The sequence below is a fragment of the Pseudomonas helleri genome (assembly GCF_001043025.1).
Classification (GTDB): Bacteria; Pseudomonadota; Gammaproteobacteria; order Pseudomonadales; family Pseudomonadaceae; genus Aquipseudomonas; species Aquipseudomonas helleri.
Window position 1 is genome coordinate 575651 of the sequence record NZ_JYLD01000001.1, and the last position, 48152, is coordinate 623802.

Genomic DNA, 48152 nt, shown 5'->3' on the forward strand with positions numbered 1-48152 from the left:
CTCTGTAAGAACCGCCGCTAGATCATGTTGACACTAACCATAGCAGCGGGTTGCATAGCGCCGGAAAACTTGTGCCAGATCACTTTTTACAGGCCTGTTCAGATAAATTTTTTGGCCACTTCTGCGTTTATTAAAGCCCCCGATATTTCCCCCAAACAATCGTGCTCGCACTGGCATAATCGCTGGCACTGAAGACCGGAGACTGCCCATGTCGCGCGCCCTTTTATTGACTCTGTTGTGCGTTGCCTGTTCGGCCCATGCGGCCCCGGCGCAAAGCCCGCAAGCCGCGCACGACCTGGCCTACAGCTTGGGTGCGAGCCTTGGCGAGCGTTTGCGCGAAGACGTGCCGCAGCTACAGATCCAGGCATTGATCGACGGCTTGCGCAGCGCTTATGAAGGCAAGCCGCTAGCGCTGAGTGATGAACGAATCGAGCAAATATTGACGGCGCACCAGGCGCAAATCGATGCCGAGCCCGCGCAACCGCAGAGCGAAGTTGCACTGAACGCCGAGCGTGATTTTTTATTAAAAGAAAAACAGAAAACCGGCGTTCGCGAGTTAGGCAACGGCATTTTGGCGACTGAACTCAAGGCAGGCGCCGGGGCAAAACCTGATGCTCAGAGTTCGGTGTACGTGAACTATGTGGGGCGTTTGCCGGACGGTACGATTTTCGATCAGAGCACGCAGCCACAATGGTTGCGTCTGGACAGCGTGATCAATGGGTGGCGCTTGGCGCTGGCGCAGATGCCAACCGGTTCTACATGGCGGCTGGTGATACCGTCCAATCAGGCGTACGGGGCAGAAGGCGCAGGGGATTTGATCGCGCCTTACACGCCGCTGGTGTTTGAAATCGAGTTGCTGAAGGTGCAATAAGACAACTATCTGTAGGAGCGAGCTTGCCTCGCGATCTTTTAAAAGATCAAAAGATCGCGAGGCAAGCTCGCTCCTACCGAATGGGGTATCAGGCTTGGGCGGCTTCTTTCTGTTTGTGCGCGCTGTGCAACACTTCGATCAAGCAGTCTTCAAGCTCAAAACGCTCATCGAGCAAGGCGCCGAGTGTTTTGAATTCGCTGGCGAGTTTTTCGCAATCCGGGCGATGCGCCTTGCCGTCGCAGTGCTCGTTAAAGGCCAAAGCGGCTTCGGTAATGACGTTGATTCGGGGGTGGATGATCTCAGCCAACGCGAGCCCGCGCTCATCATTGAATGCTTTCGCTTCGGCGTTGAGCTGCTCATAAATTTCGAAGTGGCCCGCAGAAACGTAATCAACCAGCAGTTGGCAGAACTCTTTTTGAGGCCCGCGTTTGGGATTGCGCTGCTGATCAATGACAGCCGCATAAGCACTCACAAGCTTGCTGCGCTCATGCAACCAGCGGTCTACCAACTGGTGAACACCATTGAAGCGTTCCTGAGCACTCTGACATCTTTCGAGCATGATGATCTCTCTTCCCTAGTGGGCCCATGCCACCCGATCGAGCCGGGCCTGTGTGGACCAAAACCTGTGCAGATACACCGGCAATGGGCGACATAACTCCAACAATGCGTGCGGGCCAGATTATGCCCGCCAAGCAACTGCTTCAAGGTACGCACGAGAGAAAGTTCATACAAGCGTTTAATACGAAGTGCTACTTCTGGTCGCAGGACGGGGCTTTTTACCCGGTAAAAAATAGCGCACCCACTGGAACAGACTCAGCGCCGCCAAACCTGCAAATGCCAGCATGCTCAGCTCGGGGATGCTCAGGTCAAAGAGTGTCCACTGGATGTGTGCGCAGGCTTCGGTCCCGCGGTAGACCGACGTAAACAGGTCCCCCAGTGACAGGTTGTTCCACAGTTGCGCCAAATCTGGCTGACAAATCATCAACTGCTGCGCCGGTAAACGCTGATAAAGCACTTGGCAGGTGGCACTGGCCAAACCCGCCAGAGCCAGCAGCATGGACACCATTGAGTAAACCAGTACGCCGATGGCACGCGGCGCATGGACAAAGGCGATCAGGTTGACCGCACCAAAAGCCAGTAACAGATAGCGTTGCACCAGGCAGAGCAAACAGGGGCTCAGCCCGGGCCCGTACTCCAGATACAAAGAGGCGCCCAGCACCGCAGCACTGGCAACCAACGCCAAAAGGAATATGAAACGTGAGCAGGCCAACAACATGGCTTTTCCGTAACAAAATAGACAGGCGGGTACGGTAGAGGAAAGCCAATAGCCCTTTCAAGGCCAGCCAATACGGATACTTCCGTAAGCTTGTAGGGAATCACCAACAACTGCTGAAAGGCTTTAGTGCAGATAGCGTACGAAATTTCTTGTCGCGCCTAAAAAACGGTTCCCCCCTGTGATAACGGCCGATGACCGTTTCCACAGGGGGTGTTTACAAAACGCTCTATTGCGGTAAAGGCAGCGCCAGCAAGCGTTCATCCAGCAAGTTCAGGCCTTCCTGAAACAACTGATTGCTGCGCGCCGTGTCACCCAACTGGGCCAGGAGCCGTGCAAGCTCTGCGCAGGTTTCTGGGTTGCGCTCAAGCTTGAGGCTGCTTTCAAAGTAGTCCCGCGCCTTGCCCCATAGGCTGTTCTGCAAGCACAGGCGGCCCAGGGTCAGCAGCAAGCTGGCATCCGCCGGGTGCGCCTTGAGCCAGCCTTCTGCGGTCTGCAATTGCTTGACCGGGTCGCTACCACGCAGCAAGCCATACAGGCGCACCAAGTGGCTGTCGTACGTGCGCTTGAGCGCACCGCGCACTACTTCTTCGGCCTCTGACTGTGCCCCCAGGCGGCGCAATTGCTCGGCATAAGCCAATACCAGGGTGGGCTCCTGACGCTGTGCCGAGGTCAGTTGCTGCCAGGCCAGGGTCAACGATTGCAGCCCGGCCTCGCCGCCCGTGTCGCGTTGCGCCGCCAGGCCAAGGTTTTGCCCCCAGGCGCGGCGTTCAAGCTCAGCCAGTTCCTGGGCAGGCAAGACTTTGTCTTTACGCAGCTCGGGCAGCAGGCGGATCAGTGCCGACCAGTCGCCGCGCTGCTGGTGCAGGCGCTGAAGCTGGCGCAGCACCTGCACGTTATGCGGATGGCGTTCGTGCATGGCTTGCAAGGTGTTGAGGGCGCCTTCGGTGTCTGCGCGATCAACTTGCAGTTGCGCATGATTGAGGGCAATCGCCAGTTCGGCCTGGGGCTGACGCTCAAGGGCGCGCTCAAGCAGGCTGTCGCTTTCTTCGTAACGACCCAGCTCGTTGGCCGCACGCGCGGCACCGAGGTAGAACAGCAACGGTTGGCGCTCGGCTTCTGCGGCGCGGGTCAGGTGCTTTTGCGCGCTGGCCCAGCGGCCCTCGGCCAAGTCCATCTGGCCTTGTTCGATCGCCAGTTGAATGCGACGGCTGCGGTTACGCCTTGACCACGGGTTGACCAGGCCAGTCGAGACGCTGAACAGCTCAACCAACAGCTTGATGCCCCAGATCACCAGCCACAGGATCACCAGCACAGCCAGTGACGCCCACAGGCTGGATTCGTAGCGGAAGTTTTTGTAAGCCACCAGCACGTAGCCTGCGTCCTCGGAGATTGCCAGGCCGACGCACGCAGCGGCCGCAATCAACAAGAACACAATCACATACAGACGCTTCATGGGCGGGCCTCCTCGGCCGGTTTGGCAGCCGCACGACCCGGTTCGTCAGCCTCGACATGCCGACGCTCAAGGTAGGCCTGCATCGCACTCAAGGTGCCCGCCAGGTCCGGCGTCTTGACCGTGACCGGCTGCCTGCTCAGCTCAACCACTTGCTCCAGCATTTTTTGGCTTTGCGCGTTGTCCTGGTTGAAGTTGCCTTTGAGCACCTCTTGCGCCTGCGCCAAAGCCTGGGTGTAGACCGAGGCCTGACCGTTAAGCGCAGCCCACTGCGCTTGCTCCAGCGCCAGGCTCAAGGCCAGACGGACTTGGGTCAGGCTTTGCCCTGCCAGCAACGGCCGCACATTTTTGTCGGCATTGAAGTCGATACGGATGTAATGGGAGATTTCATCCCACCATTGCTCCCAGCGGCTTGCCCCGTCGCCATCGGCGGTCAGGCCCAGCAACGAATCGCCGGAGTCCTTGAACTCGGGCGCCAGCGCGGTGAGTTGCGACACTTGATCACGCAAGGCTGCCAACTGCAGGAACACACCCGTGCGGTCTGGCTGTTCGACGCTACGCAAGGCGGCGAGGCTCTTGGCCAGTTGCTCGCGGGCAGCGAACGAACCCGGATCATTCTGCTCGCGCAAAATGTCATCGGCGCCCTGCACCAGCGCCTGGGCGCTGCTGATGTCTTGCAGCGCTGACAAGCGCAGGCTGGCCAGACGCAACAAGTGCTCGGCCTCGGCCAGGCGCCAGTCTTTGCGGCTCGCCCCCAGCACGGTCTCAAGGCGTTGATTCAAGCGTTGCTGATCGCCTTGCAGTTGCACCACCAATTGACGCTGGTTATCCAGGTCGTTGGCCGAAGGCAACTGGTTGAGCCGCGTCAGCAGTTGCTGCTCGCTTTGTTTGATCGACAGCGTTTGTGCGCCCAGCGCCTGCACTTCTGCCAACTGCTCGGCAGTGCTGGCTTCCAGATGGCGCATCTGCCACACCGCCCAACCGCCGACCGCGATGCCGGCAGCGCCGAGCAACAGCGCGAAGGCGGCCAGACCATTGCCCCGGCGCTCAGGCTTGATGACAGGTTTTTCAACCGGCGCTTCTGGCGCGGGCTGCACGTGTTCTTTTGGCAAGACTGTTTCGCTCACGTATCCATCCTTTGCGTTAGAAAGCAGGTACGGGATGTGCCCGTAGCGCCGCCAGCAAAGCCGCAGCGCTCGCGCCACGGCAATCCACAACGTTTTTGGCCCCAGCATCGCGCGCAATCTGCGCAACGCGAGGGCTTGGAACAAACAATGTCATACCGCTCAGTTGGGGCCAGGCATCACCTGCCAACTGCTGCAAATGTTCAAATCCCTGTCCACTGCTGACCACCAGCGCGTTCAGGCGTTCCGCTTTTATGCGTTGAAGCAGTGTGTGAGCCGGGTAAGACGGCAGCGTTCGGCGATACAGTTCAAGGTAATCGACCTGCGCGCCCAGCTGGCGCAGACGCTCGGCGAGCATTTCGCGTCCGCCCTCGCCGCGCACGATCAGCACCTTGGGCTCGCTGCACGTCACCGCTTGGGTAAACGCGGGCAACGCCAGCAAGGCCTCGCTGTCATCTGCGGATAAAGGGTAGCTAACATCCAGGCCATGCTCGGCGAGAATCTGCGCAGTGGCGGCACCCACACTGAACCACGGCTGCTCAGGCGCTTGCGGCCAATACTGGCTGACCCACTGCACGCCCAGGCGCGCAGCGGGCTTGCTGACCACGATGACCGCGCAATAGCGGTCCAGGTGGGCGACCATCTCGCGCTGGCTTTGAGTCAATGCCAGCGGTTCGATGGCCAGCAGCGGCAGGCTGCTGCTGAACACACCCACAGTGGCCAGCTCGTTCGCGAGTGCTGCCGACTCCTCAGCGGGTCGGGTCAGCAGCAGGCGCCAGCCTGTCACTCGTGACCCGCCTCGCCGTAGACCGCTTTAAGGATCTCACCGGCGCCTTGTGCCAGCAGGTCTTTGGCGACCTGCACACCCAACGCTGTTGCGGCACTGTGCGGGGCACGTGCTTCGGCGCTCAGCAATGTGCCACCGGCGGGCTCACCGACCAGGCCACGCAGCCAGATCTGCTCGCCTTCCAGCACGGCATAGCAGGCGATGGGCACTTGGCAGCCGCCATTGAGGTGTTTGTTGAGCGCACGTTCTGCGGTCACGCGCACTGCCGTGTCGGCATGGTGCAGCGGCGCCAGCAACGCGTGAATTTCGTGGTCCGCGCTGCGGCATTCAATGCCCACGGCGCCCTGGCCACCGGCTGGCAGGCTGTCTTCGACACTGATCGCCGAGGTGATGCGGTCTTCAAAGCCCAAGCGGATCAGGCCCGCAGCGGCGAGGATGATGGCGTCGTATTCACCGGCGTCGAGCTTGGCCAGACGCGTGTTGACGTTGCCGCGCAGAAAGCGGATTTCGAGGTCTGGTCGACGGGTCAGCAACTGAGCCTGACGGCGCAGGCTCGACGTGCCGACCACACTGCCGGCCGGCAAGGCATCGAGGCTGGCAAAGGTATTGGAGACAAAAGCGTCACGCGGGTCTTCGCGCTCGCAAATGCAGAACAGACCGAGGCCTTCAGGGAAGTCCATCGGCACGTCCTTCATGGAGTGCACGGCGATGTCAGCTTCGTTTTCGAGCAGGGCAGTTTCCAGCTCTTTGACGAATAAACCCTTGCCGCCGATTTTCGACAGCGGCGAGTCCAGCAGCTTGTCGCCACGGCTGACCATCGGCACCAGCGTCACCACAAGACCTGGGTGAGCCTGCTCTAAACGGGCTTTGACGTATTCGGCCTGCCACAGAGCCAGGGCGCTTTTACGGGTAGCGATGCGGATTTCGCGAGAGGACATGGATCAATCCGTACTGAAAAGATACGGCTGATAATAACAGCTCAGCCAAAACAGCTTTGACTTGTATCAGAAAGTACGTGGCCGATTAAGCCAGGAGCAGGCCATCCGTTACAGGAGGGCGAATAAATAGCGCGTGGGAGCGGGCTTGCTCGCGATGGCATCGACCCTATGATTCAGGCATACCGCGCCGCCTGAATCGCGAGCAAGCCCGCTCCCACCACAATGACCATTTGCCGTGTCAGAGCTGCTGCATCATTTTGCGCACGCCCGCCACGTGGCGGCGGCTCACAATCAGCGCATCGCCATTAAGCCCCTTGAGGAACAGCTGAAAATGCCCCAGCGGGGTACGTTGCAGGCGTTCGATACGGTCACGCGCCACCAGCGCGTTGCGGTGGATACGCACAAAGCGTTCACCGAATTCGTCTTCAAGGGCTTTGAGCGGCTCATCGAGCAACACTTCGCCGCCCTCGTGACGCAAGGTCACGTATTTATGGTCAGCGATGAAATAAATCACTTTGTCGATAGGGATGAGTTCAATGCCTTTTCGGGTTCTGGCACTGATGTGGCTGCGCGGCCCGCTGCCCGTTTGCGCGGCTGGCCGAGTCAGGGCCGCCAGTTGCACACGGTTAGGCCGGTGCGCGTCTTTTAAGGCCGCAGTAAGGGCCTCGGCGCTGACCGGCTTGAGCACGTAGCTCACACCGCTGTCTTGCAGGGCCTGAACAGAGAACTCGTCAGGCGCTACGCAAAACACCACGGCGGGTGGCAATTCGCGCTCGCATAATTTGGCAGCGACCTGCAAACCGTCGAGGCCCGGCATGTGGATGTCGAGAAGAACGACATCGGGCTTCAGGCTTTCGATCAGGCTCAGAGCCTCTTCGCCATGAGTAGCGGCGGGCTCCAGCGGCGTATAACCCCCAACAGCATTGAGCAAACGGCTCAAGTGCTCTCGGGCCAAGGTTTCGTCATCAACGATCAGGACATTCATATAGCGCTGTATTCCTGCGTGAGTCTCGCACAAGGATAGCGTAGACAGGTGAAGTGACGGCTGTCACAGCGATCCACGCTAAGACTAGCGTGAAGGCCAAAAAGTGCCGCAAGTCGCACAGCAAAATTCACCTGTGTCTGTTGCTCGATTTAATACCGGATGCGTCCAACAAGCTACAAAGACCTGCAAAGACTGCTCCATACGACCAACTGTAGACGGTTGCCAAGACGAATGGGGCCAATCTATACAATTCGTTTCGGTATTTTGTTTATACCTCAAATCCGTTAAAACCTGCCGACCTGCGTCAACGCCTTGAATGGCAACCCTGTTATGATCCGCAGTAACTTTTTATGTACTCCCACTCAGCCGATTACGAGCGAATCCATGAGCACCGACAAGACCAATCAGTCCTGGGGCGGCCGCTTCAGTGAACCCGTCGACGCCTTCGTTGCGCGCTTCACTGCCTCGGTCACTTTCGACCAGCGCCTTTATCGCCACGACATCATGGGCTCCGTGGCCCACGCCACCATGCTGGCCAAGGTCGGTGTGCTGACCGATGCAGAGCGCGACAGCATCATCGACGGTTTGAAAACCATCCAGAGCGAAATCGAGGCCGGCACTTTTGACTGGCGCGTCGACCTGGAAGACGTGCACATGAACATCGAAGCGCGCCTGACAGACCGCATCGGCGTGACCGGTAAAAAGCTGCACACCGGGCGCAGCCGTAACGACCAGGTCGCCACCGATATTCGCCTGTGGCTGCGTGATGAAATCGACCTCATCTTGGCTGAAATCACACGCCTGCAAAAAGGCCTGCTGGAGCAAGCCGAGCGCGAAGCCGAGACCATCATGCCGGGCTTTACGCACCTGCAAACCGCTCAGCCGGTGACCTTCGGGCATCACATGCTGGCCTGGTTCGAGATGCTCAGCCGCGACTACGAGCGCCTGGTAGACTGCCGCAAACGCACCAACCGCATGCCGCTGGGCAGCGCCGCACTGGCGGGCACCACCTACCCGATCGACCGTGAGCTGACCGCGCAACTGCTGGGCTTTGACGCCGTGGGCGGCAACTCGCTGGACAACGTCTCGGATCGCGATTTCGCCATCGAATTCTGCGCCGCCGCGAGCATTGCGATGATGCACCTGTCGCGCTTCTCCGAAGAGTTGGTGCTGTGGACCAGCGCGCAGTTCCAGTTCATTGATCTGCCTGACCGCTTCTGCACCGGCAGCTCGATCATGCCGCAAAAGAAAAACCCCGACGTGCCAGAGCTGGTACGTGGCAAAAGCGGTCGCGTGTTCGGTGCCCTGATGGGCCTGCTGACCCTGATGAAAGGCCAGCCATTGGCCTACAACAAGGACAACCAGGAAGACAAAGAGCCGCTGTTCGATGCCGCCGATACCCTGCGTGACTCGTTGCGTGCGTTTGCCGACATGATCCCGGCGATCAAGCCCAAGCACGCGATCATGCGTGAAGCGGCGCTGCGCGGTTTCTCGACAGCAACTGACCTGGCTGACTACCTGGTGCGCCGTGGCCTGCCGTTCCGTGACTGCCACGAAATCGTTGGCCATGCCGTGAAATACGGCGTGGAAACCGGCAAAGACCTGGCCGAAATGAGCCTGGAAGAACTGCGCCAGTTCAGCGATCAGATTGATGACGACGTGTTTGCCGTGTTGACCCTGGAAGGTTCGGTCAACGCCCGTAATCACATTGGCGGCACAGCGCCGGCCCAGGTGAAAGCGGCAGTGGTTCGCGGCAAGGCCTTGCTGGCCAGCCGTTAAACACAACGCCTGTAGGAGCTGCCGCAGGCTGCGTTCTTTTGATCTTTAAATCAACAGATCGCAGCCTTCGTTCCTCGGCAGCTCCTACAGGTCGGGTGCTTTGGCGCTCTTATTTTTTGCTGCTAATCCACGCCAAAAACTGCGGCATTGCTGCGTCTTTGTCTGCCGCGATGCGTTTAACGTGCGGGTTTTGCTCAAGGTGCTCCAGCAGCGCCTTGGCGCCTGGCAGTTCGGCCAGCAGGTCCAGGCCGAAGACTTTCTTGCCCACGCCACAGGCCAGGGTGACGCTGTACAGGAAGTAAATGTCTGCCACGCTCAGGGTGTCGCCCGCAACATAGGGTGCAAATGTTGCGTGACGCGACAGCGACGCAATGCCGTGCAGCAACTCAGCCTTGGCTTTGGTCTTGATCGCCTCAGGGACTTGCGTGCCGAAGAACGCTTCGGCGTAGCACGCACGGGCGGGCAACTCGATGTACAACTCGATTTCTTTGGCGATGGCCAGCACGTGGGCGCGCTCAAAGGGATCGGTCGGCAGCAGTTTGGGGCCCGGCTGGGTCTGTTCGATGTAGTCGAGGATCACGCTGGTTTCGTTGACGTAGCCCTGCTCGACGCCCAATACCGGCACTTTGCCGCAAGGGCTGACTACCAGCGCCTCTGGGGTTTTGCCAGCAAAAAACGCGACCTCTTCAAACGGCAGGCCCTTTTCCAGCAGCGCCAGCTTGACCATGTTGTAGTAGTTACTGACAGCGAATCCATAAAGCTTGAGCATCACAAAGCCTCCAGGCCATGTTGGGGTTGGCAGCAGCTGTTATAGAGCTTCGCCGCTAAGCTGACCAGCAGCATCATTGCGCTGAATACCGCTAAACTGCCGGCCTTACCTTAAGGAGCCTGCCCATGAGCGAGCCAACTGATATCGACAACGACGAAGAAGAATTCGCCGAATCCACCCTGACCCAGGCGATTGAAAACCAGATCGAAAGCGACAATCCGCCCGCGGCCAAGGCCACCTTCAATAAGCTGACCCTGGTCGGTTATGAGCGCGAAGAGATTTTGAACTTGATGGCCCACGTACTGGCCATCGAGATCGACGCGATGCTCGACGAAGACCGCGCCTTCAACACCGAGTGGTATGAGACAGCCCTTCGCGCACTGCCTGAGCTGCCACCCGAGAAAGCCTGAGGCAGCGCTCAGGTGCGAATGACGGGCGCCCGCTGCCAATCCAGTTCGCTGGCAGGCACCGGGCGGCCAAACCAGTAGCCCTGGCCCAGATCGCACTTGAAGTCGAGCAGGAACTGCGCCTGCTCGATGTGCTCGATGCCTTCGGCGTGCACCTGCAAGCCCATGCTTTGGGACAGGGCAATGACCGCGCGCACAATCGCCACGTCGTCATTGTCTTCCGGCAAGCCTGCGACAAAACCCTGATCAATTTTGAGTTTTTGCACAGGCAGTTGCTTGAGGCGCAGCAGCGATGAAAAGCCGGTGCCAAAGTCATCAATGGCCAGGCGCAACCCCAGCGCACGCAGACGGTGCATCTGCTCCAGCGCCCCTTGAGAATCTTCCATCACCGCGCTTTCCGTGACTTCCAGCTCCAGCAAGGCCGGGTCCAGACCGCTGTCGGTCAACACGGTGGACACCAGCGTATAGAGCTCCGGGCGGGCGAACAGACGGCTGGAGATATTCACCGCCACGAACGACAAATGCACGCCTGCCGATTGCCACTGGCACATCTGCCAACAGGCTTGTTCCAGCACCCAGGCGTCAATTTCGGCTATCAGGCCGGTGCGTTCAGCGATCGGGATAAACTCCCCCGGAGGCACCAGCCCCCGCAGCGGGTGCTCCCAGCGCACCAAAGCTTCAACCCCGATCAGGCGGCTGGTTTTCAGGTCATGCACCGGCTGGTAATACACCCGCAACTCTTGCTGCTCGAGCGCCCGGCGCAAGTCGCTGGCCACCTCGATCCGGTTAAGGGCGTGCACGGTCAGTTCTTCGGTGTACAGCGCGTAGCCTTCGCGGCCCGCACTTTTGGCCTTGAACAGCGCCGAGTCGGCATTGCGCAGCAGTTGCTCGGCGTTCAGCGCATCGCCGGGGAACACACTGATGCCCACGCTGGCGCTCACAAACAGTTGATGGCTGGTGACCTCAAACGCTGCTTTCATGGCCTCCAGCACTTGCTGCGCCAGCACCTCGGCGCGGCTCGCATTTGAGCAATTTTCGATCAGCACGGCGAACTCGTCGCCGCCCAGCCGGGCCACCGTATAGCCTTTGCCGAACACGCGCTGTAAACGCCCGCTGACCGCCTTGAGCAACAGGTCGCCGACGTTATGCCCAAGGCTGTCGTTAATAATTTTGAAATGATCAAGGTCGATCATCAGCAGCGCGCAGCCTGTCTTGTGGCGCTGCGCAGAGGTCAAGGCCTGCTCGGTACGGTCGGTGAATAGCAAACGATTGGGCAGGTCAGTGAGCGGGTCATGGTGGACCAGCCGCGCCAGGTCCGTCTGGGATTTTTTAATAGCCGAAATGTCGGTGAACACCGCGACATAGTGGGTGAGCTGGCCTTTTTCGTCGGTGATGGCCCGCACGGTTTGCCACTGCGGGTAGATTTCACCGTTTTTGCGCCGGTTCCAGATCTCGCCGTGCCAGTCGCCGGTTTCTTGCAAGGACTTGAAAACACCCTGGTAAAACTCAAGGTCATGGTGACCAGACTTGAACATGTTGGGCCGTTTACCCAGCACTTCTTCGACCGTATATCCGGTGATTTCAACCAGCGCCCGATTCACATGCACAATTGCACCCGTACGGTCAGTGACCAGCACCCCTTCACGGGTGCAATCAAACACCGCTGCCGCTTGGCGCAGACGCTCGCGATCCTCGCGTTGGCGCTTCAAGCTGGCGCTCCCGCCGAGAAAACCCAACAGTTGGGAGCGGGCAACAAAGATCAGAACGGCGCTGACAAACACCCACACATAGCCATTGATGAGCTGCCAGTGCGCCAACTGCGCCGAGTCGTCCAAAAAACTGCTCAATAAATGATCAGTTATTTGCAGCCAGGCTACCGATAACAACCCGTAAAGCAGGGCTGCACGCAGGGCATTGCGAGAAGAAACCGACATGAGAAAGTTATAACGCCTACAAAAAAATGGGAATTATAGAGTAAGAAACATCCAGCCACTCTTATCTCAAAGGGCGACTGGTTTTAAATGGCTGCATGGTGATAATGCGTGTTGCAATTTATTTCATCTTCCCGAGGGCCAAACAGCCTATGTGGTACAACGGTTTTCTTGACTTGTCAGCCTGGCAACTGGTTGCAGTCACCCTGTTGATGACCCACGTGACCATTATCGGTGTCACGGTTTATCTTCACCGCTACTCAGCTCACCGCTCACTTGAACTCAACGGTGGCCTGAAACACTTCTTCCGCTTCTGGTTGTGGCTGACCACCGCGCAGAACACCCGCGAGTGGACGGCCATCCACCGCAAACACCACGCCAAATGTGAAACCGCCGATGACCCGCACAGCCCGGTCGTCAAAGGGTTATCGACCGTTTTGCGAAAAGGTGCAGAGCTGTATCGCGAAGAAGCACAGAATGCTGAAACGCTACGCATTTACGGCAAAAACTGCCCTGAAGACTGGATCGAGCGCAATCTTTATTCGCGTTACAAGCTGCTGGGCGTAGCCCTGATGCTGGTGATTGATTTGCTGCTGTTCGGCGCCATCGGCCTGACTATCTGGGCCGTGCAGATGATGTGGATCCCGGTGTGGGCCGCGGGCGTGGTCAACGGTTTGGGCCATGCGGTCGGTTATCGCAACTTTGAGTGCCGCGATGCTGCGACCAATCTGGTGCCGTGGGGCATCCTCATTGGTGGCGAAGAGCTGCACAACAACCACCACACCTACCCCAACTCGGCCAAGCTGTCGGTCAAGAAGTGGGAGTTCGACTTGGGTTGGGCGTGGATCAAAGTGTTCAGCTTTTTGCGTTTGGCCAAGGTTCAGCGGGTTGCGCCTATCGCCCACCGGGTCGAAGGCAAAGGCAGCCTGGACATGGACACCGCGATGGCGATCCTCAACAACCGGTTCCAGATCATGGCGCAGTACCGCAAGCTGGTGATCGCACCGCTGGTGCAGCAAGAGCTGGCCAAGGTCGATCACTCGGTTCGCCACCAGTTCCGCCGGGCCAAGCGCCTGCTGTCGCGTGAAACCAGCCTGCTGGAAGAGCGCCATCACCAGCGTATCGAAACCCTGCTGGAGCACAGCCAATCGCTCAAAGTGATCTATGAAAAGCGTCTGGCGCTGCAACAGATCTGGATCAAGACCAGCACCAATGGTCACGACATGCTGGCGGCGATCAAGGAATGGGTCCATGAGGCGGAAGCCAGCGGGATTCATTCGTTGCGTGAATTTGCCAAACAGCTGAAAACCTACTCGCTGCGCCCTGCGGCGGTTTAAGAGCGGTTGCGGGCAGCGACTACCACGGTAGTCGCTGACGAAGCATGAGGCTGCGATGGGTTGCGAAGCGACCCAAAACAGCGGTCCTGCGGCCCGCATCGCAGCCTTCGTGCCTCGTCAGCGGCTACAGATTTGCCAAGGTTAGACGGTGCTTTGCACCTTGCTCATCAGGCGTGACAGTTCTGCCGTGCCTACCCGCAGCAAACGCGCGGTCTTGCTGCTGGCCAGCGCATCCAGGCCTTCTTCTGATTCCAGCACCGCCAACTGCCCGGCCAGGTTCATGACCAGCGCCTCTCGCGAGTACACCCCGCCTCCCAGGTGATACACCGCCGCGATCAACTCGCGCAGCTCCAGCGGCAAGCGCCAGCGTGTGCGCAACGCAGAGCCGTAGGCGGCCCCAAACTCGGCCAGGGACTCGTCAATCACCTGCGTGTCCAGCTCGCCCCCCGCCTGCTGCCATTCTTGCAAACAGCGCAGCACCGCCAGATCACCCAGGCGGTACAGCAAACCCGCACAGTAGCAGCGCTGCTGATCGAGGTTGAGCATGCCTGCCAAGGTGCGACCGTACTCTGCCGCGCGCAACGACACCGCCCACTGGTGCTCGGCGTAATCGGCCAGACGCGGGTCGTTCAGTTGCGCGCTGTGCTTGAGCGTCAGCCCTTGCACCAGGTTCATGCTTTGCGCCGGGCCCAGCCGCTGCAAGGCGTGGGTCAGCGTCTGGGCGGGCCGCGCAAGGTGCTGCGCAGCGCTATTGGCCGCAGCAATCAGCACGGCGGTAATTTGCGGGTCTTTGCACACTTCATCTTCCAGCGCCGACAGGTTGAGGCCGTCAGGGCTGAGGCTGCGCTTGACCGCTGCCCGCGCATCGATCCACAGCGGTGCGCCATCCGAAGACGCCCGGCGCTGTGTCAGAAAACGTTTGAGGGTCATGCCGGGCGCCAGTGACGGCACGTCACACAGTACCTCTTGCCCCGCGCTCAGTAACAGCCCCTGCAGACGCTTGGTCAGACCGCTCAGGTCCAGTGGTTTAGTCAGGTAGGCGGTGGGCGCCAACGGCAAGGCTTCGCGTACGCTGGCGCTGTCATTGCGGCTGCTGACTAAAATAAACGGCAAGGCCGGGCTGCGACGACGTTGGCGCACACTGCGCAACACATCCAGCCCGCTGACACCGGGCAGGTCCCGGTCTGAAATCACCAGGTCATAACTTTTTTGGCTCAGCAGCAAGAGTGCCTGCTGCCCTTCACCGCACACATCCAACTGCGCGTCACACCGAACACTCAGCACCACTTGCTTGAGTAGATCCCGGGACCACGGATCGGCCTCGGCAATCAATACGCTCGGTACAACGGATAAATCTACAACGGCCATTCAATCTGCTCCCAGCGCAATGCCTGCACCTTAGACAATGGCAACGCATGGATACAGAAAAATCACATGTCTGAATCGCTTAAAGCAAAAAAAACCGCCGAAGCGGTTTTTTTTGTCTATCGAGTCACACCTTCACGGCGGGCTTACGCCAGCTCAGCGAAGCACTCTTCGATAATGGCCAGGCCTTTGTCCAGCAACTCGTCTGGAGCGGTCAACGGCACCAGAACACGCAGAACGTTGCCGTACGGGCCGCACGACAGCAGGATCAGACCTTTCTCACGCGCTTTAGCGACGACTTGAGCCACGGCTGCTGCGTTTGGCTTGTGTGCGTCGCCGCCTTCGAACAGCTCGACCGCGATCATGGCGCCCAGCGCACGAACGTCGCCGATCACCGGGTACTTGGCCTGAATAGCCTTTAGGCCAGATACCAGATGCTCGCCCACTGCCTTGGAACGGTCCAGCAGGTGCTCTTCTTCAAACACCTCCAGCACAGCCAGTGCCGCCGCACACGCGATCGGGCTACCGGCGTAGGTGCCGCCCAGGCCGCCTGGAGCGATGGCGTCCATCAGTTCGGCCTTGCCGCACACGCCCGCCAGCGGGAAGCCGCCAGCGATGGATTTAGCGAAGGTGGTCAGGTCAGCTGCAACACCCATTTGTTCCATGGCGAAGAAGGTGCCGGTACGACCCGCGCCTGTTTGTACTTCGTCAGCGATCAGCAGGATGCCGTGCTTGTCACACAGTTCACGCAGGCGAGCCATGAACGCTTTCGGCGCCACGTAGAAACCACCTTCGCCCTGAACTGGCTCGATGATGATGGCAGCGATGTCTTTAGGCTCGGCATCGTTTTTGAAGATGCGTTCGATGCTGGCGATGGAGTCGTCAACGCTGATGCCATGCAGCTCGCACGGGTACAGAGCGCGGAAGATACCGCCTGGCATCAGGCCCATGCCGGCCGAGTAAGGCACGACTTTACCGGTCAGGCCCAGGGTCATCATGGTACGGCCGTGGTAAGCGCCGGTGAACGCGATCACGCCAGCACGGCCAGTGGCTGCGCGGGCAACCTTGATGGCGTTTTCAACGGCTTCCGAACCGGTGGTCACCAGCAGGGTCTTCTTGTCGAAGTTGCCTGGGACCTTGGCGTTGATTTTTTCGCACAGCTCTACGTACGGCTCGTAAGCCAGTACCTGGAAGCAGGTGTGGGTCAGCTTGGTCAGTTGCTCTTGCACGGCGGCAATGATTTTCGGGTGCAGGTGACCGGTGTTCAGTACCGCGATACCGCCCGCGAAGTCGATGAACTCACGACCTTCAACGTCGGTTACGGTCGCGTTTTTTGCCGACTCGGCAAAAATCGGGTGGATCTGGCCAACGCCGCGAGGGACAGCGGCTTCACGGCGTTTCATCAAAGATGCGTTGGTCTTGTTGCTCATGGTGTTCCTCATTCGCCGTTTATCTAACGGCGTGGTTCAAGGCTGACGCGCCTGGGTAGCACCGATGCCAGCATGCGATGATCGACTGGCATGGCGCGCCCGGCCACAAAAATTAACAGTTTGAAACACAGAGGGAGCATCGCTCTCGTGCCCCTTCTGCTGAACCACCCGCCGAGTTAAATACTCAGGCAGAGATATTTGATTTCCAGGTAGTCTTCGATGCCGTACTTGGAGCCTTCACGGCCCAGGCCCGACGCCTTGATGCCGCCAAATGGCGCGACTTCGTTGGAAATGAGACCGGTGTTAACGCCGACCATGCCGTATTCCAGTGCTTCTGCAACACGGAAAACGCGGCTCATGTCACGCGCATAGAAGTACGACGCCAGACCGAACTCGGTGTCGTTGGCCATTTCGATCACTTCGGCTTCGTCTTTGAAACGGAACAGCGGTGCCAGCGGGCCGAAGGTTTCTTCTTTGGCCACGGCAGCGTTTTTCGGCACGTTGACCAGAATGGTCGGCTCGAAGAAGCTGCCTTCCAGGCTGTTGCCGCCTGCCAGCAGGGTTGCGCCTTTGCTCAGTGCATCAGCGATGTGTTCTTTGACTTTGGCCACAGCCTTGTCATCGATCAGCGGGCCGGTGGTGGTGCCTTCTTCCAGACCGTTACCGATTTTGAGCTTGGCCACAGCCGCTTTGAGTTTTTCTGCGAATGCGTCGTACACGCCATCCTGAATGTACAGGCGGTTGGCACACACGCAGGTCTGGCCGTTGTTGCGGTACTTGGAGATGATCGCGCCTTCGACGGCCTTATCCAGGTCAGCGTCGTCAAACACGATGAACGGCGCGTTGCCGCCCAGTTCCAGAGAAACTTTTTTGATGTCCTTGGCGCATTCGGCCATCAGTTGACGACCGATTTCGGTCGAACCGGTGAAGGACAGCTTGCGCACGATCGGGTTGCTGGTCAGCTCGCCGCCGATGTCGCCAGCGCTGCCCGTCACAACGCTCAACACGCCTTTTGGAATGCCGGCACGGTGCGCCAGCTCAACCAGTGCCAGGGCCGAGAACGGAGTTTGCGAAGCCGGCTTGATCACCATGGTGCAACCTGCGGCCAGTGCCGGGCCTGCTTTACGGGTGATCATGGCGGCCGGGAAGTTCCACGGCGTAATGGCAGCGGTCACACCGATCGGTTGTTTGATCACGATCAGGCGCTTGTCAGGCTGGTGGCCTGGAATCACGTCGCCATAGACGCGCTTGGCTTCTTCAGCGAACCACTCGATGAACGAAGCGGCGTAAGCGATTTCGCCCTTGGCTTCAGCCAGTGGCTTGCCTTGCTCCAGGGTCATGAGACGGCCCAGGTCGTCCTGGTTTTCAATCAACAGCTCAAACCAGCGACGCAGTTTGCCTGCACGCTCTTTAGCGGTCAGTGCACGCCAGGCTGGCAACGCCTTGTCTGCGGCTTCAATCGCACGACGGGTTTCAGCCGCGCCCATTTTTGGCACGGAACCGATGATTTCGCCCGTGGCCGGGTTGTTAACCTTGATCGTCTGACCACCGTCCGCATCGACCCAAGCACCATCGATATAGGCTTGTTGGCGGAACAGTTGTGCGTCTTTGAGCTGCATGTTGGCTTTCCTTAACAGCACCGCACAGAGGCGGGGCGAATTATTGATAGAAGAAAGGCGCCATAGAAGGCTGCCGTCAGGAAGTCATTCACTGCCAAAGTACTTGGATAGCGCACAAAGAATAAGCCGTGCGATTCAGCACTCAGACAAGAGCGTTTGAAATCTCAAACGAATCCTAGGGTCAACAGGGGTAAAGGACAATAGGCTGTTCGAAAAAAAGAACAAACGGCCTGATTTCACCCTTTTCTCACCTAGTCCTCATTAATACCCCATAACGCACAAAGAAACACCCGACGAATCAGCGGCATGGACGGGCGACACGCAGATGAGTATCATGGCGCCCGCGTTGCACCAGTAGCTCAGCTGGATAGAGTACTGCCCTCCGAAGGCAGGGGTCGTGGGTTCGAATCCCGCCTGGTGCGCCATCTTTCTTTGTATTGAGTCTTTCTACGGCTCAGCCGACTCAACCCCCGAATCGGCCACTTCCAACACACCCCCTTCCTTGTCAGCCGGAGCCGGTAGCTCCAGTACGTTTGTGCGCGTCAGGTACGGCACTTTGCCGGAAGGCACCAGGGTGGCGGCGGCTTCCAGGTGGATGTCTTGATCGTCGAAGAAGATGTGCGGGTTGAAGGCGGTGAGTACTTTGGCTTTGCCGACGCCGCCGAGGAAGAAGGCTTCGTCGACGTAGACTCCCCAAGCGCGCAGGGTGTTGATGACGCGCATTTCTGAGGGGGAATTGCGCGCGGTCACGATGGCGATTCGGATGGGGGAGTCTTTGCTGCCGGTGGGCAGGCGTTCTTGCAGGCTGGCCAATTTTTTTAACAGGCTGGCGTAGGGGCCTTCTTCCATGGGGGTGTGTTGCAGCGCATCTTCTTGCGCCTGGAAGGCGACCAAACCTTTGGTTTTGTAGACCAGTTCGCTGGCGTCGGAGAACAGGACGGCGTCGCCGTCGAAGGCGATGCGCACTTGGCCTTCGGGGATTTGCGGGGCGTTGGCCGGGGGTGCGGTGAGGATCGCTGCGGCGCATTGTCTGGAGTCGATGACCTTTTGCGCATCTTCGACGTTGGTGGTCAAAAACAGGTCCACATCGAAAGCATCGATGTAATCGGCCACTGACTCGCCGCCGGTGAAGGCCGAGCGGGTGATTGCCAGTTGGTCGTGACGTATGGTTTTAAGCACGCGGATGCCGGTGTCCGGGCTGTTGCGGGACATGACCACCACTTCGACCAGCGGCGCTTGGTCGTCGCTTTTGCGATGCCGGTTCAGGTCCAGCAGGGCTTTGACCAGGTAGTACCCCGTGCCGGGTTTCAGCAGTTCGTTTTCACGCTCTTGCATGTAGCGGCGGTAGTTGGGGATCGCGCTCTCAGGGTCGGTTTCGAGGCCTTCCTTGAACATTTGGTCAGACTCGCTCATGTCGAATAGCGCGGTAGCGGAAATACCGACGACCAAGGTGTTGCTCAAATCAAATGCCATGGGGACTTCCTTTATGCCGCTGCGCGCTTGCTGAGGCTGCGAGGATAGTCGATTTAGTGCTGTTCATCTGTAGGCGTGAGCCTCGCGATCTTTGGGAAGATCAAAAGATCGCGAGCAAGCTCGCTCCTACAGATTGGTGGGGTGGGTTAGAGGTCGTGCAGGCACAGGTCGTCGATGACGGCTTTGCCCATGTCGCACAGGTAGTGCGAGGCCCAGGCATGGCGTTCGCCGTCGTGTTCCAAGGCAGCATCAAGGGCCAGCTTTTTGGCGCAGAACAGTAAGGCCGAGACTTGTTCTAGCGCTTGGCGCAGCGGGATATCCGGGTTTACACGAAACAACTGATGGTCGCCTGCACCGCAAGGGCCAAAGGTCACGACGCCAAGGGTTTTGATCGGGGAAGAGGTGGTCATTTTTGAAGCTCCTATGGGATTCAGAGCTACCACCATTGGTTCTCAGGCTAAAGGTGGCAGCCGTACGCGGGCTGAGAATCGGGAGCATAGGAACCCCGGCAGGCACGAAGGCCTCCCGCGCACAGCCGCCATAACACAGCAAACTGGCACACAAAAAACGCCATCTATCATTGGGATGGGCGGCGTTAAGGTCGCTATTCTTCCTCGGATTCTCAAGCCCGACCACTGTTTATTTCAGTGACGGCACACAGTACGCCTGCCTTTAAAACCAAGAAGCCATCCATTGCCGCACTTCACGTAGGAGCGTGCGCTTTTCTGTGCCCGCCTCTCAAACTGCGCGCTGTAAAAATCCTTCAGACCTAAGTCTGTCTGCTTACAGACATTGCCGAGCAAGCTGATTTCGGCCGCATTTTGATGCCGATACCGTGCGCCGCTCTCCTACTGGAAGGCGCCCTATGAGCAGCAAACAAGGTGTGACGCAAACACTAAGGCGTGTGGGTGGCGATGGCGGCCAAGGGGCTTCGTATTTTGATGACATGACCCCGGCCGAACTCAAAGAGCGTGATGCCGGGATCAAGGCCTACGAGGCCATTCAGGCCCGGCAAGATGCCTACATGGCGCGCCGCCAAGCTGAAGCGGCCGCTCAGCAAAGCCAACAAAAACCTGAGCGCCGGGGCTGTGTGTTCGCCAAGTGCAGCAAGCTGCCCGATGCCGTTATCAACTACACAGACCCAGCAGGTTTTGTGCCGGTTGATAGTCTGAGTGACTACGGCAATTTTGCGATTTTAGGTGGGTCTCAGACCGACAGTTCCGGGTTGGTGCCACTGGCCTTAATCAGTGGCGCGGTACCGGCGGGTATCGGTGGTCTGGCCTTGAGCGGCACCGCTACTGGAACGACCGCCACTGGAGGCGCTGCCGCCGTGGGCGGAACGATGATTGCCAGCACGTTGTTGGGCGTGCTCGCCTTTTTATGGCCGTCTTCACTGGCTGACAGCGCCCTGTACACCGAAGACCAACTTCGCTCGCTCAAGCAAGCCCGCACCCGTATGCGCTTGCAGGTTGAGCAACAGGCAGATGGATCGCTCAAGGGCTATGGCTTTTACACCGGCTCAACACCCGAATGGGAAATGATCGACGTCATCCAGTTCAGCCAACGCGGTTCGCAGCAGGTGGCGGACTTTGGGGGTGGCGTGGAGTTGATCTGGACGCCCGCGATAAATCCTCAGGACACGCTCGGGATTCCACCGTTGAAAGGTGCGCCGCACACGCCGCAGATATGGATCTACCCGCCGACAAAAGCCGCTGACGCGCTGATCGTTAATCCGATTTATCCACCGGACTACAAAGACTTCATTTTGGTGTTCCCGGCTGACTCGGGTGTGGCGCCGCTTTATGTTGTGTTGAATGTGCCGGGGCATGGGTATCACCCAGCGCCCAATGCTTTAAGTGGTTTTCCTGATGCCAAAATTGCACCGGCCAAGACTTTTAAAAGCGGCGGCATGAAGCGTAAACGCTGGAAAGTTTCAGACGGCAGAATACTTGAATGGGATTACCAGCACGGCGCGGTAGAAATGTACGACAAACGCGGCAATCACTTGGGGGAGTTCAATGCAAACACCGGTGAACAAACGAAACCCGCCAAACCCACCAGGAAAGTAGAACCATGAACCATTCTGTTTTGATTTTCGACAAGACCACAGAAGAGCTAATAAACGAAGTGCCTATCCCTGGCGCGCATGCTGAACAACTCAAAGCGCTCATGGGATGGGCTTCGGATGAAGAAGCAATCTATGAGTACGACCTCACCCCAGCGCAAGTGCGGACTATCCAAACATGGGTAGAGAGCACACTGGAAACCCCGAACGGCCTCTATCAGTTGTCTTGCTCAGCGTAAAAACTGTAGGAGCGAGCTTGTCTCGCGATCTTTTTAAAGGTCAAAAGATCGCGAGGCAAGCTCGCTCCTACCGTGGGTGGGGTTAGGTGAATAGTTTGCTCAGGAAGGTGAGTTTTTTCTTGTAGGAACGCCGGGCTTCGAGGGCTTGGTCGAGGGTGACGCTGACGAAGCGGGCCTTTTGGTTGGGTTGCATTTGGCCGATCAGGTCGAGGTCGGCGCTGATGACGGTGCCGATCATGGCGTAGCCGCCACCCGAGACGGCGTCGCGGTGCAAAACGATGGGTTCGAGCCCGGCAGGGACCTGGATCGAGCCAATCGGGTAGCAGCTGTCGACGATGTTGGACGGGTCAGAACCGGCGCCAAACGGTTGCTCACGTGGCTGGAAGCTCAAGGCGCTGCCGCCCTTGAAGCGGTAGCCAATGCGATCAGCCTCGGAGCCGACGGTCCAGAGTTCGGCGAAGAAGCTGTGCGCGGCCGCTTCGCTGAGGCGCTCGTAGTACAGGCCCGGGACGACCCGCAGGGTGATTTCGCCACCAATGGCTTGGCGCAAGGCCATGGGCAAGCTGGCCCCGGCGCGGCCTTTGCCGCTGGCAATGCCCACAGGCAGTTCGTCGCCCGCCACCAACCGCCGACCGTTGAAGCCGCCCAACCCGCCAAGGGCATAGGTGGAGCGGCTGCCGAGCACAACCGGCACGTCGATACCACCCGCCACCGCCAGGTACATGCGGGCGCCCGCCTTCGGAAAGTCAAAGCGCAGCACTTGCCCGGCCTTCACCGAGAACGCGGTGTCGGGGTGCATTTCTACGCCGTCGAGGCGGGGGGTCATGTGGGCGCCGCTGACCGCGACCAACGCGTCTTGCTGGAACTCGAGTTCCGGCCCCAGCAGCGTGCATTCCAGCGCCGCTGCACCGGCCGGGTTGCCCACTAATTGGTTGGCGGCGCTCAAGGCGTATTGGTCGAGCGCGCCGGATGGCGGGATGCCCAAGTGGTAGTAGCCTTCGCGGCCCAAGTCTTGAACCGAGGTGGCGAGTCCGGGTTTGAGTACTTTGATCATGCCAGCACCTGCGACAAAGACTGTGGATAGCCAACCGGGTCGGCCAGAAACGCGTCCAGCGAGAACTCCACCGGCCGGATCCGCAAATCGAAACGCCCGGCGTCGACCTCGGCCACGGCGTGGTCGTAGTCTTCGCGGCTCATCGGTTTGAATTGCACGATGTCACCGGGGCGGAAGAACACCATGTGTTCTTTGAGGTAGGCGAGGTTCTGCTGCGGGTCGTAGATCGGCGCCGGGGTGACGCCAAACATTTGGTAACCGCCCGCGCCACGTACCGAGTAAATGCAGCCAAAACAACCGCCGTGGCCGAGGGTCAATTTGGGCGTGTCGGTGCGCGGCCGCAGGTATTTGGGCACCTGTAATTGCCGCTCGCGCTCTACCATCTGGAACATAAACGGCAGCCCGGCAACAAAGCCGACCATCGAGACAAACCACGGCGCACCGCTGTGGGCTTCGATGAAGGCCTCGACATCGGCCAGGCCGTTGATGCGGGCGGCGTATTCCAGGTCCGTGGCAAGCGGGTCTTGGTGGCGATCGCGAAAACGCATCAGGGTTTCGTACGTCCACGGGTCGTTGTAAAGCACCGGAATTTCGATGATGCGGGTGTGCAACGAGCGCTCGGCGACGGCCCCTGCTTCGGCGCTTTTTACGGCGTCGAGCAGCGTTTGAGGAGCGATGCGGTCCGGGTCAAAACGGATCTGGAATGAAGCGTTGGCCAGGCACACATCAAGCACGCCATCGAGGGCCATGTGCTCCACTGCGCGGGTGACGGCCATGCCTTTGAAGAAAGCTTCGAGGGACATGCTGTCGCTGACTTCGGCAAACAAATGCTCGTCCGCGCCGAAGCTGTAGCGGATTGGGGTATTCATGCGTCACCTCCACCAGAGTGCTCAACCAACCAGGTTTCCAAGGTGCCGGTGTTGAAGTCCGCGCTGTGCAGCCACGGCTGTTTCAACAACTGGCCATGCAACGACAAGGTGCTGGCCATGCCGGTCAATTGAGTCTGCTCTACCGCGCTTGATGCCCGGGCCAAGGCTTGCGAACGGTCAGCGCCGTGCACAATCAGTTTGGCCAGCAACGAGTCGTAGTACGGCGGCACACGGTAGCCTTGATACAGGTGCGTGTCGACGCGAACGCCCTCACCCTGCGGCCAGACCAACGCCTCGACCACGCCGGGGCTGGGGAAGAAATTGCGCGCCGGGTCTTCGGCATTCAGGCGCATTTGCAAGGCGGCGCCATTGAGGCGGATATCGCTTTGCTGCAAGCCCAACGGCTCGCCAGCAGCAATGCGCAACATGGCCTGGACCAGGTCGATGCCAGTGATCAATTCACTGACCGGGTGTTCGACCTGAATCCGCGTGTTCATCTCGATAAAGAAGAACTCACCTGTCTCATCGTCGTACAGGTATTCCAGCGTGCCAGCGCCCTTGTAGCCCAGCGACTCGGCCAAGCGTACGGCGCTCTCGCAAAGGGTTTCGCGCTGTTGCTGAGTGAGGACCGGCGACGGCGCTTCTTCGAAGACTTTTTGCCGACGGCGCTGCAACGAGCACTCACGCTCAAACAAATGCACGGCGCGCTGACCGTCGCCCAGCACCTGGACTTCGATGTGCCGCGCCTTGCCGATAAAGCGCTCCAGATACACCGCGCCATTGCCGAACGCGGTCTGCGCTTCACGCTGGGCGCGCGGGAATTCTTCGCTCAGTTGCTGGGCGCTTTGCGCCAGGCGAATCCCACGCCCGCCGCCACCGGCCGATGCCTTGATCAGCAAGGGATAGCCCACAGACTCGGCGGCCTTGAGCGCGGAATCGACGTCGAACAGCTCATCCGCAGAGCCCGGCACCACGGGCACGCCAGCGGCCTGCGCGGTGCGGCGGGCCTCGGCTTTGTCACCCATACGGCGAATGGTATCGGGGCTGGGGCCGACAAAAATCGCCCCGGCGGCGAGCACGGCTTCGGCGAAGTCGGCGTTCTCGGACAAAAAACCGTAACCCGGATGCACTGCGTTGGCGCCGGTGGCTGTCAGCGCGCCGATCAAGGCCTCGATGTTCAGATAGCTTTTATCGGCGCGGGCCGGGCCGAGGATGTGGACCTCATCGGCCATGCGCGCAGCCTGTGAGTCGACGTCGGCTTCGCTGCACGCGGCCACGGTGGGAATCCCCAACGCCTGGGCGGCGCGAATAATCCGCACGGCGATCTCGCCACGGTTGGCGATCAGTAATTTATGAATGCCTTGGGTCATGGTCGCGCCCTTACTCGTGGTCGAGCGTTGCGATGACTTGGCCCGGCTCGATCGGGTCGCCGTCTTCAACCAGGAAGGCGCTGACCCGACCGGCTGCCCCGGCGGTCAATTCAGAAAACTGCTTCATGACTTCAATCAAGCCAATGACCGTGTCGGCAGTGACCTGCGCGCCCACTTCAACAAAGTTGTCCGAGTCCGGTGAAGCTTTGCGGTAGAACGTGCCCGGCAATGGGGTGATGACGGTGTGTTCGGCCATGTCTGTTCCTCTTGGAATAGTTGTAGAAAGGCAGGCAAAAAATGAATCGATGCGAAACCCTGGTTTCTGGCGCCAGGTGTTCAGGGATTAACGCGGCGCGCGCACCTTGAGCCCGGCACCGTCCAGTGCGCCGTGCACCGCTTGGGCCAAAACGAGCGCGCCCGGCGTGTCGCTGTGCAAGCAGATGGAGTCGAACTCGATGGCCAGGTCTTCGCCTTCGACGGTGCGTACCACGCCCTCCTGACAGGCACGCAACGCACGCTCGGCAACATGGGCCGGGTCGTAAGCACGCACATTGCGGGTAAACACGATGGAGCCGCTGAGGTCGTATTCGCGGTCGGCATAGAACTCACGAACCACCGGCTGGCCCAGCGCTTGCGCGATGCGGCAGATCACCGAACCCGGCATGCAAAACAGCAGCAGCTCTGGCTCCAGACGTTGCAGGTTCTCGACCAGCAAGCGCGCGGCTTCTTCGTCGCGGGCCAGGTGCATGTAGAGCGCGCCGTGGGGCTTGATGTGTTGCAGTGCAACGCCTTGAACACGCGCCAGCTCACGCAGGGCGCCGAGTTGATAAAGGATGTCGTCGACCAGTTCCTGGGCCGGGGCATTGATGTGGCGACGGCCAAAACCGACCAGGTCGCGAAAGCCCGGGTGTGCGCCAATGGCCACGCCCAGTCGCTTGGCTTGCTCGATGGTGCGGCGCATGGTGCTCGGGTCACCGGCATGAAAACCGGTGGCGATATTGGCCGAGCTGATGAAGGCCATCAGTTCGGTGTCGACGCCATCGCCGATGGTCCACGGGCCGAAGCCCTCGCCCATGTCGGAGTTGAAATCTACGGTGTGCATGGGTGCTGCTCCTGGTGCTGATGACTGCATGCAAACTACGTTAGAGTGCTGCCAACCCCGTGGAAAGATCTATTAATAGATAGGATGCCTTCTGAAAAACAGATAGATGCCCTATGGAGTGTCCATGTCACTGACCCTGCGCCAAGTCCGCTATTTCGTCGCCACCGCCGAGATTGGGCAAATCTCCCAGGCGGCGATTTATTTGAATATTTCCCAGTCGGCGGTGACCACAGCGATCAAGGAGCTGGAAAGCACTGTCGGCACGTTGCTATTCCAGCGCTCGGTTCAGGGCATGACTTTGACCGAGGCCGGGCGGCATTTTCTGAACCGGGCCTACGTGATTTTGCGCAGCGTGGATGACGCCTTGAACAGCCCGCTGCCGGACATCCGTGCCAGCGGCGTGTTGCGCTTGGTGGCCAGCTACACGGTGATCGGTTATTTTTTGCCGCACCATTTGCAGCGCCTTGAACACTGGCACCCGGACGTCACCATCGAAGTCCATGAACAAGAGCGCACGGCGATCGAGCAAGGGTTGCTGGAAGGCCGTTTCGACATGGCGGTGGTGCTGACGGCGAACCTGACGCACCCGGACATCGTCTCGGAAACACTCTTCAACTCTGAGCGCCGGTTGTGGCTGCCCAGCCATCACCCGCTGTGCGAGCGCTCGGCCGTGAGCCTGGCCGACGTCGCCAAAGAGCCCTACATTTTGCTCACCGTGGATGAAGCGGAACAGAGTGCGATGCGCTATTGGGAACAGAGCCACCAACAGCCTAACGTGCGGGTGCGCACCAGTTCTGTTGAAGCGGTGCGCAGCATGGTTGCCAATGGCAGCGGCGTGGCGATCCTGTCGGACCTGGTGCACCGGCCATGGTCGCTGGAAGGCAAACGCATTGAAACCGTGACCGTCACCGACGCCGTGACGCCCATGAGCGTGGGGTTGGCGTGGCATCGCGAGCGCGACTTGAGCCCGGCGATGCAGGCGTTTCGTACGTACTTCCACGACGCCTTTTTGGCCCCGCAGCAGATATCGGCGCGGCGTTGATGCGGTGCAGGAGCGAGCTTTTTTAAGATCAAAAGATCGCGAGGCGAGCTCGCTCCTACAGGGGGAGGGGTGAGGATTAGAACTGGTATTCGACGCTGCCTTGCAGGGTTCGCCCACGGCCCAGGGTGAAGGCCAGTACGTCGCCCAGCGGGACGAGGTAGGCGCGGTCGGTGACGTTTTCCATGGCCACACGCAGGTTTAATTGGTCGTTGACCCGGTAGCTGCCGTACAGGTCGTAGACGGTGTAGGGCTTCCAGTCTGCCGGGTAAACGCCGCCCTGAGAGACGGTCACGTCCGGGCCGCCGGCAATGGAGTAGCCGCCGCTGTAGCGGGCGCGGGCGCCGATATCCAGTTTGCGCTCGAAGAAGCGCGCGCCCAAGGTGAGGGTGCCGCGGTCCATCGGCATGTGTTCGGCAGAACCGAGGATGGCGCCGCAATGCGAGGAGCCGTTGGCGATGTCATCAGGGATCATGGCGTCTACCGGCTGACGGCTGCCGGGTTTTTTGACGATTTTGGTGACGCCGCCCAGCCAGGCGGTTTTGCTGCAGTAGTCGTTGGTGCCGATCATGTGGGTGTAGTTGAACTGGCCATAGGCGCGACCCGCGTCGTAGTCCAACTGGTACTCAATGCCCTTGAAGCGGGTTTCTTTGAGGTTGTTGACGTAGGCGCTGTTGCCCAGGCTGGCCATGCCATAACCCGGCTTTTGCAAGGCCATGTTCATGAAGATGAAGTCGTCGACCCGGGTGTCAAAGTACGACACTTTGGCGCCTATACGGTCGCCGTCCAGGAACAGGCTGTCTTTGAAGACGTTGACGCCCACTTCCCAGGTGGTCGAGGTCTCTGGCTTGAGGAACGGGTTGGGGTAGGTGAATTCTGCGCCCCCGCCATGGGGCCGCCCGCTGATCATGGTTTCGGTCACGGCCGGTGGGCGCCAGCCCTTGCCGTAAGTGGCGAACAGTTGCATCCAGTCCAGGCCCGGCTTGACCGATAGGCCGAAGGTGGGCGAGAAGCGGCCTTGCTCTTCGTCAACATCGTAGTGCACCGACTCGCCGATCTGCTTGGTGGTGCCAATCACGAACGTGCGGGTTTCAAGGCCGGTTTTGCCGCGCAGCCGGTAACGGTCGTAGCGCAAGCCCGCGTTCACGTTGAACCAGTCGTCGTAGTCGTAATCCAGACGCGTGAACAGGCTGGCCACGCCACGATCGCCCTTGGGTGTCATGTTTTCTGAGTCCGGGGTATCGAGCACGGCGCCTTCAGCCACGGCTTGGGTCGAGTTGGGGCGCACTTTGTCGTAGAAGAACTCCAACCCGTAGTTGGCTTTGATGATCGAGCGTTCACCCAGTGCAAACAGCGAGGTGTTCTGCGCTTGCAGGCCGTAGGTGTCGGTCTGGTAGGTGACCTTGTAGCCAGGGCTGATACCGCGCGCCAGGGTGCTCTGTTGGTTGCGGTTGTCGACGTGGTAGACCTTGGCCTTGAAGTCGATCAGCGGATTGTCCGGCGTGTAGCTGTAGTCCAGCGCCAGGTTCTGCGCCCTGACGCTGTTGCTGCCGAGTTTGTCCCAAAGGTCGGCCTTCTCGACGTTCATCATGTTGGCGTCGGTGTAGTTGACGTTGGTCACCAGGTAGCTGAGTTGCAAGCGCTGGTCTTGTGGCAGGTTGAGGCCGAGTTTGATCAGGCGTGAGCGCATCACCGAGCCTGAGTATTCCACCGGGGAGTTTTTAAGGCGGGTGGCGTTTTCCGGGTGGGCGGCAGAGCCTGTGCGCAGCTCGCCGATGGAGCCTTTGGTGCCGGGGTCATAGTCGCCCAGATGGCGCTCGCTCGCAGCCACCAGCATGTCCCAGACTTCGCCGCCGATGGCAAAGGCCGAGCTACCGATAAAGTGGGTGCCATTGCCCAGCCCGCCAAGGCCTGTGGTGGCGCGGATACGGCCGCCGATTTCTTTGCCATCGGTGAGCAGGTCCGACGCTTCAAGGGTGCGGAAGTTGGCAATACCGCCAATCACGCCCGCGCCGCCCATGGTGGACGTGGCGCCCTTTTCAATCACGACCTGGGAGAGCAAATCGGGGTCGACATACAGCGTGCCGTTGCGTTGCTGGTGGCCGCTTTGTTGATAGTTCTGGCGCATGCCGTCGACCGACATGTTGACCCGGCCATAGTCCTGAATGCCGCGAATGTTGACGGACAAACCGGGGTCTTGCTGACTGACCGCCGAGTACACGCCGGTGGTTTCTTCGAGCATGTCGGCGGCGTGGCGTGGCGGGTTGCGGTCCAGTTGTTCGCGGCTGACCACGTTGACCGAACGCGGCGCCTGGTAGACCCAGTCCCCAGGGTGCGCGGCGTTGACTTGGGTGGCCGACAAGCTCAGCACATTGCCTTCGTGCACCGGCAGTTGGAACAACTGCACGGACGGGCGTTTGCTGCCTTGGGCCTGGTTGTGTTCGAAGCGGATGCCGCTGCCGTCGAGCAACTGGCTCAGGGCCGCGGCGATGCTGTAGTTGCCCTGCACGGCGTGGCCCGTGCGGCCTTGCAGCTGTGCGTCGCCGACCAGCAGATCGATCCCGGCTTGAGCGGCCAAGGCGTAGATGGCGGTGTCCAGTGGCTGAGCGGGCACGTTGAACGGACGAACGCTGTCGAGCGTGGCCACCTTGCCCGGCGCCCCTGTTGCCGTGCTTTGCTGAGCGGCCACCTGGCCTGTCGATACCGCGCCAAGCAGCATAATGGCCATGCCTATAGCCCGTCCCAGACGACTGGGGATCGGTCGTTCTACGTTCATCCTTAACCACTCCTTGAATGCTAATGAATTGCATCTGCATTAGCATTGACGGATGGTCGCACACCCTAGGTAAAAATAATTTCCAGCCCGTGGTCGGGGCTTAATACAGCACGGTCACGCCTGCCAGTTGGGCGACCTGAAGCTGGCGTTCGGCTGCCAGGGTACGGATGGCGGCATCGAGGTTGTCGAGGTGGAACAAGCCGCTGACCGGGGTGTGCGCCTGCTCGCTGGCGACCAGTTTGAGCAGGCCGGGGCGAAAGTCCGAGAAGCGTTGCAGCACCTGATCGAGGGGCACATTGCGAAAGATCAGCACGCCCTGCGCCCAGTCGGCGCGCTGTGTCGGGTCGTCGTTGAGGGCGACGATGCCCTGACCGCGTTGGTAGCGGGCGGCTTGGCCCTCACTCAGCGCCAGCTCGCTCTGGGGCTGTTGCAGGCTGACGTTGACGCTGTGTTGCAGCACGCCGACCCAGGCGTTGTCGCTGTCTTGTCGTTGCACCAAAAAGCGCGTGCCCAATGCTTGGGTTCGACCGCCGGAAGCTTCGACGACGAACGCACGTTTTTCTTCGCCCTGACGCGGCGCCGGGCTGAACAATGCCTCGCCCTGGATCAGTCGCACGCGGCGTTCATGGCCGTCGTAATCGACGTCCAGGGCGCTGCGCGAGCCGAGCAGCACTTGGCTGCCATCTGCGAGGGTCAAGGTGCGAACCTCGCCAGTGCCGGTGCGGTAATCGGCCATCAATGGGGCCAGTGTGTCACGACTGTTTACGGCCAGCATCACCACCAGCAACAGGCCTGCAACGCCCGCCCAGCGCACGGGCATCCGCGGCTCCCAGGTGAACAGGCCGCGCAGGAAGCGCCGCACACGGGTGGCCCGCGCCACAGGGACGGGGGTGGCAAACAGCGGATTGGCGCGCAGGGTTTCAGCCATCTCCCAGAGCATTTCAGCGTCGGCCAGAGCATCGGCATGGGCCGGGTCGGCGTCCAGCCAACGCTCCAGCGCGTCCATTTGTTGCGCATCCAGCCGCTCCATGCGTTGGCGTACGGCCCAGTCAGCGGCCTGCTGGCGGATTCGCTCAGCAGTGGCGTCAGGCGTCATCACAGGATGTTCTCTTTTTTGGGCGTATAGGGAATATGACGGGCAAGGCAGCCATATCCGGTAAATAAACACGCATACGGTGCAGGGTTTTCATCCGCGATGCTCCATTTTTTGCGCGACGAAGCTGACGGCCATGGCCAGATGCTTCTGCACGGAGCTGGTGGAAATCGCCAAATGTTCGGCGGCCTGTTGATAACTCATGCCTTCGAACCGACACAATTGGAACACCTGACGCGTGCGCAGGGGCAGCGCGGCCATCGCCTGCAACAGGCGTTGCATGTCTTGCTGGACCTGGGCGCGCATGTCCGGGCCGGGCATCGGATCGACAACGTCGTGCAGGGTTTCCAGAGGGACGCTGTCGGTGCGGGTCTGTTGATGGCTGCGCCGATGGTCAATGACCAGACGGCTGGCCATGGTAAACAGGAACGCCATGGGTTCTTGCAGGCGCTCTTCACTCTCGCGCATGGCCAGGCGGGTAAAACACTCTTGGGTGAGGTCGTCCGCCAGTTCGGGCTGGCGTGTTTTTAATAGCAGAAAGCGCCGCAGACGCGGCGCGCACTCGGCATACCATCGCTCCAGTTCGGTTTCAGAGGCCATGGCGCCTGCGCTGCTCGATTTAAATGAGGTTGATATTCTTTATCATTTGCGCAGGTAGAGGCAAGAGGCTATTACGGGTGAGAAGGCTCTTGGGGCAAAAGCCAGATCAAGAGATCGCGAGGCAAGCTCGCTCCTACAGGGGGGGGCCGGTGTGTTGGCGTTGCGTTGGCGGACGCAATCGTGAATGATACGGCTTCTCATTTATGACCCTTTCTCGTCCGGGCTTTCCGTTCATGCCTTCGCCCTCCCCTTCAACGTTGCTGGCCAGCTTTCAGGAGCATTACGACGATCTGTTGTCGTTCCTGACGCGGCGCCTGCGTGATCGGCATCGGGCGGCGGATGTGGCACAGGAAACCTGGATCAAGCTGGCGAAGATCGACCCTGATACGGTCACGGTGCTGAATGATCGGCACTTTATTTTCAAGGTGGCGGGTAATTTGGCCATTGATGCGCTGCGGGTTGATCAGCGCCAGACCCGTAATCTGAGCGCCGAGCCGCCGTCCATCGACATCGCCGACCCGGGGTTGCCGCCAGAAGGCTTATTGCTGGCCAAAGAGCGCATCGGCATTTTGGATGAGGCCCTGCAACAGCTCTCACCTAATGCTCGCAAGGCGTTGTTGCTGAGCCGTATCGATGGCATGACCCAAGCGCAGATCGCGGCAGAACTGGGCGTGTCGCCAAGTATGGTGGCAAAATACATCGGCCAGGCGTTGCGCCATTGCCGTGACTGGCTCAAACACAACCATGCCTGAGCCCGCCGCAATGCCTTCAACGCCCTCCTCTGACGACCTCGACGATCAAGCCATTGAGTGGCAAACGCTGCTGCATTCTGGCGACGCCAGCGCTGGTCAGCGTATGGCCTACCAACGCTGGCAAGACCTCAGCCCGGCCCACCAGACCGCCGCCCGCGAGGCCGAAGCGCTGTGGGCCGATATCGGCCTGACCGCCACTGCCGAGCAACACCGTACGCGCCCGCGTCGCCGGGCGTTTCGCTGGGCCAGCGGGCTGGCAGCGGGGCTGGCAGCGGGGCTGGTGATGGCCGTGTTGGGCTACGGCGGCCTGGAGTACGTGCCGCGCTGGTCTGACACCCATCACACCGGGGTCGGTCAGCGCCAGCAATGGCTGTTGAGTGACGGCACGCGGGTGACGCTGAACAGCGCCACGGCGTTGTCCGTGGATTTCACCGCCAGCCAGCGCACCATCACGCTGCGCAAAGGTGAAGCGCTGTTTGAACTGGCGAATGATCCGGCCCGGCCTTTTGTGGTTGAGGCCGGTCAGGACCGGGTGCAGGCCAAGGAAGCAACATTCAGCGTGCGCCGTGACGCCGACCAGACCCGCGTGCTGGTGGCCAACGGCGCGGCGCAGGTTGAGCATCAGGCCCAGACTCTGGAGCTGCGCCCCAATCAGCAAGCGCTGTATCGCGCTGGCCAGCCCGTTGCCGAGCGCCAGCAGGTGGATGCCAATGCGCTGACGGCGTGGCATCGCGGCAAGCTGATTTTCAACCGCAAGCCACTGCAGGAAGTGCTCAGCGAGCTGGAGCGTTACCAGTACGGGCGCATTGTGCTGCCGGACACTGACTTGGGGGCGATGCAGATCAGCGGGGTGTTTGACCTCAATGATCCGCACAATCTGCTGCACACCCTTGAGCAGCGTTACGGCCTCAACATCACCTATTTGCCGTTTGTGGCGTGGGTGCACTGAAAATAATTTCACGCGGGCACTGCAAGATCCTGTTGGGCATATCGTCGTACTAAGACCAAGAGCGAATCCGTTCTCATTAGCGATATAAAAACCCAGACAAGGATTAACACCGCAATGGTCCAGCCCATCAAACAGCCGCGCGGCGCACGCCCCACCGACCAACGACTGCGTCAAACGCTGATGGCCACCACGTTGCTGGCAAGCCTGGCAGGCACGTTCCACGCCACAGCGCACGCGGCACCGGCAACAGCGCCCAACGCCTCGGTGAGCACCCGCCAGGTCAACGTTGCCGTCCCGGCCCAAGACCTCGACCAGGCGCTGACGCAGTTTGCTGATCAAGCTGACTTGCACCTGTTGTTCACCTCTGCCGAAGTGGCCGGGCTGCACAGCCCTGCGCTGGACGGCCAGATGAGCATTGAACAGGCGCTGCAAGCCCTGTTGGCGGGCAGCGGCCTGAACTGGCAGTTCAGCGACGCGCGCACGGTGATTGTGCGCAAGCCGGACACGGCGGCAAAAGGGCTGCAACTCAAGGCGCTGGAAGTCAGTGTGGGCGCGCGCACCAGCACTGCCATCAGTGAAATTCCCGGTACGGTCTGGGTGGTGGATCAGGTGCAACTGCAAGAGCAATTGGACACCGGCGTCACCCTCAAAGAAGCCATTGGCAAGTTGGTGCCGGGCCTCGATCTGGCCCCCGAAGGCCGCAGCAATTACGGCCAGAACATGCGCGGGCGCAACGTTTTGGTGATGATCGACGGCGTGAGCCAAAACAGCTCGCGCGGCCTGTCGCGGCAGTTCGACAGCATCTCGCCGTTTAACGTGGAGCGGGTTGAAGTGTTGTCGGGCGCCAGCGCGTTATACGGCGGCGGCGCCACGGGCGGGATCATCAATATCGTGACCAAAAAAGGCGCGCCCGGCCCGGCCCAGTTTGAAACCGAAGTGTCGGGCACCAGCGGCTTTAACAAGAGCGATGACCTGTCGAGCCGTATCTCGCAATCGGTGAGTGGCGGGACCGATCGGGTGCACGGCCGCCTGGGGATTTCCGGCGAGCAGAACAAAGCGTTTTACGACGGTAAAGGCGACCAGATCTTTATCGACAACACCCAGACTGACTTGCAGTACAACCGCACGCTGGACCTGATGGGCAGCCTGGCGATCAAGCTCGATGACGTGCAAGACCTTGACCTGCTGGCGCAGTACTACGACTCGGGCAACAACGGCAACACCGGGCTTTACTTCCCCAACCTGCACGACAAGGCACCGTCCAATCTGGAAGATGCCGAGATCCGCAGCGGCTACCACACCGACCTTGAGCCCCGCTCCAAGCGACTGCTGTTCAACGCCAACTATCACCACAGCGACCTGCTGGGCCAGGACTTCTACTTGCAGGGCTCGTACCGCAAGGAAGACAACAATTTCTTCCCGTTCCCGTATTACAACGCGGGCAAACCCCAAGGCGTCAACGGCGTTTACTTCGCCGCCTCGCAACAGAATTTTGAAGTCACCAGCCTCAAGGCGCTGTTCGCCAAACAATGGGACAGCGTGAAGCTGACCTATGGCGTGGACCTGGACCGTGAGCGCTTTAACGCCACGCAAAGCGTGTTCAATTCGGCCATTTCTTCCGAGAGCGGCGGGCTGGATCTGGACACCCAAAGCAAAGCCCCGCGTTACCCGAGCTACCGCGTCGACGGCCACTCGGTGTATGCCCAGGCGGACTGGAAGCTCACCGACGCCCTGACGTTGTCCGGTGGCGCACGCCGCCAGCAAATGGACGTAGACGTAGGGGTGTTCAAAGGCATCCCTGGTGGCAGCAACGATTACGCGGTCAACCTGTTTAACCTGGGCGCCATTTATGACTTCAAGAATGGCCACCAGACCTGGATCAACTACAGCGAAGGTTTTGACCTGCCGGACCCGGCCAAGTACTACGGCAAGGCGGGCCTGAGCGTTAAAGACAACCCGCTGGCCGGGATCAAGAGCCGTCAGGTCGAAACCGGCTGGCGTTTTGCCGATGTGGACTGGGATGCGCAGGCGGCGGTGTATTACATCTGGTCGGACAAAGTCATCACCACCGACAGCGCGACGCTGACCATTGATGTGGTCGATAAAAAGAGCCGCGACTTTGGTTTCGAAGGTGCGCTGACCCGTCACTTCAACAACGGCTGGGATGCGGGCGGCACGTTGCACTTGGTGCGTTCCGAAGAGGAAGACGCCGATGGCGACTGGATGAAGCGCGATGCCCGTTACGCATCGTTGTCCAAATCAACGGCGTTCGTGGGCTGGCATGGGGACGGTCGTAATGTTCGCTTGCAGGGCAACCACGCCTTCACGCTCAAGGACGATTCTGATCACAAAATCAGCGGTTACACCACGTTCGATTTGATGGGCAGCCAAGAGACAGCATTCGGCACCTTCAGCGCCGGTATCCAGAACCTGCTGGACAAGGAATACAGCACGGTCTGGGGCCAGCGTGCCGCGTTGTTCTACTCACCGACTTACGGCCCGGAGTACCTGTATGACTACCAAGGGCGGGGTCGGACGTACACCTTGACCTGGTCGATGGCGTACTGAGTGCAAACAGGCTGCGAAAGGGCCAAGCCCTTCGCAGCCTGTGGCAGCGACTGCGTTTACTGAGGCGCTACACCGCCAAAGCGGGTGCCCATGAGGGTGACGAAGTCTTCGAGGCTCATTTTCTCCCCGTTGAAATTCACCACGCCGGCGGCATAGTTGAGCGACGCCAAAATGTTGCTGCCCTCAACGTTCGCCAGCCCGGTTTGCACCGCCATGACGCCCGCCAGTTCGCTGGTCATGTTGGCGACCTGGGCGATTTGTTTCGGGTCAGTCTGGCCGGCCAATTGCGCCTGAACGCTCGCCAGATCAGCAATCATGGGCTTGGACAGCTGCAGTTTGGCATCCAGCGAGGTCAGCATTTGCTTCACCACATCGAGCGGCGGTAGATCGAACGAAGCGGGCTGCGCCAGGCTGGTCGTGATGCTCAGTTGGCTCTCGCCGTTGGTGGTTTTGATGTTGAGTTTTTCCAGCGCCAGATTCGGCTTGGCCGCCAGCAGCGTGCTGACATCGGCTTGCACTTGGGTGTCTTCGGCCGGAGTCAGTTGCACCTTGGGCAGGGTGCCGTCGGCTTGTGGCTGGAACTTGTTCTGGTAGATCTGCAACAGCGACTGCATCGCTGGAATGTCCAGGTTGCTGGCAGACATGACCATTTCTGCGCTGCCCACGGGCTTGTCGTTGAACGTGACGTCACCCAGGCTGTAGGTCAGGCGCCCGGACATCAGGCGGTCTTTGGCCGAGGCGGAACCGGTGTACTCAAAGTTTTTGACCTTGAGCACCGATTGGGCCGCGCCGGAGGTCAGTTGCGCCTCGCTCAGCTCCAGCACGTTCTGGCCCAAGTAGAAACCGTAGGTGCTTTTGTTCAGGTCGCTGGCCAGGGTCAGCCCGCTCAGCTCGATCGACACCGGTGGAGTATCGGAAGGCGTGGCCAGGAGCTTGAGGTAGTCCATGTAGCCTTTGGCTTTGAGGTGCTGGGCGCCTTCATCGGTTTGGGCGCTGAGGTTCAGGCCCGAGAAACTGATGCGGGTTTTATCGTCCAGCGTAAGGTCGAAGGGCAGCAACTCCAGTTGCCCGTCCACCGAACGACCGTAGCCCAAGGTGACCTGGCCGATGAGAGGCGCTTGGTCCTTGGTGGCGGCGAACCATTTTTCGGTGAAGGGGGTTTTCTCAAGGGCGTAGTTGCTGACCGCCATGACCGGCGCCCACTTGAAGGTCTTGATGCGCGACCACGGTAACGGGCCGTGCTCGATGTGATCGACAAACAACAGCTCAACCGGCTGTGGATCAGAACCTTCAGCATCATCCTGAAGGGTCAGGCGATAGTGCGCGGTGCTGCTGTAGAGGTGGGTCTCAATGGACACCAGTTCGATGCTGCCGTGGGTCGCGGAGCCGGCCAGTTGAGCGGCCATTTCTTTGTTGGCTTCTTCGATCGAGGTTTTGAGTTCGCCTTCGATTTTGGTGCCGGTGTACCAGGCGCCAGCCGTGTTCAAAACCCCTGCGATTACAACAATGCCGACCAGTACGCCTAATGGTTTGTTCATCAAGTTGACCCGTTCAATGTCCGTTGTGTTGAAGATATGCGGTCTTTACTGAGCCCTTCATGGGCCAAAAAGTGGCAGCAGGTTATCACTCGCGGCGAGTCGACGCTGCGTTTCGCCCGCACCGATCAAGCGCACAGCGTAGACGCTATTGCGTAAAGCTTGCGAGCGTAGCGCCTGAAATAAGCGGCCCCGAGGACAATCGTGCTGGCTTGGCCGATGACTACGCAGAATTCTCCTACGTAATTAAAAGCCCCATCCTAAAGCCAACATGATAATCCTCAGCCGCTCTGCACTGCGTGACAGTGTTGTCAGGGTTTAGCCGCGACCGGGGCTTGGGCACGGCTACTTTCCCAGCCGCCACCCAGGGCCAGGAACAGATCGATCTGGCTCATCGCGACTTGGGTGTTGGCCGCCGCTAACTGAGCCCGCACATCGGTGTAGGTGCGCGTGGCTTGCAGGTCTGCGAGGAACGATTCACGCCCGGCAGCAAAGAACTGATGGGTTTGGTCGGCCGCTGTTTTGGCCGAGGCATCCGCTTCGGCCAAGGCATCGCGGCGTTGCAGTGCAGCGGTGTATTGCACAAGGCTAGTTTGGGTTTCGCGGACCGCGTTCAGCACCACGCCATCAAAGCTTGCCAAGGCGCCTTGGGTGGTGGCTTCGGCTTCGCGGATTCGCGCCCGTGAGCCATTGGTGGGGATGGTCCAGCTCAGCAGCGGACCAAAGCCCCAGCGGTTGGTGGGCGCGGTGCCGAGGTTGTCGACGATCCCGACCGTGCCGATGGAGGCACCGATACTGATGTCCGGGTACAACGAGCCGGTGGCTACGCCAATTTCGGCGGTTGCGGCGGCCAAGTGGCGCTCAGCCTGGCGCACGTCCGGGCGACGCTTGAGCAGCGCGGCACCGTCACCCACCGGGAGTAGTTGCGCGATGTGCGGCAGCTCATCGCAGGTGGCGAGATGGGCAGGCAGTTGGTCCAGCGGTTTGGCCAGCAGCATCGATAAACGGAACAGCCCGGCCTGACGTTGAGCCTCATAGCGCGGCAGTTCAGCACGCAACGATTTGACTTGGGTTTCAGAACGCGTGACCTGGGTTTCATCACCGCGCCCGGCATCGCGCAGGCGCTGGGTGAGCGCGGTGGTTTGCGCTTGCAGTTTTAACGACTCTTTGGCGATGCCCAGCTCTTCGTTGGCGGCGCAGACCTGCACGTAAGCACGCACCACGTCAGCGACCACGGTGATTCGCGCAGTGTCGGCGGCGGCTTGGGTGGCATCGGCGTTGGCCTGTGCTGCCTCAATGCCGCGCTTTAACGTGCCCCACAAATCGAACTGGTACGAGGTGCTGATGCCCAGGTCACCGACGTTGGCCACCGGGACTTTATCCGCCAGCAAAAAGGCTTCGCCCGACTCTTGCAGGCGCTGGGCCCCGGCTTTGACCGAACCACTCCAGCCACCCGCCGACTCGGCCTGTTCAACCTGAGCACGCGCCCGCGCAAGGTTCGCCGCCGCTACGCGCAGGTTGGTGTTGGAGGCCATGGCCTGACGCACCAATTCATTCAGCGTCGGGTCTTGGTAGAGCTTCCACCAGTCAGTGGGCACCGGCGCCGAGACGACGTTATCGCCCTCGCCCGCCAACGTGCCTTGCAGGTCTGGGCGCTGCTGGGCCGCGTCTTTGGGCAGGTGATAGTCCGGCCCGACCATCTGGCAGCCGGCCAGCAGCAACCCCAGCCCTACGGCTGCCAGGCGAACCGCTTTCATTGCGCCTTCTCCTGTGCCGGCTTGGCTTTGGGCGAGTCCGGGATGATGGAAACGGTCGCCGTGCGGCCCGCGATCATGCGGAAGTCAGCGGGCACATCATCAAACACGATGCGCACCGGAATCCGTTGCGCCAGCCGTACCCAACTGAAGGCCGGGTTCACGTTGGGCAGCAGGTTCTGGCCGCTGGTGCGGTCGCGGTCTTCGATGCCGGCCACGATGCTTTCGACATGGCCACGCAAGCGGGCGTCGTCGCCGATCACGCGGATATCAACGCTTTGGCCCACGTGAATGCCATCGAGTTTGGTTTCTTCGAAATAGCCGTCGATGTGGAAGGAGCTGCTGTCGACAATCGACAACACAGGCCGCCCGGCGGTCACGAACTCGTTAACCCGAGGGGCGCGGTCGTTGACGTAGCCATCAACCGGGCTGCGCACCACGGTGCGGTCGAGGTTGAGCTGGGCGCTGTCGACGGCCACTTCGGCCTCGGTGAGCGCGGCCTGGGCGCGCATTTCTCGCGACTGGCTTTCTTCCAGTTGCTCACGGGCAACGAGGTTGCCCAACCCCCGGTTGCGGCGGTTTTCACGCTGGGCCTGGGCCAGGGTTTCTTTACGGTCAGCCACGGTCGCCTGCGCCTGACGCAAAGCCAGTTTGAAGCGGTCCTGGTCGATGACGAACAACACTTGGTCGCGCGTCACGGGCTGGTTGTCGCGCACATCGACTTGCTTGATGAGGCCCGACACGTCAGGGGAAATTTGCACCACGTCTGCGCGGATGTGGCCATCGCGCGTCCAGGGAGCAAACATGTAGTACATGGTCATGCGCCAGACCACGACGCAGGCAAACGCCACCACCAACAAGGTGAGAACAACGCGGCCCAAGGTCAATAAAGGTTTTTTCATGTCATCAAATATCGACTAAACGAATCCACAACGCCGAGTAGCAGAGCGTAGAGACCGACGTTGAACAAAGCCCGGTGCCAGACCAGGCGGTAAAAGTGCAGACGCGTAAGAACCGCGTGAACCGCTAAAAACAGCAGGTAGGTGATGCCCATCAATACCAGGAGCGTAGGCAGGAAAACCCCGCTGATATCGATATCTCCGATCATAGCGGCGCTCCGTCAATGCCTTGCACGTGTGGGTGCTGCAGGTCGTCGTTATCCACAATGAACTCCACACCCGGCAGCAGGGCCAGACGCAAGCCGCTGAGGGCATGCAGCAGGTGAACCCGTGCATCGCTTTCGTCTTGCAGGGCATTGGCGTTGAGCGCGCGCCGGGTTCGATCCATGGTCATTTGCAGACCGCTGGGGATAGGTAAACGCTCACCGGCCATCAGGCAGGTGCGGAAATAATCCCCCACGTCGCTGACCACTTGGCGCAACAGCAATTGCGGCCCGCCGGTGACGCGCGGGGCGTAGGCCAGCAGGTCGAGGAGGTTGAGCGCCACACGCAGTTCACGCAGCGCAATGCCGGTGTCTTGCCCGGTCATGGCCAGACGCGGCAGGTGCTGCATCAAGCGGTCGAGCATTTGCGCGCCCATTTGCCGGTGCTCGGCCAAGGTTGCGGGTTTGGTCAACCGCACGATGTCGCGCCAGCTGAACCGGGTCAGCCGTTTAGCCGCAAGTTCCGCGCCGAAGGGGCGCGCAATCAAGGTCCAGATGAAGGCAAACAGCAGCCCGATGGGGCCAGCCAGGTTGGCGTTCATGAAGACCTGAAAGTCAGCGTCGTAGGCACCTTGAATGCTGATGAAGGACGCGGTGTTGACGATGGTCAGCAAGGTGCCCAGGTAAAAGCGCGGCTGGACGGTCAGGGTGCCGACGCAAATAAACGGCACGGCAAACGCCAGCACCAGCATGGGGAAGTCATGCAGGTTGGGCAGGATGACGAACAGGTAGAGGCTGGCGAACAGTACTGAGAGCGAGGTCCAGAAAAAGAACCGGTAAATCTGCGGGGCCGGGTCATCCATGGCGGCGAAAAAGCTGCAGGCGACGGCCGCCAAAATGACTGCGCTGGCGCCGTCTGTCCAACCGAGCAGAATCCATAGCACGCAGGCGACGACGATCGCCGTTACAGTGGAGAACGCGGAATAGAGCATGAGGCCGCGGTCCAGAAACGGTGTCAGCCGACCCAGCCGCCAGTGCCGGTAAACCGCTCGCCAGACGGTTTGATCACCGGTGGAGATGGCCAGTTGCAGGCTGCGGCAGTCTTGCCACAAGTCGATCCACTCCCCCAGGCGGTAGAGCACGTTGGAGAGCAATAGCTGGCGGCGATCATCCAGGGCTTCGGCGCTGGGTTGCAGGTGCTGCAGCTCGTTGCGCAGCGCTTGCCATTGTTCGACGGGTGCGCCTTCGCTGGTGGTTTCAAGCCAGGTGCGCGCGTGTTGCAACACCGGCGTGACTTTATCGACCAGCTCCGGGGTTCGGCGCTCCAGGGCGTAAAGGGCGTCGTCGAGGGCATCCACCACGGGCAGCAGATGGATCATGCGCCCGCGCAGTTCTTTGGTGTTGCGAACCGTTTGCGGGTGCGCGCCTTCGTGGGGTAACTGACCGATCATCAGCTCCAGGGTGTTGAAGGTCGAGACCATTGAGGCGCGCAGGCCACTGGCTTTGCCGGGGTCAACCTCGCGGGACAAAAAGTACTGACTGTAATTGGCGGCATCGGTGAACCACTTGGCCGATGAGTCGATGAACACCGGTGTGAGGCGTCGAGGCCAGAACATGCTGCCCACCACGGCCGCACAAACGATGCCGAGCATGATCTCTTCGGTACGCGAGACGGCGATGTCAAAGACGTTGAGCGGGTTATCCACAATCGGCAAGGCGATCATCGGCATGGTGTAGCCCGCCAGCATGAAGACGTAGCTGTTGGCGGTGCGCAGGTGCAATGACAAGAACAGCAGGATGCCCGTCCACAGCGCAATCACCAGCACCAGCAGAAACGGTGTCTGGACAAACAGCGGGACAAAGAACACCGCCGCCGAAGCCCCCAGCAGCGTACCAATGGCGCGGTAGATCGCCTTGGAGCTGGTGGGGCCGACAAAGGGGCTGGAGACGATGTAAACCGTGGCCATCGCCCAATAGGGGCGGGGCATTTCCATGAGCAGGGCGATGTACAGCGCGATCATGGAGGCGGCAAACGTCCGCACGCCGTAGAACCAGTCACGGGCGGGCGGCATGCTGCTGAAAAAGCCGTTCAAGACGCCGCTCCGTCAGGCAGTTGGCCTGCGGCTTCAAAGGCTTTGATGACTCTCAAGGCAGCTTCTTGATCGGCGACTGAAATATCGGCCAATGCTGCACGCCGCAGTTGTACCAACTGGGCTTCAATGGACTGCACCAAGGTTCGACCGACGGGCGTAAGGCTCAGGGTTTTGGCGCGGCGATCGCTGGCGTCTTCGTTGCGCACCACGTAACCGGCCTTGCACATCTGATCGAGCAGACGCACCAGCGACGGGCTTTCCATGCCCGCCGCCTGGGCCACGGTCACTTGCCGCACGCCCTCGCCCAAGCGGCCGATTATCAGCAGCGGCATGGCGCAGGCTTCGGAGATGCCGAAGTTGACCAGCGTGGTCTGGCAGACGCGACGCCAATGACGGGTCGCAACCACCATACCGGTGCTGATGCTCATTTGGAGTTGATCTAGAGAGTCAGGCAAGAGACATCACATAATGTTAGTTTGCTAACTATTAATACTGCTCGGCCAGATGATCACAGTCAAGTGTTACGAATTAATTCTGCTGACCTGTTGTCTGTTTTGTGAGCAGATCAGCGCCGCAATCAGCCGCGCCGCAGCTCAAATATAGTCGAACCTGGGTGTCATCGATGGTCAGATCCTGGGTTTTGTGCCACCCGGACGGAATGGGCGCGAAGTCGTCCGGCTGCACGCTGCTGCTGATCAGCCAGATGCGCCCTGGGGTGGCGGGCAGGTCGGCCAGATGGTCGACGTAGATCTTGGCGCCGTCCTCGTTCACCAGCGTCCCGAAACCATAGGCCGTCGGCCGCCCGGACACACCGTCTGGCGTGGGCGGTGTGTAGAGCATGGGTTGGGCTGGGGTTTTGTTGTAGTAAACGTAACTGAAGTACCAGAACAGATCGCTGACGATGATTCGGTCACCCGGCAGGAACTGCTGATTCACGTGCTCAGCCAGTTGGTCAAAGTGGTCGGCGTCGCTGCTGAAGTTGCTGCGCAGGCCCACACTTTCAACGCCCATGAACAGCACAAGCACTGCAATTGCTATAACGCGTTTGTGCACAAGCAGGCGGTCGACCGCGATGGCGACGAGCAATGGCAAGCCCAGCGCGGCAAAACTCACGTAGCGCTCGATGAACATGGGCGAGATAAACGACAGGGCGTAAATCGCCAGGATCGGCAGCAAGGTGTAGATCGCAATGAGCGCGTGAAATTTATAAGGGGATGCATCGCGCACGGCGATCCAGATCACGCCTGCAAACAGCGCCAAGGGGGCCAGCCAAAATACCGGCCAAGGCAGGGTATCGCCTTCGTCTTGTGTCAGAAGCTGCCAGACCATGGCCGGTAAAGAGCGCGCATCGACAGGCGGTTCCCAGCCCACATCGCCACCGGCTTTTAGCTCGTGCATGTGTTGCAGCAGATCTACCAGGCCCGGCAGCCAGGGCAGGAACAAGATGACGATGCCGGTGTTGGCCAGCCACCAGGCCGGCCGCTTGATCACGTTGCCCGCTGCACTGTGACGAGTGCTCAGTAGCAGCAGGTACAGCCAGTGCGCCATGACGCAAAAAGCAGCGAAGTAATGGGTGTAGAACGCTGCGGTCATCAGCGCCGCGTAGACGGCCAGATAGCGCGTTTTATCGGGGTTTTTGACCCAATAGACCAAGGCAATGGTTGCACCGATCAGCCACATGCCCAGCAGCGAATACATGCGCACTTCCTGGCTGTAGCGCACGGCTGTCGGCAACAACGCCAACAGGATACCTGCCAGCAACGCAGCCCTTTGGGTCGCGACCAGTCGCACCAGCCACATCCCGAGAAACACCGTGGCGATCCCGGGTAAAACGCTCAGGGCACGGATCGAGGCCAGGCTGTCACCGAACACGCCCATCCAGCCATGCAGAAGCATGAAATACAGCGGTGGATGAACATCGTGTGCGGCATGAATCCAGATGCCGCTGAGCGAGTAGTTGCTCAGCATCAAGCTGGAGCCTTCGTCACACCAGATGGACGAGCTGGTTGAGCCGTAAAATCGTACGGCCGTGGCCACCAGCAAAATGCACCACAGCCACGGCTGGAGAAACAGTCGAGTCAGTGCGTTGTGGGACGGTTCAGGGCGTTGAAACAGTTGCTCGTCGACATCGCTATTACTGAGTACGCCCATGTTTCACCTGATGTGCATTAAGACTACGACTGGAGCCGTATTAACTGTCGCGATTGTAGGGCACAAACCACAGGAAAAGGGGAACCGTCCACACGGAACAGCGCAAGAAAAAAACAGTGGAAGCCTTTGTAATCTCTTGGCTTACCGCCGCGTTAGACTAGCGCGCTTACGGTGGGCACATCGTTATCAAAGCCTATTCGTTACAAGGTTTGACAGAAATAGAGTCAGTGCCTAACGTAAATTGGATCCAAATAAACGTGCTGAATGTCCACAGCGGGTAGCGTCAACGTGACCGTCAAAAAGAACTTATTAAGCAGTATTGAAGTACACGGGGCGATTCCAGCGCATCTGGCGCGATCAGTGATTGAAGAGTCGCTGCGCAACGCCATTCTCGATGGGCGCTTGCCCTGCGGGACGGCTATTCGTCAGCAGGCCCTGGCCGCCTTGTTTGGTGTGAGCCGCATGCCGGTTCGTGAAGCCCTGCGCCAACTTGAAGCCCAGGGGTTGCTGCAGGTCGTCCAATACAAAGGCGCGGTGGTTGCGCCTTTGATTCAGGATGATTCGCTGGAAACCTACACGCTGCGGTTTTTACTGGAAGCGCAGGCTTTGCGCTTGTCACTGCCATTACTTGGCGAAGAGGATTTCAAGACCGCGTCGGCTTGCATTGAAGCGCTTGAGGTCGAAACGGATTTCGGAAAAATCGGCACGCTCAATCGGCTTTTTCACCAAGCGCTTTACGCTAAAGCCCCTAACAAGAAACTGTTGGCACTGATCGAAACGGGGCTTGTGGAAGAGGAGCGCTTTTTGCGCTTTAACCTCGAGCAGATGGGCTTGGGCAGATTGCCTCAGGACGATCATCGGGCGTTGCTGCGTCATGCCCGGGCTAGGGATGTAGAGGCGTGTGTGAATGAACTGGAGCAGCATTTGCAGCGCGGTGTCAATGCGATTATTCGCTACCTCCAGGATCAGAAATCAAAACAGCCCTGACACATTGAATGCCAGGGCTGTGGATAACTTATTGAGGGCGGTGGGGCTCAGATTTTGAAGCTGTCGACCAGTTGCTTGAGGCGGCTGGCTTGCTGCGAGAGCGCATCGCAATCTTTAAGGGTTTCGTTAAGGTTCGTCACACCTTGCTGATTGAGCAGGTTGATGTGGGTGATATCCAGGTTGAGGCTTTCGACCACTGAGGTCTGCTCTTCCGTGGCGGCGGCTACCGATTGGTTCATCCCGTCAATTTCTTCGATGCGCTGAGTCACGCTGATCAAACGGGCACCGGCCTGGTTGGCCACTTCTACGCTGTCTTCGCTGGAAATCTGGCTGGCATTCATGGTGCTTACCGCCTCGCGAGAGCCGATTTGCAGTGAGGTGATCATTTTATGGATCTCTTCTGCCGACTCCTGAGTGCGATGAGCGAGGTTGCGCACCTCATCCGCCACGACGGCAAACCCACGCCCCGCCTCCCCCGCACGCGCAGCCTCAATGGCCGCGTTGAGGGCCAGCAAGTTGGTTTGTTGGGAGATGCCTTTGATCACATCGAGTATGTGACCAATGTTGTCGGTGCTGGCGTTGAGGGTTTCGATCTGCGCGCAGGACACGCTGATCTTTTGCGAGAGTTCGGTCATGGCCTGGATGGTCTGCTCGACCACTTTGCGGCCATCATCCGCTTGCTCACTCGCACCGCTGGCATGCTGCGAGGCATCAGCGGCATTGCGTGCGATCTCCTGGGTTGCAGCGCCCAGTTCATTGATGGCAGCGGCGACGCTGTTGGTGCGTGCGCTTTGCTCGTCTGAACCGACGATGGAGGCGTTGGACGAGCTCATCACACGCTCGGACAAATCATGGACCTGGCGAGTGACCGAGGACACTTCGGAGATGGACGCATGAATACGCTCAACGAACTGGTTGAAGGAGCCGGCCAGTTCGCCAAACTCGTCTTTGTGTTCAATCGCCAAACGCCGCGTCAGGTCGCCTTCACCTTGCGCGATGTCTTGCATGGCACGGCCCATGGTGGTCAGCGGACGCATCAGTACACGAATCAGCAGACTCAACAGGAGTGCAATCACTGCCACAGCAATCACCGTTGCGATGATTGCCGAAGTCCGGAATTTGGTGAGTGACGCGTAGGCTTTTTCTTTATCCAGTGACTGACCAATGTACCAGTCTGCAGAAGGCAAACCTGTGACCGGGGTAAACGAGATGATCCGCTCCTGACCATTGAGCATCACGTCTTGAATGCCTTTTTCAATTTTTAGAGAACTGCTGGGATAGATGTCCCGCAGGTTCTTCATCACTTGGTCCTTTTCGGGGCTGACGATGACCTGGCCATCACCGCTCACCAAGAAGGCGTAGCCCAGACCGCCGGAGTCTACGGAGTTGATGATGTTGACCAGGCTGTCCAGACTTAAATCGCCACCGACAACGCCCAACAACTCACCGTTCTTTTTGACCGGCATGGCGATGGTAACGATTAGACCGCCTACAGCTGCCATGTAGGGCGGCGTAAGCATTGTTTTGTCTGCCAGGACGCCTTGCTTGTACCAAGGCCGTTCACGCGGGTCATAGCCGTCTGGCATCTTGGCGTCAGGGCGCTGTGTAAATACGCCATTGGCCTGACCGATATAAGTGAACTGGAAATTTGAAGTCAGTGCAGGCTGATCGATGAGCCCGGCGAGGTCGGCTTGATCGCCTTGGTGGGCAATGTTTTGGGCAAGGCTCTCTAATACCAGGATGCGACCGCTCAACCAGTTCTGGATACTGCTCGCGGTCAGGTTGCCGGCTTGCGCCACTGAGGAGTCGATGTCTTGCCTGATGGTGTTGCGCTGCAGATAGTCGTTGTACAAGGCAAACAACGCAAACGCTAAAACGACGACGCCTGAAGCGGCCAGAAGAATTTTATGACTGAACTTAAGATTCATAGCATGGGACTTCTTATGCCGAAAGGATGGATGCCGGTTGAAGCATGCTTGGGGATCAGGCAGCCGATCAGGCCCAACCGACTTGCTCAACAGGCTGTCGGCATCAGCGGCTGAAAAATTAGCTGTTTGTGGAAGCTATTTGTGTGATCCGACGAACGCGCCGTCGTAGATGTGGGAATGGTCTGAGGAATTATTGGGACGTTTGGGAATTTACGTCGCGCAAAAACAAAACCCCTGTCTGCGTTAGCAGACAGGGGTTTCGGAATTCAATCTTGACGATGACCTACTCTCACATGGGGAAACCCCACACTACCATCGGCGATGCATCGTTTCACTTCTGAGTTCGGGATGGGATCAGGTGGTTCCAATGCTCTATGGTCGTCAAGAAATTCTGTGACAGATCCGTTAGTACTAACGTGTCTGCGAAAACTTGGTACTTCTATAAAAACAAAATCCCCGTCTGCGTGAGCAGACAGGGATTTTGGAATTTAATCTTGACGATGACCTACTCTCACATGGGGAAACCCCACACTACCATCGGCGATGCATCGTTTCACTACTGAGTTCGGGATGGGATCAGGTGGT

General features: G+C 59.6%; 41 protein-coding genes, 1 tRNA gene, 2 rRNA genes and 2 pseudogenes. 12 read left to right on the top strand and 34 right to left on the bottom strand.

The window, feature by feature from the left end; translation table 11 throughout:
* The first annotated feature begins 295 nt into the window (after positions 1-295).
* Positions 296-871 (top strand): FKBP-type peptidyl-prolyl cis-trans isomerase, encoded by a 576-nt coding sequence (locus TU84_RS02510; RefSeq protein WP_409348653.1) that lies wholly within the window; start codon positions 296-298, stop codon positions 869-871.
* Between the two features lie 88 nt (positions 872-959).
* Here the strand turns inward: TU84_RS02510 and TU84_RS02515 are convergent, their stop codons facing one another.
* From TU84_RS02515 to TU84_RS25990, 8 genes and pseudogenes are all read right to left on the bottom strand, one after another.
* Complete coding sequence (locus TU84_RS02515) at positions 960-1430, bottom strand: Rsd/AlgQ family anti-sigma factor (RefSeq protein ID WP_048366908.1); 471 nt, start codon at positions 1428-1430, stop codon at positions 960-962.
* A 177-nt stretch (positions 1431-1607) separates the two neighbouring features.
* Entirely contained in the window at positions 1608-2147 is a 540-nt protein-coding gene (locus TU84_RS02520; RefSeq protein WP_048366909.1) for a disulfide bond formation protein B, read from the bottom strand.
* Between the two features lie 226 nt (positions 2148-2373).
* Positions 2374-3600: a heme biosynthesis protein HemY gene (locus TU84_RS02525; RefSeq protein WP_048366910.1), complete on the bottom strand. Its 1227-nt coding sequence runs from the start codon at positions 3598-3600 to the stop codon at positions 2374-2376.
* On the bottom strand, positions 3597-4724 hold the full coding sequence (locus TU84_RS02530; protein WP_048366911.1) for a uroporphyrinogen-III C-methyltransferase: 1128 nt from the start codon (positions 4722-4724) through the stop codon (positions 3597-3599). The genes TU84_RS02525 and TU84_RS02530 overlap by 4 nt, the downstream gene beginning before the upstream one ends.
* 16 nt (positions 4725-4740) lie before the next feature.
* Positions 4741-5508: a uroporphyrinogen-III synthase gene (locus TU84_RS02535; protein WP_048366912.1), complete on the bottom strand. Its 768-nt coding sequence runs from the start codon at positions 5506-5508 to the stop codon at positions 4741-4743.
* Complete coding sequence (gene hemC / locus TU84_RS02540) at positions 5505-6446, bottom strand: hydroxymethylbilane synthase (RefSeq protein ID WP_048366913.1); 942 nt, start codon at positions 6444-6446, stop codon at positions 5505-5507. Before hemC ends, TU84_RS02535 begins: the two co-directional genes overlap by 4 nt.
* A 238-nt stretch (positions 6447-6684) precedes the next feature.
* The gene (locus tag TU84_RS02545; protein WP_048366914.1) at positions 6685-7431 is read right to left on the bottom strand and encodes a LytR/AlgR family response regulator transcription factor; all 747 of its coding nucleotides are present in this window, start codon (positions 7429-7431) and stop codon (positions 6685-6687) included.
* Positions 7428-7550 (bottom strand): annotated as a pseudogene (locus TU84_RS25990) (sensor histidine kinase); the annotation flags it as partial. The pseudogene TU84_RS25990 and the gene TU84_RS02545, both read right to left, overlap by 4 nt.
* 265 nt (positions 7551-7815) lie before the next feature.
* Here TU84_RS25990 and argH point away from each other — a divergent pair.
* Positions 7816-9210, top strand: coding sequence for an argininosuccinate lyase (argH, locus tag TU84_RS02550; protein ID WP_048366915.1), 1395 nt, complete (start codon positions 7816-7818; stop codon positions 9208-9210).
* A 109-nt stretch (positions 9211-9319) separates the two neighbouring features.
* On the opposite strand, the gene TU84_RS02555 is transcribed toward argH, so the two are convergent.
* The gene (locus TU84_RS02555) at positions 9320-9979 is read right to left on the bottom strand and encodes a glutathione S-transferase family protein (RefSeq protein WP_048366916.1); all 660 of its coding nucleotides are present in this window, start codon (positions 9977-9979) and stop codon (positions 9320-9322) included.
* A 125-nt stretch (positions 9980-10104) separates the two neighbouring features.
* On the opposite strand from TU84_RS02555, the gene TU84_RS02560 reads away from it, so the two are divergent.
* On the top strand, positions 10105-10389 hold the full coding sequence (locus tag TU84_RS02560; RefSeq protein ID WP_048366917.1) for a hypothetical protein: 285 nt from the start codon (positions 10105-10107) through the stop codon (positions 10387-10389).
* Positions 10390-10397: 8 nt separating this feature from the next.
* Here TU84_RS02560 and dibA read toward each other — a convergent pair whose 3' ends face one another.
* Complete coding sequence (gene dibA, locus TU84_RS02565) at positions 10398-12320, bottom strand: phosphodiesterase DibA (protein WP_048366918.1); 1923 nt, start codon at positions 12318-12320, stop codon at positions 10398-10400.
* A 149-nt stretch (positions 12321-12469) separates the two neighbouring features.
* Here dibA and desA point away from each other — a divergent pair, with 149 nt between their 5' ends.
* Positions 12470-13654: a delta-9 fatty acid desaturase DesA gene (gene desA / locus TU84_RS02570; protein WP_048366919.1), complete on the top strand. Its 1185-nt coding sequence runs from the start codon at positions 12470-12472 to the stop codon at positions 13652-13654.
* Between the two features lie 141 nt (positions 13655-13795).
* Here desA and TU84_RS02575 read toward each other — a convergent pair whose 3' ends face one another.
* From TU84_RS02575 to gabD, 3 genes are all read right to left on the bottom strand, one after another.
* Positions 13796-15022: an HDOD domain-containing protein gene (locus tag TU84_RS02575; RefSeq protein WP_048366920.1), complete on the bottom strand. Its 1227-nt coding sequence runs from the start codon at positions 15020-15022 to the stop codon at positions 13796-13798.
* 143 nt (positions 15023-15165) lie between these two features.
* Entirely contained in the window at positions 15166-16449 is a 1284-nt protein-coding gene (gene gabT, locus TU84_RS02580) for a 4-aminobutyrate--2-oxoglutarate transaminase (protein ID WP_048366921.1), read from the bottom strand.
* A 176-nt stretch (positions 16450-16625) separates the two neighbouring features.
* Positions 16626-18068, bottom strand: coding sequence for an NADP-dependent succinate-semialdehyde dehydrogenase (gene gabD / locus TU84_RS02585; protein WP_048366922.1), 1443 nt, complete (start codon positions 18066-18068; stop codon positions 16626-16628).
* Between the two features lie 348 nt (positions 18069-18416).
* Here gabD and TU84_RS02590 point away from each other — a divergent pair.
* Positions 18417-18493 (top strand) — tRNA-Arg (locus TU84_RS02590).
* A gap of 22 nt (positions 18494-18515) precedes the next feature.
* On the opposite strand, the gene TU84_RS02595 is transcribed toward TU84_RS02590, so the two are convergent.
* Positions 18516-19541 carry a 5'-nucleotidase gene (locus TU84_RS02595; RefSeq protein ID WP_048366923.1) on the bottom strand — a complete coding sequence of 342 codons (1026 nt, stop codon included), beginning with the start codon at positions 19539-19541 and terminating at the stop codon, positions 18516-18518.
* Positions 19542-19687: 146 nt separating this feature from the next.
* Positions 19688-19951, bottom strand: a complete 264-nt coding sequence (locus tag TU84_RS02600; protein WP_048366924.1) for a DUF3077 domain-containing protein — start codon at positions 19949-19951, stop codon at positions 19688-19690.
* Between the two features lie 455 nt (positions 19952-20406).
* On the opposite strand from TU84_RS02600, the gene TU84_RS02605 reads away from it, so the two are divergent.
* Both TU84_RS02605 and TU84_RS02610 read left to right on the top strand, forming a co-directional pair.
* Positions 20407-21618 (top strand): colicin E3/pyocin S6 family cytotoxin, encoded by a 1212-nt coding sequence (locus tag TU84_RS02605; protein WP_053225179.1) that lies wholly within the window; start codon positions 20407-20409, stop codon positions 21616-21618.
* The gene (locus TU84_RS02610; protein ID WP_048366925.1) at positions 21615-21845 is read left to right on the top strand and encodes a DUF7683 domain-containing protein; all 231 of its coding nucleotides are present in this window, start codon (positions 21615-21617) and stop codon (positions 21843-21845) included. Before TU84_RS02605 ends, TU84_RS02610 begins: the two co-directional genes overlap by 4 nt.
* An 82-nt stretch (positions 21846-21927) precedes the next feature.
* Here TU84_RS02610 and TU84_RS02615 read toward each other — a convergent pair whose 3' ends face one another.
* From TU84_RS02615 to TU84_RS02635, 5 genes are all read right to left on the bottom strand, one after another.
* Complete coding sequence (locus TU84_RS02615; RefSeq protein ID WP_048366926.1) at positions 21928-22899, bottom strand: 5-oxoprolinase subunit C family protein; 972 nt, start codon at positions 22897-22899, stop codon at positions 21928-21930.
* A complete protein-coding gene (locus TU84_RS02620; protein WP_048366927.1) occupies positions 22896-23768 on the bottom strand; it encodes a 5-oxoprolinase subunit B family protein in 873 nt (290 codons plus the stop codon). The genes TU84_RS02615 and TU84_RS02620 overlap by 4 nt, the downstream gene beginning before the upstream one ends.
* On the bottom strand, positions 23765-25138 hold the full coding sequence (locus TU84_RS02625; RefSeq protein WP_048366928.1) for an acetyl-CoA carboxylase biotin carboxylase subunit: 1374 nt from the start codon (positions 25136-25138) through the stop codon (positions 23765-23767). Before TU84_RS02625 ends, TU84_RS02620 begins: the two co-directional genes overlap by 4 nt.
* Positions 25139-25148: 10 nt before the next feature.
* A complete protein-coding gene (locus TU84_RS02630) occupies positions 25149-25394 on the bottom strand; it encodes an acetyl-CoA carboxylase (RefSeq protein ID WP_048366929.1) in 246 nt (81 codons plus the stop codon).
* A gap of 87 nt (positions 25395-25481) precedes the next feature.
* Positions 25482-26240, bottom strand: a complete 759-nt coding sequence (locus TU84_RS02635) for a 5-oxoprolinase subunit PxpA (protein WP_048366930.1) — start codon at positions 26238-26240, stop codon at positions 25482-25484.
* A 124-nt stretch (positions 26241-26364) separates the two neighbouring features.
* Here TU84_RS02635 and TU84_RS02640 point away from each other — a divergent pair, with 124 nt between their 5' ends.
* Positions 26365-27282 carry a LysR family transcriptional regulator gene (locus tag TU84_RS02640; RefSeq protein WP_048366931.1) on the top strand — a complete coding sequence of 306 codons (918 nt, stop codon included), beginning with the start codon at positions 26365-26367 and terminating at the stop codon, positions 27280-27282.
* A gap of 76 nt (positions 27283-27358) precedes the next feature.
* On the opposite strand, the gene TU84_RS02645 is transcribed toward TU84_RS02640, so the two are convergent.
* From TU84_RS02645 to TU84_RS02655, 3 genes are all read right to left on the bottom strand, one after another.
* Positions 27359-30055: a TonB-dependent receptor gene (locus TU84_RS02645; protein WP_048366932.1), complete on the bottom strand. Its 2697-nt coding sequence runs from the start codon at positions 30053-30055 to the stop codon at positions 27359-27361.
* A gap of 100 nt (positions 30056-30155) precedes the next feature.
* Positions 30156-31151, bottom strand: a complete 996-nt coding sequence (locus TU84_RS02650) for a FecR family protein (RefSeq protein ID WP_048366933.1) — start codon at positions 31149-31151, stop codon at positions 30156-30158.
* A gap of 90 nt (positions 31152-31241) precedes the next feature.
* Complete coding sequence (locus TU84_RS02655) at positions 31242-31748, bottom strand: RNA polymerase sigma factor (RefSeq protein WP_048366934.1); 507 nt, start codon at positions 31746-31748, stop codon at positions 31242-31244.
* 203 nt (positions 31749-31951) lie between these two features.
* Between TU84_RS02655 and TU84_RS02660 the strand changes: the two genes are divergently transcribed.
* The 3 genes from TU84_RS02660 to TU84_RS02670 all read left to right on the top strand — a co-directional run bounded on the left by TU84_RS02660 (position 31952) and on the right by TU84_RS02670 (position 36017).
* Positions 31952-32500, top strand: coding sequence for an RNA polymerase sigma factor (locus TU84_RS02660; RefSeq protein ID WP_227024808.1), 549 nt, complete (start codon positions 31952-31954; stop codon positions 32498-32500).
* A gap of 10 nt (positions 32501-32510) precedes the next feature.
* Entirely contained in the window at positions 32511-33449 is a 939-nt protein-coding gene (locus TU84_RS02665; protein ID WP_048366983.1) for a FecR family protein, read from the top strand.
* Positions 33450-33563: 114 nt separating this feature from the next.
* The gene (locus TU84_RS02670; protein ID WP_048366935.1) at positions 33564-36017 is read left to right on the top strand and encodes a TonB-dependent receptor; all 2454 of its coding nucleotides are present in this window, start codon (positions 33564-33566) and stop codon (positions 36015-36017) included.
* 56 nt (positions 36018-36073) lie between these two features.
* Here the strand turns inward: TU84_RS02670 and TU84_RS02675 are convergent, their stop codons facing one another.
* The 7 genes from TU84_RS02675 to TU84_RS02705 all read right to left on the bottom strand — a co-directional run bounded on the left by TU84_RS02675 (position 36074) and on the right by TU84_RS02705 (position 44652).
* Entirely contained in the window at positions 36074-37555 is a 1482-nt protein-coding gene (locus TU84_RS02675) for a YdgA family protein (protein ID WP_048366936.1), read from the bottom strand.
* A 308-nt stretch (positions 37556-37863) separates the two neighbouring features.
* Complete coding sequence (locus TU84_RS02680; protein WP_048366937.1) at positions 37864-39309, bottom strand: efflux transporter outer membrane subunit; 1446 nt, start codon at positions 39307-39309, stop codon at positions 37864-37866.
* The gene (locus tag TU84_RS02685) at positions 39306-40208 is read right to left on the bottom strand and encodes an efflux RND transporter periplasmic adaptor subunit (RefSeq protein WP_048366938.1); all 903 of its coding nucleotides are present in this window, start codon (positions 40206-40208) and stop codon (positions 39306-39308) included. Before TU84_RS02685 ends, TU84_RS02680 begins: the two co-directional genes overlap by 4 nt.
* Positions 40205-40414 (bottom strand): DUF1656 domain-containing protein, encoded by a 210-nt coding sequence (locus TU84_RS02690; protein ID WP_048366939.1) that lies wholly within the window; start codon positions 40412-40414, stop codon positions 40205-40207. The genes TU84_RS02685 and TU84_RS02690 overlap by 4 nt, the downstream gene beginning before the upstream one ends.
* On the bottom strand, positions 40411-42501 hold the full coding sequence (locus TU84_RS02695) for an FUSC family protein (RefSeq protein ID WP_048366940.1): 2091 nt from the start codon (positions 42499-42501) through the stop codon (positions 40411-40413). Before TU84_RS02695 ends, TU84_RS02690 begins: the two co-directional genes overlap by 4 nt.
* The gene (locus TU84_RS02700) at positions 42498-42929 is read right to left on the bottom strand and encodes a MarR family winged helix-turn-helix transcriptional regulator (protein ID WP_048366941.1); all 432 of its coding nucleotides are present in this window, start codon (positions 42927-42929) and stop codon (positions 42498-42500) included. The genes TU84_RS02695 and TU84_RS02700 overlap by 4 nt, the downstream gene beginning before the upstream one ends.
* A 100-nt stretch (positions 42930-43029) precedes the next feature.
* Complete coding sequence (locus TU84_RS02705) at positions 43030-44652, bottom strand: glycosyltransferase family 39 protein (protein WP_048366942.1); 1623 nt, start codon at positions 44650-44652, stop codon at positions 43030-43032.
* A 288-nt stretch (positions 44653-44940) separates the two neighbouring features.
* On the opposite strand from TU84_RS02705, the gene TU84_RS02710 reads away from it, so the two are divergent.
* The gene (locus tag TU84_RS02710; RefSeq protein WP_048366984.1) at positions 44941-45639 is read left to right on the top strand and encodes a GntR family transcriptional regulator; all 699 of its coding nucleotides are present in this window, start codon (positions 44941-44943) and stop codon (positions 45637-45639) included.
* Positions 45640-45686: 47 nt separating this feature from the next.
* Here the strand turns inward: TU84_RS02710 and TU84_RS26705 are convergent, their stop codons facing one another.
* From TU84_RS26705 to rrf (TU84_RS02725), 4 genes and pseudogenes are all read right to left on the bottom strand, one after another.
* Positions 45687-46472, bottom strand: coding sequence for a methyl-accepting chemotaxis protein (locus TU84_RS26705; protein WP_409348654.1), 786 nt, complete (start codon positions 46470-46472; stop codon positions 45687-45689).
* A gap of 69 nt (positions 46473-46541) precedes the next feature.
* A pseudogene (locus TU84_RS26710) lies at positions 46542-47567 on the bottom strand (HAMP domain-containing protein); the annotation flags it as partial.
* A gap of 270 nt (positions 47568-47837) precedes the next feature.
* A 5S ribosomal RNA gene (gene rrf, locus TU84_RS02720) occupies positions 47838-47953 on the bottom strand.
* Between the two features lie 106 nt (positions 47954-48059).
* Positions 48060-48152, bottom strand: a 5S ribosomal RNA gene (gene rrf, locus TU84_RS02725); the annotation flags it as partial.

Bases quoted from the DNA above. Each gene is read 5' to 3' on its own strand.
- TU84_RS02515 (WP_048366908.1), bottom strand. From the start codon at position 1,430: ATGCTCGAAAGATGTCAGAGTGCTCAGGAACGCTTCAATGGTGTTCAC.
- TU84_RS02520 (WP_048366909.1), bottom strand. From the start codon at position 2,147: ATGTTGTTGGCCTGCTCACGTTTCATATTCCTTTTGGCGTTGGTTGCC.
- TU84_RS02525 (WP_048366910.1), bottom strand. From the start codon at position 3,600: ATGAAGCGTCTGTATGTGATTGTGTTCTTGTTGATTGCGGCCGCTGCG.
- hemC (WP_048366913.1), bottom strand. From the start codon at position 6,446: ATGTCCTCTCGCGAAATCCGCATCGCTACCCGTAAAAGCGCCCTGGCT.
- TU84_RS02545 (WP_048366914.1), bottom strand. From the start codon at position 7,431: ATGAATGTCCTGATCGTTGATGACGAAACCTTGGCCCGAGAGCACTTG.
- argH (WP_048366915.1), top strand. From the start codon at position 7,816: ATGAGCACCGACAAGACCAATCAGTCCTGGGGCGGCCGCTTCAGTGAA.
- TU84_RS02555 (WP_048366916.1), bottom strand. From the start codon at position 9,979: ATGCTCAAGCTTTATGGATTCGCTGTCAGTAACTACTACAACATGGTC.
- TU84_RS02560 (WP_048366917.1), top strand. From the start codon at position 10,105: ATGAGCGAGCCAACTGATATCGACAACGACGAAGAAGAATTCGCCGAA.
- dibA (WP_048366918.1), bottom strand. From the start codon at position 12,320: ATGTCGGTTTCTTCTCGCAATGCCCTGCGTGCAGCCCTGCTTTACGGG.
- desA (WP_048366919.1), top strand. From the start codon at position 12,470: ATGTGGTACAACGGTTTTCTTGACTTGTCAGCCTGGCAACTGGTTGCA.
- TU84_RS02575 (WP_048366920.1), bottom strand. From the start codon at position 15,022: ATGGCCGTTGTAGATTTATCCGTTGTACCGAGCGTATTGATTGCCGAG.
- gabT (WP_048366921.1), bottom strand. From the start codon at position 16,449: ATGAGCAACAAGACCAACGCATCTTTGATGAAACGCCGTGAAGCCGCT.
- gabD (WP_048366922.1), bottom strand. From the start codon at position 18,068: ATGCAGCTCAAAGACGCACAACTGTTCCGCCAACAAGCCTATATCGAT.
- TU84_RS02595 (WP_048366923.1), bottom strand. From the start codon at position 19,541: ATGGCATTTGATTTGAGCAACACCTTGGTCGTCGGTATTTCCGCTACC.
- TU84_RS02600 (WP_048366924.1), bottom strand. From the start codon at position 19,951: ATGACCACCTCTTCCCCGATCAAAACCCTTGGCGTCGTGACCTTTGGC.
- TU84_RS02605 (WP_053225179.1), top strand. From the start codon at position 20,407: ATGAGCAGCAAACAAGGTGTGACGCAAACACTAAGGCGTGTGGGTGGC.
- TU84_RS02610 (WP_048366925.1), top strand. From the start codon at position 21,615: ATGAACCATTCTGTTTTGATTTTCGACAAGACCACAGAAGAGCTAATA.
- TU84_RS02615 (WP_048366926.1), bottom strand. From the start codon at position 22,899: ATGATCAAAGTACTCAAACCCGGACTCGCCACCTCGGTTCAAGACTTG.
- TU84_RS02620 (WP_048366927.1), bottom strand. From the start codon at position 23,768: ATGAATACCCCAATCCGCTACAGCTTCGGCGCGGACGAGCATTTGTTT.
- TU84_RS02625 (WP_048366928.1), bottom strand. From the start codon at position 25,138: ATGACCCAAGGCATTCATAAATTACTGATCGCCAACCGTGGCGAGATC.
- TU84_RS02630 (WP_048366929.1), bottom strand. From the start codon at position 25,394: ATGGCCGAACACACCGTCATCACCCCATTGCCGGGCACGTTCTACCGC.
- TU84_RS02635 (WP_048366930.1), bottom strand. From the start codon at position 26,240: ATGCACACCGTAGATTTCAACTCCGACATGGGCGAGGGCTTCGGCCCG.
- TU84_RS02640 (WP_048366931.1), top strand. From the start codon at position 26,365: ATGTCACTGACCCTGCGCCAAGTCCGCTATTTCGTCGCCACCGCCGAG.
- TU84_RS02645 (WP_048366932.1), bottom strand. From the start codon at position 30,055: ATGAACGTAGAACGACCGATCCCCAGTCGTCTGGGACGGGCTATAGGC.
- TU84_RS02650 (WP_048366933.1), bottom strand. From the start codon at position 31,151: ATGACGCCTGACGCCACTGCTGAGCGAATCCGCCAGCAGGCCGCTGAC.
- TU84_RS02655 (WP_048366934.1), bottom strand. From the start codon at position 31,748: ATGGCCTCTGAAACCGAACTGGAGCGATGGTATGCCGAGTGCGCGCCG.
- TU84_RS02660 (WP_227024808.1), top strand. From the start codon at position 31,952: ATGACCCTTTCTCGTCCGGGCTTTCCGTTCATGCCTTCGCCCTCCCCT.
- TU84_RS02665 (WP_048366983.1), top strand. From the start codon at position 32,511: ATGCCTTCAACGCCCTCCTCTGACGACCTCGACGATCAAGCCATTGAG.
- TU84_RS02670 (WP_048366935.1), top strand. From the start codon at position 33,564: ATGGTCCAGCCCATCAAACAGCCGCGCGGCGCACGCCCCACCGACCAA.
- TU84_RS02675 (WP_048366936.1), bottom strand. From the start codon at position 37,555: ATGAACAAACCATTAGGCGTACTGGTCGGCATTGTTGTAATCGCAGGG.
- TU84_RS02680 (WP_048366937.1), bottom strand. From the start codon at position 39,309: ATGAAAGCGGTTCGCCTGGCAGCCGTAGGGCTGGGGTTGCTGCTGGCC.
- TU84_RS02685 (WP_048366938.1), bottom strand. From the start codon at position 40,208: ATGAAAAAACCTTTATTGACCTTGGGCCGCGTTGTTCTCACCTTGTTG.
- TU84_RS02690 (WP_048366939.1), bottom strand. From the start codon at position 40,414: ATGATCGGAGATATCGATATCAGCGGGGTTTTCCTGCCTACGCTCCTG.
- TU84_RS02700 (WP_048366941.1), bottom strand. From the start codon at position 42,929: ATGAGCATCAGCACCGGTATGGTGGTTGCGACCCGTCATTGGCGTCGC.
- TU84_RS02705 (WP_048366942.1), bottom strand. From the start codon at position 44,652: ATGGGCGTACTCAGTAATAGCGATGTCGACGAGCAACTGTTTCAACGC.
- TU84_RS26705 (WP_409348654.1), bottom strand. From the start codon at position 46,472: ATGAGCTCGTCCAACGCCTCCATCGTCGGTTCAGACGAGCAAAGCGCA.